General features: G+C 55.5%; 54 protein-coding genes, 1 tRNA gene and 1 other RNA gene (2 of these 56 only partly in view). 24 read left to right on the forward strand and 32 right to left on the reverse strand.

Annotation, left to right across the window (positions count from 1 at the left end):
* A protein-coding gene (locus MKY58_RS18410; RefSeq protein WP_339321528.1) for a spore germination protein crosses the window boundary here: on the reverse strand, positions 1-301 show its 5' end (the start). 1,259 nt of this gene lie to the left of the window's left edge; 301 of the gene's 1,560 nt are visible here — the first part of the coding sequence; its start codon is at positions 299-301; the stop codon falls past the left edge of the window.
* A 323-nt stretch (positions 302-624) separates the two neighbouring features.
* Here MKY58_RS18410 and MKY58_RS18415 point away from each other — a divergent pair, with 323 nt between their 5' ends.
* The 4 genes from MKY58_RS18415 to MKY58_RS18430 all read left to right on the forward strand — a co-directional run bounded on the left by MKY58_RS18415 (position 625) and on the right by MKY58_RS18430 (position 5,590).
* Positions 625-1,545, forward strand: coding sequence for a helix-turn-helix domain-containing protein (locus MKY58_RS18415; protein WP_339321529.1), 921 nt, complete (start codon positions 625-627; stop codon positions 1,543-1,545).
* A gap of 135 nt (positions 1,546-1,680) precedes the next feature.
* A complete protein-coding gene (locus MKY58_RS18420) occupies positions 1,681-3,417 on the forward strand; it encodes an SNF2-related protein (protein ID WP_036706761.1) in 1,737 nt (578 codons plus the stop codon).
* 1 nt (position 3,418) lies between these two features.
* Positions 3,419-4,348, forward strand: a complete 930-nt coding sequence (locus tag MKY58_RS18425; protein ID WP_339321530.1) for a YqhG family protein — start codon at positions 3,419-3,421, stop codon at positions 4,346-4,348.
* Positions 4,349-4,600: 252 nt separating this feature from the next.
* The gene (locus MKY58_RS18430; RefSeq protein ID WP_339321531.1) at positions 4,601-5,590 is read left to right on the forward strand and encodes a hypothetical protein; all 990 of its coding nucleotides are present in this window, start codon (positions 4,601-4,603) and stop codon (positions 5,588-5,590) included.
* A gap of 91 nt (positions 5,591-5,681) precedes the next feature.
* Here MKY58_RS18430 and MKY58_RS18435 read toward each other — a convergent pair whose 3' ends face one another.
* Positions 5,682-5,861, reverse strand: a complete 180-nt coding sequence (locus MKY58_RS18435) for a YqzE family protein (RefSeq protein WP_036706753.1) — start codon at positions 5,859-5,861, stop codon at positions 5,682-5,684.
* A gap of 227 nt (positions 5,862-6,088) precedes the next feature.
* Here MKY58_RS18435 and MKY58_RS18440 point away from each other — a divergent pair, with 227 nt between their 5' ends.
* Positions 6,089-6,790: an N-acetylmuramoyl-L-alanine amidase gene (locus MKY58_RS18440; protein WP_339321532.1), complete on the forward strand. Its 702-nt coding sequence runs from the start codon at positions 6,089-6,091 to the stop codon at positions 6,788-6,790.
* Here MKY58_RS18440 and MKY58_RS18445 read toward each other — a convergent pair.
* Positions 6,765-7,664 carry a divergent polysaccharide deacetylase family protein gene (locus tag MKY58_RS18445; protein ID WP_339321533.1) on the reverse strand — a complete coding sequence of 300 codons (900 nt, stop codon included), beginning with the start codon at positions 7,662-7,664 and terminating at the stop codon, positions 6,765-6,767. The two genes, MKY58_RS18440 and MKY58_RS18445, sit on opposite strands and share 26 nt — an antisense overlap.
* 152 nt (positions 7,665-7,816) lie before the next feature.
* Positions 7,817-9,886: a GxGYxYP domain-containing protein gene (locus tag MKY58_RS18450; RefSeq protein ID WP_339321534.1), complete on the reverse strand. Its 2,070-nt coding sequence runs from the start codon at positions 9,884-9,886 to the stop codon at positions 7,817-7,819.
* 506 nt (positions 9,887-10,392) lie between these two features.
* Here MKY58_RS18450 and MKY58_RS18455 point away from each other — a divergent pair.
* From MKY58_RS18455 to MKY58_RS18475, 5 genes are all read left to right on the forward strand, one after another.
* Complete coding sequence (locus tag MKY58_RS18455; RefSeq protein ID WP_339321535.1) at positions 10,393-12,099, forward strand: peptide ABC transporter substrate-binding protein; 1,707 nt, start codon at positions 10,393-10,395, stop codon at positions 12,097-12,099.
* Positions 12,100-12,226: 127 nt separating this feature from the next.
* Positions 12,227-13,165, forward strand: a complete 939-nt coding sequence (locus MKY58_RS18460) for an ABC transporter permease (protein WP_339321536.1) — start codon at positions 12,227-12,229, stop codon at positions 13,163-13,165.
* On the forward strand, positions 13,162-14,109 hold the full coding sequence (locus MKY58_RS18465) for an ABC transporter permease (protein ID WP_339321537.1): 948 nt from the start codon (positions 13,162-13,164) through the stop codon (positions 14,107-14,109). Before MKY58_RS18460 ends, MKY58_RS18465 begins: the two co-directional genes overlap by 4 nt.
* 19 nt (positions 14,110-14,128) lie before the next feature.
* Positions 14,129-15,121 (forward strand): ABC transporter ATP-binding protein, encoded by a 993-nt coding sequence (locus tag MKY58_RS18470; RefSeq protein ID WP_339321538.1) that lies wholly within the window; start codon positions 14,129-14,131, stop codon positions 15,119-15,121.
* Positions 15,118-16,077 (forward strand): oligopeptide/dipeptide ABC transporter ATP-binding protein, encoded by a 960-nt coding sequence (locus MKY58_RS18475; RefSeq protein ID WP_339321539.1) that lies wholly within the window; start codon positions 15,118-15,120, stop codon positions 16,075-16,077. Before MKY58_RS18470 ends, MKY58_RS18475 begins: the two co-directional genes overlap by 4 nt.
* Before the next feature lie 90 nt (positions 16,078-16,167).
* Here the strand turns inward: MKY58_RS18475 and MKY58_RS18480 are convergent.
* A tRNA-Leu gene (locus MKY58_RS18480) sits at positions 16,168-16,252 on the reverse strand.
* Between the two features lie 227 nt (positions 16,253-16,479).
* Here MKY58_RS18480 and MKY58_RS18485 point away from each other — a divergent pair.
* Complete coding sequence (locus MKY58_RS18485; protein WP_339321540.1) at positions 16,480-16,902, forward strand: hypothetical protein; 423 nt, start codon at positions 16,480-16,482, stop codon at positions 16,900-16,902.
* A 195-nt stretch (positions 16,903-17,097) separates the two neighbouring features.
* Here MKY58_RS18485 and MKY58_RS18490 read toward each other — a convergent pair whose 3' ends face one another.
* The 4 genes from MKY58_RS18490 to MKY58_RS18505 all read right to left on the reverse strand — a co-directional run bounded on the left by MKY58_RS18490 (position 17,098) and on the right by MKY58_RS18505 (position 19,099).
* Positions 17,098-17,313: a hypothetical protein gene (locus tag MKY58_RS18490; RefSeq protein ID WP_339321541.1), complete on the reverse strand. Its 216-nt coding sequence runs from the start codon at positions 17,311-17,313 to the stop codon at positions 17,098-17,100.
* A gap of 112 nt (positions 17,314-17,425) precedes the next feature.
* On the reverse strand, positions 17,426-17,755 hold the full coding sequence (locus MKY58_RS18495) for a hypothetical protein (RefSeq protein WP_036706737.1): 330 nt from the start codon (positions 17,753-17,755) through the stop codon (positions 17,426-17,428).
* An 83-nt stretch (positions 17,756-17,838) separates the two neighbouring features.
* Positions 17,839-18,411 (reverse strand): xanthine phosphoribosyltransferase, encoded by a 573-nt coding sequence (locus MKY58_RS18500; protein ID WP_339321542.1) that lies wholly within the window; start codon positions 18,409-18,411, stop codon positions 17,839-17,841.
* Positions 18,412-18,502: 91 nt separating this feature from the next.
* Positions 18,503-19,099: a DedA family protein gene (locus MKY58_RS18505; protein WP_339321543.1), complete on the reverse strand. Its 597-nt coding sequence runs from the start codon at positions 19,097-19,099 to the stop codon at positions 18,503-18,505.
* A 158-nt stretch (positions 19,100-19,257) separates the two neighbouring features.
* On the opposite strand from MKY58_RS18505, the gene MKY58_RS18510 reads away from it, so the two are divergent.
* Positions 19,258-20,286, forward strand: a complete 1,029-nt coding sequence (locus MKY58_RS18510; RefSeq protein WP_339321544.1) for a hypothetical protein — start codon at positions 19,258-19,260, stop codon at positions 20,284-20,286.
* Here the strand turns inward: MKY58_RS18510 and MKY58_RS18515 are convergent.
* The 3 genes from MKY58_RS18515 to MKY58_RS18525 are packed head-to-tail and all read right to left on the reverse strand — an operon-like array spanning position 20,273 to position 25,911.
* A complete protein-coding gene (locus tag MKY58_RS18515) occupies positions 20,273-23,461 on the reverse strand; it encodes an AAA family ATPase (protein WP_339321545.1) in 3,189 nt (1,062 codons plus the stop codon). The genes MKY58_RS18510 and MKY58_RS18515 overlap by 14 nt on opposite strands.
* On the reverse strand, positions 23,451-24,773 hold the full coding sequence (locus MKY58_RS18520) for a DNA repair exonuclease (protein ID WP_339321546.1): 1,323 nt from the start codon (positions 24,771-24,773) through the stop codon (positions 23,451-23,453). Before MKY58_RS18520 ends, MKY58_RS18515 begins: the two co-directional genes overlap by 11 nt.
* A 4-nt stretch (positions 24,774-24,777) precedes the next feature.
* Entirely contained in the window at positions 24,778-25,911 is a 1,134-nt protein-coding gene (locus tag MKY58_RS18525; RefSeq protein WP_339321547.1) for a glycosyltransferase family 4 protein, read from the reverse strand.
* 144 nt (positions 25,912-26,055) lie between these two features.
* Here MKY58_RS18525 and MKY58_RS18530 point away from each other — a divergent pair, with 144 nt between their 5' ends.
* Both MKY58_RS18530 and MKY58_RS18535 read left to right on the forward strand, forming a co-directional pair.
* Positions 26,056-27,201 carry a GGDEF domain-containing protein gene (locus MKY58_RS18530; protein WP_339321548.1) on the forward strand — a complete coding sequence of 382 codons (1,146 nt, stop codon included), beginning with the start codon at positions 26,056-26,058 and terminating at the stop codon, positions 27,199-27,201.
* Between the two features lie 77 nt (positions 27,202-27,278).
* On the forward strand, positions 27,279-28,619 hold the full coding sequence (locus MKY58_RS18535) for an RsmF rRNA methyltransferase first C-terminal domain-containing protein (RefSeq protein WP_339321549.1): 1,341 nt from the start codon (positions 27,279-27,281) through the stop codon (positions 28,617-28,619).
* Between the two features lie 96 nt (positions 28,620-28,715).
* Here the strand turns inward: MKY58_RS18535 and MKY58_RS18540 are convergent, their stop codons facing one another.
* The 5 genes from MKY58_RS18540 to MKY58_RS18560 form a co-directional block, all read right to left on the reverse strand.
* Positions 28,716-29,516 (reverse strand): Cof-type HAD-IIB family hydrolase, encoded by an 801-nt coding sequence (locus MKY58_RS18540; protein WP_339321550.1) that lies wholly within the window; start codon positions 29,514-29,516, stop codon positions 28,716-28,718.
* Positions 29,517-29,650: 134 nt separating this feature from the next.
* Positions 29,651-30,406, reverse strand: coding sequence for a pseudouridine synthase (locus tag MKY58_RS18545; protein ID WP_339321551.1), 756 nt, complete (start codon positions 30,404-30,406; stop codon positions 29,651-29,653).
* Positions 30,403-31,953 (reverse strand): RsmB/NOP family class I SAM-dependent RNA methyltransferase, encoded by a 1,551-nt coding sequence (locus tag MKY58_RS18550; protein ID WP_339321552.1) that lies wholly within the window; start codon positions 31,951-31,953, stop codon positions 30,403-30,405. The genes MKY58_RS18545 and MKY58_RS18550 overlap by 4 nt, the downstream gene beginning before the upstream one ends.
* Before the next feature lie 141 nt (positions 31,954-32,094).
* Positions 32,095-32,916, reverse strand: coding sequence for a GTP pyrophosphokinase family protein (locus MKY58_RS18555; RefSeq protein WP_036706717.1), 822 nt, complete (start codon positions 32,914-32,916; stop codon positions 32,095-32,097).
* 24 nt (positions 32,917-32,940) lie between these two features.
* Complete coding sequence (locus MKY58_RS18560) at positions 32,941-34,035, reverse strand: quinone-dependent dihydroorotate dehydrogenase (protein WP_339321553.1); 1,095 nt, start codon at positions 34,033-34,035, stop codon at positions 32,941-32,943.
* A 187-nt stretch (positions 34,036-34,222) separates the two neighbouring features.
* Here MKY58_RS18560 and MKY58_RS18565 point away from each other — a divergent pair, with 187 nt between their 5' ends.
* A complete protein-coding gene (locus MKY58_RS18565; protein WP_281422516.1) occupies positions 34,223-34,357 on the forward strand; it encodes a hypothetical protein in 135 nt (44 codons plus the stop codon).
* A gap of 1 nt (position 34,358) precedes the next feature.
* On the opposite strand, the gene MKY58_RS18570 is transcribed toward MKY58_RS18565, so the two are convergent.
* The 3 genes from MKY58_RS18570 to MKY58_RS18580 all read right to left on the reverse strand — a co-directional run bounded on the left by MKY58_RS18570 (position 34,359) and on the right by MKY58_RS18580 (position 37,602).
* Positions 34,359-35,789: a L,D-transpeptidase gene (locus tag MKY58_RS18570; RefSeq protein WP_339321554.1), complete on the reverse strand. Its 1,431-nt coding sequence runs from the start codon at positions 35,787-35,789 to the stop codon at positions 34,359-34,361.
* Positions 35,790-35,905: 116 nt separating this feature from the next.
* Complete coding sequence (locus MKY58_RS18575; RefSeq protein WP_339321555.1) at positions 35,906-36,154, reverse strand: ferredoxin; 249 nt, start codon at positions 36,152-36,154, stop codon at positions 35,906-35,908.
* A 152-nt stretch (positions 36,155-36,306) separates the two neighbouring features.
* Positions 36,307-37,602, reverse strand: a complete 1,296-nt coding sequence (locus MKY58_RS18580; protein WP_339321556.1) for a DNA polymerase IV — start codon at positions 37,600-37,602, stop codon at positions 36,307-36,309.
* A 206-nt stretch (positions 37,603-37,808) separates the two neighbouring features.
* Here MKY58_RS18580 and cimA point away from each other — a divergent pair, with 206 nt between their 5' ends.
* Positions 37,809-39,434 (forward strand): citramalate synthase, encoded by a 1,626-nt coding sequence (cimA, locus tag MKY58_RS18585; protein WP_339321557.1) that lies wholly within the window; start codon positions 37,809-37,811, stop codon positions 39,432-39,434.
* Between the two features lie 86 nt (positions 39,435-39,520).
* Here cimA and MKY58_RS18590 read toward each other — a convergent pair whose 3' ends face one another.
* Positions 39,521-40,075, reverse strand: a complete 555-nt coding sequence (locus MKY58_RS18590; RefSeq protein WP_339321558.1) for a TlpA disulfide reductase family protein — start codon at positions 40,073-40,075, stop codon at positions 39,521-39,523.
* 175 nt (positions 40,076-40,250) lie between these two features.
* On the opposite strand from MKY58_RS18590, the gene MKY58_RS18595 reads away from it, so the two are divergent.
* Positions 40,251-40,706, forward strand: coding sequence for a Mov34/MPN/PAD-1 family protein (locus MKY58_RS18595; protein WP_052146768.1), 456 nt, complete (start codon positions 40,251-40,253; stop codon positions 40,704-40,706).
* Here the strand turns inward: MKY58_RS18595 and MKY58_RS18600 are convergent.
* The 3 genes from MKY58_RS18600 to MKY58_RS18610 form a co-directional block, all read right to left on the reverse strand.
* On the reverse strand, positions 40,693-41,433 hold the full coding sequence (locus MKY58_RS18600; protein ID WP_339321559.1) for an exonuclease domain-containing protein: 741 nt from the start codon (positions 41,431-41,433) through the stop codon (positions 40,693-40,695). The two genes, MKY58_RS18595 and MKY58_RS18600, sit on opposite strands and share 14 nt — an antisense overlap.
* The gene (locus MKY58_RS18605) at positions 41,430-42,509 is read right to left on the reverse strand and encodes a DUF294 nucleotidyltransferase-like domain-containing protein (RefSeq protein WP_212951684.1); all 1,080 of its coding nucleotides are present in this window, start codon (positions 42,507-42,509) and stop codon (positions 41,430-41,432) included. The genes MKY58_RS18600 and MKY58_RS18605 overlap by 4 nt, the downstream gene beginning before the upstream one ends.
* Positions 42,510-42,584: 75 nt before the next feature.
* The gene (locus MKY58_RS18610; protein ID WP_339321560.1) at positions 42,585-44,027 is read right to left on the reverse strand and encodes an ammonium transporter; all 1,443 of its coding nucleotides are present in this window, start codon (positions 44,025-44,027) and stop codon (positions 42,585-42,587) included.
* Positions 44,028-44,379: 352 nt separating this feature from the next.
* Between MKY58_RS18610 and MKY58_RS18615 the strand changes: the two genes are divergently transcribed.
* Positions 44,380-44,811, forward strand: coding sequence for a MerR family transcriptional regulator (locus tag MKY58_RS18615; RefSeq protein WP_212951680.1), 432 nt, complete (start codon positions 44,380-44,382; stop codon positions 44,809-44,811).
* Between the two features lie 45 nt (positions 44,812-44,856).
* Positions 44,857-45,531, forward strand: a complete 675-nt coding sequence (locus MKY58_RS18620) for a zinc metallopeptidase (protein WP_036706702.1) — start codon at positions 44,857-44,859, stop codon at positions 45,529-45,531.
* 65 nt (positions 45,532-45,596) lie between these two features.
* Here MKY58_RS18620 and MKY58_RS18625 read toward each other — a convergent pair whose 3' ends face one another.
* The gene (locus MKY58_RS18625; RefSeq protein WP_339321561.1) at positions 45,597-46,520 is read right to left on the reverse strand and encodes a LysR family transcriptional regulator; all 924 of its coding nucleotides are present in this window, start codon (positions 46,518-46,520) and stop codon (positions 45,597-45,599) included.
* A gap of 41 nt (positions 46,521-46,561) precedes the next feature.
* Entirely contained in the window at positions 46,562-47,194 is a 633-nt protein-coding gene (locus MKY58_RS18630; RefSeq protein WP_339321562.1) for a rhomboid family intramembrane serine protease, read from the reverse strand.
* Positions 47,195-47,366: 172 nt separating this feature from the next.
* Here MKY58_RS18630 and tpx point away from each other — a divergent pair, with 172 nt between their 5' ends.
* Positions 47,367-47,885 (forward strand): thiol peroxidase, encoded by a 519-nt coding sequence (tpx, locus tag MKY58_RS18635; RefSeq protein ID WP_339321563.1) that lies wholly within the window; start codon positions 47,367-47,369, stop codon positions 47,883-47,885.
* A gap of 191 nt (positions 47,886-48,076) precedes the next feature.
* Here tpx and MKY58_RS18640 read toward each other — a convergent pair whose 3' ends face one another.
* From MKY58_RS18640 to MKY58_RS18650, 3 genes are all read right to left on the reverse strand, one after another.
* Positions 48,077-48,466 (reverse strand): DUF1499 domain-containing protein, encoded by a 390-nt coding sequence (locus MKY58_RS18640; RefSeq protein WP_036706691.1) that lies wholly within the window; start codon positions 48,464-48,466, stop codon positions 48,077-48,079.
* 246 nt (positions 48,467-48,712) lie between these two features.
* Positions 48,713-48,903: non-coding RNA, 6S RNA (gene ssrS / locus MKY58_RS18645), on the reverse strand.
* Between the two features lie 71 nt (positions 48,904-48,974).
* Positions 48,975-49,799, reverse strand: coding sequence for a DUF624 domain-containing protein (locus MKY58_RS18650; RefSeq protein WP_339321564.1), 825 nt, complete (start codon positions 49,797-49,799; stop codon positions 48,975-48,977).
* Between the two features lie 180 nt (positions 49,800-49,979).
* On the opposite strand from MKY58_RS18650, the gene MKY58_RS18655 reads away from it, so the two are divergent.
* Complete coding sequence (locus MKY58_RS18655; protein WP_081992025.1) at positions 49,980-50,096, forward strand: sporulation protein YjcZ; 117 nt, start codon at positions 49,980-49,982, stop codon at positions 50,094-50,096.
* 101 nt (positions 50,097-50,197) lie between these two features.
* Here MKY58_RS18655 and MKY58_RS18660 read toward each other — a convergent pair whose 3' ends face one another.
* On the reverse strand, positions 50,198-51,766 hold the full coding sequence (locus MKY58_RS18660; RefSeq protein WP_339321565.1) for a DEAD/DEAH box helicase: 1,569 nt from the start codon (positions 51,764-51,766) through the stop codon (positions 50,198-50,200).
* A gap of 436 nt (positions 51,767-52,202) precedes the next feature.
* On the opposite strand from MKY58_RS18660, the gene MKY58_RS18665 reads away from it, so the two are divergent.
* Positions 52,203-53,027 carry a YitT family protein gene (locus tag MKY58_RS18665; protein WP_339321566.1) on the forward strand — a complete coding sequence of 275 codons (825 nt, stop codon included), beginning with the start codon at positions 52,203-52,205 and terminating at the stop codon, positions 53,025-53,027.
* 185 nt (positions 53,028-53,212) lie between these two features.
* Positions 53,213-53,401: a hypothetical protein gene (locus tag MKY58_RS18670; protein WP_197069903.1), complete on the forward strand. Its 189-nt coding sequence runs from the start codon at positions 53,213-53,215 to the stop codon at positions 53,399-53,401.
* A 209-nt stretch (positions 53,402-53,610) separates the two neighbouring features.
* Here the strand turns inward: MKY58_RS18670 and rhaA are convergent, their stop codons facing one another.
* A complete protein-coding gene (gene rhaA, locus MKY58_RS18675) occupies positions 53,611-54,894 on the reverse strand; it encodes an L-rhamnose isomerase (RefSeq protein WP_339321567.1) in 1,284 nt (427 codons plus the stop codon).
* A gap of 55 nt (positions 54,895-54,949) precedes the next feature.
* Positions 54,950-56,401, reverse strand: a complete 1,452-nt coding sequence (rhaB, locus tag MKY58_RS18680; RefSeq protein ID WP_339321568.1) for a rhamnulokinase — start codon at positions 56,399-56,401, stop codon at positions 54,950-54,952.
* A gap of 359 nt (positions 56,402-56,760) precedes the next feature.
* Between rhaB and MKY58_RS18685 the strand changes: the two genes are divergently transcribed.
* Positions 56,761-56,885, forward strand: partial view of an SDR family oxidoreductase gene (locus MKY58_RS18685; RefSeq protein WP_339321569.1) — the beginning only. Its footprint extends 787 nt past the window's final position; only the first 125 of its 912 coding nucleotides appear in the window; it begins with the start codon at positions 56,761-56,763; its stop codon lies beyond the right edge, outside the window.

Here is a 56,885-nt window from a genome sequence, read left to right on the forward strand (position 1 = left end):
GCTCGTTGAACCTCCGTGCGTCTTCGGCTTCCAGCGAAAGCAAATCCCGCAACAATTCGTCCTGGACCGTGTTTTTGTCGATCATGCCCCGGAAAAATACCAAGGCGCATCTCCGGTCCGCGCCCGCATGAAACGTATGGATGATTAAATCGGAGCAGTGGACCAGTTCTTGCCGCACCCACTCCAGCCGTTCATCGAAGGTTTCCGGACGTTTGGCGCTCCGGTCTGCGGGCAGCGTCTCCCGGGACTCCTGCGGCTTTTCTGCGTTTTTTCTTTTTTGCGACCAAAAACGTATCGACATAGCTGCTCCCGTCCTTGATGTAATGTGGGTCACCCAAACGCTTCAATAGTTGGTTATTCAAAGCTTTGCTCCGCAAGGAAAATTTTATTCAACTTGGCGGGCGCTTTCCGGCGGCATGACCGGCAGCCATCCGTCCATCCATCCCCGTTAACCCTTTCGTTAACCATATGTTTCGCTGCCCTTTGCAGGTTATCCCGAATCCCCCTCCTTCCTGCCGTTGATTCCGCTTGTTTGATTAACCGTTTAATTATATAATTCATTCCGTACGCATGTTTATTACATGTTCGACCGCATGATGAATACGACAAAAGGTGGATATTTTCATGGAATTCAACGTAAACCGAGACAGCCTTTCCTTATTTGCGGCCCTGGCCTCCGACACGAGAATCAAAATGGTAGAGATGCTGAGCCGGGAACCGCTCAATATCAAGGAAATGGCACAAAAACTCGGCATCTCTTCGGCCATCGTCACCAAACATGTCCAACAGCTGAAGGAAGCCGGCATCATAGACACCGAAATTTCGTCCGGAAAGCGCGGCATGCAGAAAAAATGCTTTCTGGTCCTGGACCGGCTCACGCTCGTTTTCAAGCCGTCCGGCAGCGCGGACGAAATCATCCATCCGGACCAAAACGGCTATTCGGTATCGATTCCGGTCGGCCATTACGTGTCCTATCAGGTCAAACCTACCTGCGGGCTGGCATCGGAGGCCAAGCTGATCGGCATGCGGGACGACCCCCGCTATTTTGCGGAACCGGAACATGTCCATGCCCAGCATCTCTGGTTCGCCAGCGGTTACGTCGAATACCAAATCCCCAATTACATGGTAGAGAGCAAACTTCTGACCGACATCCGCATCTCGCTGGAGATCTGTTCCGAAGCTCCGGGTTACGATGAAAACTGGCCGTCGGACATTCTGTTTTCGGTCGGCGGGGTTGAGGTTTGCAAATGGACGTCCCCGGGAGACTTCGGCAGCGTGCGCGGAAAGCTTACCCCGCTTTGGTGGGATCAGGGAAGCACCCAGCACGGGCTGCTCAAAACGCTCTGGATCAATGCCGACGGCACGTTCATGGACGGCGTCCGGCTGTCCAGGATCAGCATCCAGGACATTCCCATCGCCCCCGCCAAACCGATCCGCTTCCGGATCAGTTCGCCCGAAGATGCCAAATATCCCGGCGGCGTCAGCCTGTTCGGCAGAAACTTCGGCAATTATGAACAAGACATCGAAGTGCAGATCCGTTATTAACCCTCCTCTATATCCCCCGGCCCCATCCTCCTTCGTTGCCGGTTATGAACTCTTTCGATTACGTGCATACTAAATGCTACGCATGGATTTTGGCTGAATCCTCTAGTATACGAAAACATCGAAGGAGGTAGGGGCATGAACACTTCCAATACGAGCGAGAACCCGCATACCCTTCCGGTTCCCTTGCATATCGACCGCAGCTGGCTGGATCAGCTGAATAACCGCCTGGAAAAAGGAGGCCCTTGGGGAGACTGGGGGCTGGCGCAGCTGGCCATCCGGGGAGAGGAAGCGCGGCTGGTCACCAGCTTCGACGAACTGCAGTGCCTGAAGCATTTGCAGGGTCTTTCCCCGCTCCCGCATCAGCTTGACACCACGCGCAAGGTGCTGTTCGAAATGTCCGGCAGAGCCATTTTGGCCGATGAAGTGGGCCTTGGCAAAACGATCGAAGCCGGGATGATTTTGAAGGAGTACATGATTCGCGGCCTCGTATCGAAAGTGCTGATCCTCGTGCCTGCTTCCCTTGTGCTGCAGTGGGTGCGCGAGCTCAACAGCAAATTCGGCATTCCCGCCATCGCCCAGAAAAAAGCCTACACCTGGCATTCCGATATCGTCGTCGCGTCCATCGATACGGCCAAACGGGATCCGCACAAAGACTTTTTGCTCAGCCAGGAATACGACATGCTGATCATCGACGAAGCCCATAAACTGAAAAACAAAAAGACGACCAACTACCAGTTCATTCAAAAGCTGCGCAAAAAATATTGCCTGCTCCTCACGGCCACGCCGGTCCAAAACGACATGACGGAGCTGTTTAATTTGATCACGCTGCTGAAACCAGGGCAGCTGGGCCGACAGGGCGACTTTGCCACCAATTTCGTCGTCGGCAAGCGGCAGCCGAAAAACCAGGAGCAGCTGAAGGACGAACTCGCCAAAGTCATGATCCGAAACCGCCGGGGCGAGGGCCCCGTCCAGTTCACGAAACGGCACGTCACCAACGTCAGCCTGCAGCTGTCGCCTGAAGAACAGGCTTTGTACGACGGCGTGACGGCCTTTGTCAAAGACGAATACCGGGCGTCCGGAGGAAATCTGAGCAGCATGCTGTCGCTCGTGACCCTGCAGCGGGAGGTTTGCAGCAGCCGGGACGCGGTATTCCTGACGCTGGTGAATCTTTCGAAAAAAATCCCGGACGAATCGCCCCTCACCGCCAAGGTGTGGGAGCTGGTCAACGCCATTCGCGCGATCAAGGCCAATACCAAAGCCGAAAAAACGATCGAGCTGATCCGGCAAATGAACGAAAAGGTCATCGTGTTCACCGAATACCGGGCGACCCAGGAATATTTGCTCCAATATTTTCAAAAACACGGCCTGATTTGCGTTCCTTACCGGGGCGGCATGAACCGCGGCAAAAAAGACTGGATGATGGATCTTTTCCGCGGGCGCGCGCAGGTGATGATCGCGACCGAAGCCGGCGGCGAAGGCATCAACCTGCAGTTTTGCCACCATATGATCAACTTCGACCTTCCGTGGAACCCGATGCGCGTCGAGCAGCGGATCGGGCGGGTCCACCGCCTCGGACAGCAAAACGACGTCAAAATTTATAACCTGTCCACCTCCGGGACGATCGAGGAGCATATTCTGCATCTGCTCCACGAAAAGATCAACATGTTCGAAATGGTCATCGGCGGGCTCGACGTCATCCTCGAACGGTTCGAAAAACAGGAATCGCTGGAAAAAAGACTCGTCAAAATGTTCCTCGAATCCGACTCGAACGAGGAAATCCGGCAAAAAGTGAACTCGCTTGGCCAAACCCTGGACCAAATCAAGCAGCAGGTCGATTATGAATCGGAAACGATGAAGGAGGAGGAAGCCTGAGATGAGCATGTCTCCGCAGGAGGTCCAGGAACATATGATGACCTACCTGGAAAGCACGGAATGCCAGATCATCGAAAAATCGCCGTACCATGTGACGGTCAAGCTGTCTCCGCAGGCTGACCGGCAGCTGACGGGCAGGCCTTATTATTGGGGATTCGTCGACCGAACCGGCGCGGAGCCGGAGACGTTATCCTTTACGTTCGTTTTCGACCCGGAACGCTACGACCAACACGAGCAGGAAAAAACCGCGGCCGCGCGGCAGCAGGATCATCTCCTGTCGCGTTATTACGGGACGGCGCCCCTCCTGCCGCAGCTCGGCCCCGGGCGCATCCAACGCGAGGACGTCACTTACGGCAGCGCAAGGCTGCAGCAAATTTGGAATGCCGCCCGCCAGGAAGGTTTCTGCCTGTATCTGTTCGAGCAGCCGCCTTCGCTGCAGCGCGAAACGCTGTTTTCGGCCCCTTACGAGCCGTGGCTGGGCGTCTGCTTCAAAGCGGAAATGGCGTGCGACATGAAAAAGGAAGAACTTCATTTCATCGGAATTTCCCTTGTCAGCGGGCAGATCGCTTCCCCGTTTCCCGATCGGCTGAAGGGACTGGCCTTGAGTCCGCGCCTGCCCGAAAACGTTCATATCAAGCCGGCAACGCTTTCGATTGACGCCGCAGCCGGACTGCTGGAATCCTATTTGACCGGAAAGCTGGCCGAGATGGACTACGGCTGGGCCGAACAGGCCAAGGAACGCCTGAAGGAGGAACTCGCGGTCATCGACATCTATTACGAGGATCTTCTGAAGGAACCCGACGAGGAGAAGCTGGCCGCGATCCGAGAGCAATTCGCCAGCAGACGGAGCGAAACGACATGGCAATACGAGCCCAAAGTACATCTGTCCGCCATAACCTGCGGCCTGTTTCATCTCCGCTCAAAAGGGTAGATTTATTTAGACCTTCCTCGCTAAAAGCAGGCAAAAATAGAACCGGAGCCGCCTCCGTCCGCGTGACAGCATGCAACAGCCTTTTTACGGCTTGTCCATTACAATAAGAAAAAAGTCTATCGGCGTGCTTCAAAGAAAATCAATCGCCATTTAGCGAGCTTATCCCGGGATGAACCGAATGTTCGTCCTGCCGTAAACTTTAAAAGCCTATGTATCTCGGGAAAAAGCGGAAAAAAGGAAAGGGTGAACCCAATGAACCCTGCGACTATGCTTTCTTTTGCCACAAAAACGGCGGCTGCGCTCCTTCTCGCCGGATGTCTCGTCCCGACAGGGGCCGCGCTTGCATCCGGCAGCAGCGGCGCCTCGAATTCCGACGCAGCGATCCATTTGGCCCTGCCGGCCTCTACTGCCGTTTACGGCCTGCGTCAAGCCGCCGTCCCGTCTTCGCTGCAAAGCTTTACGGAGACCATCGTGAGCGAGCTTTCGAAACAAGATTCGTTCCAGGACTGGAAGGACGCCGGCATCTCGTACGATCCGCTCGGACCGGGCACGCACAGCTGGCTTGTGACCGTCAGCCGAGACGGCAAACCGGTCGGCTATTTGATTCTGACCTCAACCGATGACGGCAACTACATGCTGAGCGAATACGGACGCGAGGATGCGATGCCGTTCAACGCCCAAGCGCTGCGTGAGCAATTGAAAGAACGAGGCTTCCTCGGGCCGGGTTCGAAGCTGGCCGCCGGCGCAAACGTCGAAGCGCGTTACTTTACCCTGCTGCCGGTGTGGAAAATTACGCTGCCCGGCAAATCAACGATTTATCTTCACGCGATTACCGGCGAAGAGCTTCCGGTGCCGTCCGGCCGGGAAAAAGCGCCCCTTGGAGGCCTCGCTTCCCGAAAAGGACTCCATCTGACGAGCACGATGCTGCCAAAGCAGCAGCGGACAAGCGATCCGTACGATAATCTGCTTTGGCTTCAATCGCCGAAGCTATCGCTGACGGGCAGCCAGGATTTGCTTCAAGCCATGCGGAACGGACGAAGCAGCCTCGTATTTACGTCCCCCGGGCGAAATGCGGACTTTGGAGCTCCTTTCGTCGTGAACGGACTGCATGCTTGGCAGGTTGCGGGCACCGGCAAAGAAAAGTTATACGCGGCCACCGGCCCGAACGGCACCAGGTTTCTTCCTGCCTCCGAGCTCATGGCGCGGGGCGAATTCCGATCATTGAACGTGTCCTATTTATGAAGCGAAGCGCGAAGCAGCCGATATGTTGAACATAACAAAGACGCCCGGCCATACTCGGCAAGGCGTCTTTTTCAAATGTATTCCCGATTTTTTATTTCCGGTCTTTTTTGTCGGACGGCCGCTTCATCAACATGATTCCGAGCGGGATCATCCCGAACCATTTTTCCGACCAAGGTTCTTTCGTTCTGCGCCGCCGTTCCTCTTTGGGAGTTTCCATAAACGTCACGACGCGTTCCGTGATGTATTTGACAAGCTCTTCTCCGCTAGCCACTTGTGCGCATCCCCTTTCGCAGCTGTGATAGCATTAGCTTTCGCAAAACCCCGCGTTTTTAAACAAAGCTTCCCCGGAATCCACCGCGGCAGTTTATCCCATGATTTGCAACGTCCATCCTACACATGCATTTTTTTCCGACAATTGCGCATTCTAAAGCTGTGCAGGAACGGACTGGACCAGACTTTGGTTCATCCGGATACGTTTCGAAAGGATGGCCTCAACGTATGAACAAACTTTTGAAGCCCGTTTTTCTCGTTTTTATGGCGTCTGTGCTTGCCTTTCCTCCGACCGTAAGGGCTCAGCATGCGCTAAGCCCGGAGGAAGTGAAGGATCACCCTGCGTTTATCCGCGACGTCATCATCATCGATGCGGGACATGGCGGCATCGACGGAGGAACGTCATTCCAGAATATTATGGAAAAAGACATCAACCTTGCCATCGCGCAAAAAGTGTTTATGCTCCTTCGCAGCATGGGCTACCATGCCGTGCTGAACCGGACAGGCGACTACGCGCTGAGCGAGGAAAACCATTGGCTCGGCACGAGGTCCAGGCATTTGCGGGATTTGGCGCAGCGAAAAGAGCTCAGCCGGCAAATCCCGACCCTGGTGGTCGTCAGCCTTCATGTCAATTGGGGACGAAACACCTCCAAACGCGGCGGACTCGTCCTTTTTCAAAACGAAGGCCGCAGCGTCCTGCTTGCCTCGGCCATTCAGCAACAGCTGGATCAGCTATACGGCTTTAAAGGAAATATCGAGCATGGCCGTCCATTTTACCTGTTGAACCAAATTGCCGATCCGGCCGTCATTGTCGAAACCGGCTTTCTCAGCAATTCCGCAGACCGCGCCATGCTGACCGACCGCAGAGGTCAATTGCAAATCGCCAAGGCGATTGCGGACGGGATCAATTATTATTTGACGGTAATATAGGCGAAGGTTGCCAGCCCCATATATCCCGCACCAAGTCGCTGATGCCGACGAAAGAGACATGCTCCTGCATTTTCGGGGCGACGTTTTTCAGCACTTCGGCCGTCTTTTTGCCTTGCGTTCCGACATGTCCGATCGTGATGCAGTTATCATGTTCGAGGGCATACGCTTCGACGGCTTTCATTTGTTTGGCAATATGGCTGACCGTGTGGGAGTCGTCGAGAAAAATATGGTTGGCGACCGGCGGCATGCCCATGTTTGCGGCCAGTTTGCCCACGACCGAGTGGTAGTTCGTTTTGCTGTCGACAAAAAACAGCCCCCGCTCGCGGCATACCTGCAGCACGATGGACATGATCCGCTCGTCGCCCGTAATTTTCGATCCCATATGGTTGTTCATCCCGATTGCATGGGGAACGTTGTCGATCGCCTCTTCGACCTTTCTCCGCACCTCTTCATCGCTCATTTTGGACGTAATCGCTCCCGGTCCGAGCCATTTCGGGTTTCCATGCTTCGGTTCCATCGGCATATGGACAATGACGTCGTAACCTTTTTGATGAGCCAGCTCCGCATCGGTTTGCGTCGTCGGAAGGAACGGCATGATCGCGACGGTGAGCTTGATCGGCAAGGACAACATCTCTTGCGTCCCCCCCTGACCGTTGCCGAAGTCATCGATGATTACCGCAACCTTTTTTTCTTTTTTTGCGGCCTTTTGAGCGGCTTCCCCGTGTTGTCCCTGTTCAAGGAACGTTTTCGAATCCGCATTCGCACCGTACGACTGCTGCGCCGATGCGCCGAATGCGGGGACGGCAGCCAAAAGCAGGACCAGCCCGGCAGTCTTCATGCACATGCCCCAACGTGATGTCTTCGATGATTTCAAAAGCCCTCTTCCTCCTTTTCGCTTGCTGCAATACTTCTTCCCTCATTGTTTGAGAAAGCAGGTGGAAATATGTATTCGTCTCCAAAAAGGAAAAGATAAAAAAGCGACCAACGCGTATCATCGCGTTGACCGCTTCATCATGTTATCCAAGGTTACGGTTTCGCCGGCAGTCCGTTCGCCTCCCGGATCAGGGTGAAGAACGGGTCAGCGAGAACCGGCTGGAACTCCGGACCCAGCGAATCCGTCAACCTCACCACATCGGTCGGCGTCATGCTCCAGGCCAGCAGTCCGAGCGATACGAACAGCGGCGATTGGCCGTCCCAGTTCGCTTTGGCTTCCGCCAGCACCTTTTGCCCGTCCTCTACCGTGCCGATGCCCCGGATCGTCGACACCGGCAGGTTCCCGTTTAGAATATCTACTCCGAAACGGTCTTCCCAGCTCAGGAAAAGCCCGTTCGGCCGGTAAGTCTCCGCATACGCTTTGACCACCGTATCGCCGAGCGGAACGTTTTGGTTCGCCACACGGTTCAGGACATATGGAACGGTCATGCCGGTCTTTTTAAGGTAGGAAGAAGTTTTTTTCAGGAAATCGGGCAATGTTGTCTCCGGCCAGGCGTTCGGGTAGAAATAACCGCCGCCGGACGGGCCTGCGACCCATTGGTCGTTGGCGGTGGCAGTGTTCCGGTAATAGCTCAGCATCGCAGGCGCGCCGTCATAGAGCAGCGGGCTGGAGGTCCAATTGATCGGCACTTTGCCGCGGTTCGGGTCGTCCCACAACTGGCGCAAGCGATGCTGGTTGTACTGGAAGTTATCGCCTTCGCTGAAGGTATAAGTGACATATATTTTATTTTCAAGCTTCGGCGCCTTGACCTTTTCGTTCGGGAGCGGACCGAGACCTTTCGCCTGCGTGCCGGAGAATACCGTCAGGTTACTGAACCAATCGGCAGCCAGCACGTATACGCTGTGATTCGACAAAAGCTCCACCCCGTTGAACTCGCCTTCGGTATCATTGCTGAACCAGCCGAGATAGGGCGTCCCTGCCGGAACATCGGACAGGATTTTGTCGAACAACGCCTTTTGCTCCGGCGTATTGGTGCCCAGCCAGAACACCATCGCTTTGTTGGCGACCGCGTAATCGCGCAAATACCCGTAAGGCTCCTTCCGTTCCGAAGAAGGCGGCGCTTCGTTGCCGGCATATACTTTGAACTGGTTCCACATGTCCACCGAAGCCGTCAACGACTTGGTCCCTGCCGGCAATTTAAACTCGTAGACGAAGTACCGGCCGTTGTCCGCAAACCGGTGTCCGCCGCTGCCGCTCGAGAGCTGGGAGCTTTGGGCATCGTACAGGAAAGGGGTTTCGCCGTCGGTTCCAGGCACGAATCGGGCGATGGTCCGGCCGTCGGCTTGTACCGTTACTTCATGAACGGCGGAGCCCCATCCGTCCTGCTGGAAAGCATCCTCGAACCGAAGGTATACCGCATCCCTGCCCAAAAAAGAGGTCAGATCGAGATTATACGTGTTGCGGTTTTTGGCATCGCGTTCCTGCGTCTTCTCCTCCACCACCACCTTAAACGACGGCGGAAGTCCCGGAGGCAGCTTCACCGGCGTATCCGGGCTGAGCCCGATGAGCATCCGGTGCGTCGTCTGCTTCCACAAGTTCTCGTACTGCCAATTGTAGGCGTCCATCCGATCCTTGAATTTGCCTTGAAGATCATCGAGCACGTTCAGGCCGTATGGAGCGGCCGTGAGCTTCGGCACGAGGTCCGGACTGGCCACAACGGCATCCTTCAATCCGGCAAGCGTCGTCGCCACGTTGATGCTGTCCGGCACCTTCGGATCGTATACGATAAGTCCCTTCGCTTCATGTTTGAATTCCGATACCACTTCCCAAGGGTCGTTATGCACCGTATAAGGCACCTGAAGATCGTTCAGCCAGGTCATTTTTCCTTCTTCCTCGTTTTCAAGCAAATAAATCCGCGGTTGATTCCGATTGACGATGCCCTGCAGCGTCGCCAGCAAAATTTTGACATCCCCGGGCGCGTCGTAGACATCCGCCACATCCAGATGTTTAACTTTGGCGAACGACGGGAGCGCTTGCGAATCGGGCCACTTGATCCCCTTGGAGGAGGATGACGGGCCGGCTGCCGATTCCGCTGTTGCATGAAGGGACATGGACAGCACGCAAACCAATGCGAGACAAAGCGTGGTGAACTTTCGTAACATGAACAATACACCTCAACTTTACGCTGAATTGGTCGGCAAATGAAAGAAACGAACTTGTTCTGCCGGCTGAACATTCAAGAATCCCGCACACGCTGTCTCGCCTGAAAACTGAACCGATATTTCTTTCACTGCAGATATATAATACATATTTAATATATTCAATATATATATTCAAGACATTCGACAAAAGTAGTGTAAAAATAGTGCTGTCGGCGCATCGTTAAGCGGTTCATTCAGCCCGTCTCTTTCGATTGATATTCCGGCGATTGATACTCCGGCATTACCCCAATTCGCATACGACTCTCTGGCCATGATGCCGGCCGGTTTATCGATCGATTGCGGCGGCATGACGCTTTTCACGAAATTTATCGCGATTGGGAATAAATGGAGACGAGTCGGCATGTTTATAAAATGATAGGGTATACGCCGATGGCTGGATCGCACCCGCTTCATCGTTTTTACTTCGGCCCGGTGGACCACTTCATATCAAAAGAGAGGGGTACGCTATGCGAAAAAAACGAAAATCCATGCTGGCGGTGCTGCTATTAACGGCTGTAAGCGTTTTTATGAGTGCTTGCGGAAGCAGCGGCCAGGACGCCAACTCTTCCCCGCCTCCGAAGGCGAACAACGAAAAACCCGCCGAGCCGGCGCCCGGGAACAAGACCGAAACGCCGAAGGAGCAGGTCTTCCGCTTCAATTTGCATTCGAATCCGCCCACGCTTGATCCCGGCCAGTCGCAAGACAACGTGTCGTTCGCCGTGCTTAACGGGCTGTATGAAGGGCTGACCCGGAGCAATGAAAACGACGAGGTGGTCCCGGGTACCGCGGAGAAATGGGATGTTTCTTCGGACGGAACCAAGTATACCTTCCATTTGCGGAAGGACGCGAAATGGTCGAACGGAGATCCCGTGACTGCGGCTGACTTCGAGTTTTCGTGGAAGCGTGTGCTCGATCCGAAGACCGAGCCTGCGCCGCCGTACGCCTATCAGCTGTACTACATCAAAGGCGCGGAAGCATATAACACCGGAAAAAACGCCGATCCGAATTCGGTTGCCGTCAAAGCCGTCGACGCCAATACGCTTGAGGTCGAATTGGAGCACTCCACTCCGTATTTTTTAAGCCTCCTTTCATTCCAGACCTATTTCCCTGTTCATTCTTCGGCGAAAACCAATCCGAAGTGGGCCTCCGACGCAAGCACCATCATATCGAACGGCCCGTTCAAAATCAGCGAATGGAAGCAGCAAAGCTCGCTTGTGCTGGTGAAAAACGACCAGTACTACGCCAAGGACGACATCAAATTCACGAAAGTGCAGATGACCATGGTCGACGATTCCGGCTCGGAGCTGAACATGTACGAAACCGACCAGCTCGATTTTGCCGGCATGCCGACCGGACGCATTCCAAACGAACAGATTCCGGTCCTGAAGCAGACGAAGCAGAACGAACTCGAGATCAAGGGCATCGCCTCCACCTACTACTATTTGTTCAACAATAAACAGAAGCCATTTAATAACGTCAATATCCGCAAAGCACTGGCGATGGCGATCGACCGCCAGCAGATCGTCGACAAGGTGACGCTCGGCGGACAGCTGCCCGCATTCGGCATCGTTCCTCCGGGTATCGCCGGGGAACATGGCGAATTCCGTTCAGAGCACAAGGACGATTATTTCAAGGAGAACGTTGAGGAAGCGAAAGCGCTGCTGCAAAAGGGGCTTAGCGAGCTGGGGTTGTCCGCCATGCCTGAATTCACGCTCAGTTACAATACGGACGAAAGCCACAAAAAGGTAGCCGAAGCCGTCGCCGACATGTGGAACAAAAATCTCGGCATCAAGGCGAAAATCGAAAACCAGGAATGGGGCGTCTTCCTGAAGAACCGCACCGCGCTCAATTATCAGATGGCCCGGGCCGGATGGATTACCGACTACAACGACCCGATGTCCTTCATCGATCTGTACATGACAGGCAGCGGGAACAACGATATCGGATACAGCAATCCGGAGTACGACAAGCTCGTCCGCGAGGCGAAGGAGTCGCAGGATAACAAGGAGCGGATGGAACTGATGGTGAAGGCCGAGCGCATACTGATCGAGCAGGATCAGGCCATCCTTCCGCTTTACTACTATACCAACGTCGCCCTCAGAAAACCGAATCTCAAAAACGTGTATATCGACTATCAAGGAAATATCGTCTACAACCGGGGTTACTTCGAATAACGGGCGCTTATTGACCTGCCCGGCATGAAGTCCGTTCGGGATGCGCTTGGCTGCTGGCTGCCGGTGCGTCCCGCTTCTTCATATCCGCGGAGGAAGGAACGAACCTGACTAGAAGGAGGATGCAGCCATGATTCGGTACTCCTTGACCAAGCTGTTTTATCTTGTGCTTTCGCTGTGGGTACTCGCTTCCGTCACGTTTTTGCTCATGAAGTCCATCCCCGGCGATCCGTTCATGTCGGAAAAGGCGGTTCCGCCGGAAATCCGCGCCCGGCTCATGGCCCAATACGGACTCGATAAGCCGCTTTACGAGCAATATTTCGTCTATTTGTCCAACCTGGCAAAAGGCGACTTGGGCATTTCGATGAAAATGCAGGACCGGGAAGTCGGTCAAACCATACGCGATGCCTTCCCCTATTCCCTGAAGCTCGGCGTCGTCTCGATTATCGTGTCGGTGATCGTCGGCATCGGCCTGGGCATGGTGGCGGCGCTGCGGCACCGCAAGCTGCTTGATTCCGCCTCGATGGTCATCGCCGTCTTGGGCGTATCGGTTCCCAGCTTCGTGCTGGCTTCGTTTTTTCAATATATTTTCGGCGTACAGCTGAAATGGCTGCATGTCGTCGGCCTGAACGGGCCGCTCGATTACATTATGCCCACCCTGGCGCTCTCCGCCCTGCCGATCGCCTTTATCGCGCGTTTGACCCGTTCGAGCATGCTTGAAGTGCTAACGGCCGATTACATTAAAACCGCCAAGGCCAAAGGCTTGTCCAGCAGCGCCATCATCCGGAGGCATGTGCTGCGCAACGGCATTCTGCCCGTTGTCACCTACCTTGGACCGCTCACGGCCAACGTCGTGACAGGATCCTTCATCATCGAGCAAATTTTCGGGATCGGAGGGCTCGGCAAAATATTCGTCACGAGCATCAGCAACCGCGATTACTCGCTTATTATGGGCATTACCCTATTCTATGGACTCATTCTCATGTGCGCCCGTTTCATCACCGACATCGCGTACGGACTCATCGATCCCCGCATCACGCTCGTATCGGGAAAGGAGAAAGCCGTATGACCATGCCCCATTCCTCGACCGCCGAAGAACGCGCCTTGACGTTGGATGATTTCCGGAAGGCCGACGTCGGCGAACATGCGGCGGAAGCGATCGGACAACCAAGCCTCTCCGCATGGCGCGAAGCCTGGCTGCGCCTGCTCGGCAACCGGGTTGCCATGGCGGCCCTTGCCTTCCTGCTGCTGATCATCTTGATGGCGATCATCGGCCCGGTGCTGACACCCTACGATTACTACTCCAATAACTTGGATCAGACGAATCTGCCCCCTTCCACCGAACATTGGTTCGGAACCGACGATCTCGGCCGCGACATGTTCGCCCGAACGTGGATGGGCGCCCGCATTTCGCTCACCGTCGGCTTCTCCGCCGCGGCCATCAATCTCGTGATCGGCGTGGTCTACGGCGGCATCATGGGTTACGTCGGCGGACGCCTCGACGACGCGATGAACAAAATCTCCGAAATCATCTACTCCGTTCCTGATTTGCTGGTGGCGATCCTGCTCGTGGTGGTCTTCGAGCCGAGCCTGGGCACGATCATTTTGGCGCTGTGCGTGACCGGCTGGATCAATATGTCCTGGATCGTGCGCGGGCAGATGATGCAGCTCAAAAACCAGGAATACGCCCTCGCCTCCCGTTCCCTGGGTTCGCCTCACATGCGCATTTTGTTCCGGCACCTCCTGCCGAATGCGATGGGCCCGATTATCGTCACCTTGACCTTGGCCGTGCCGACGGCCATCTTCAGCGAAGCGGTGCTGAGCTTCCTTGGGCTGGGCGTGCAATCCCCGGCGGCGTCCTGGGGGACGATGATCAATGACGCGCTGAAGACCATGATCATTTATCCTTGGCGCCTTGCTTTCCCTGCGCTGTTCATCAGCTTGATGATGTTGTGCTTCAATCTGTTCGGAGACGGGCTTCGCGACGCGCTCGATCCGAAAATGAAAAAATAAGGACAAGGAGGGTTCTCCCATGCAACCGTTGCTCGAAGTCCAAGATCTCCGCGTCTCCTTTCCCGTCCGCGGCGGCGAGGTGCAAGCCGTGCGCGGCATCGGATTCCATGTCCAGCCCGGCGAAGCCGTCGCCATCGTCGGCGAATCCGGCTGCGGCAAAAGCGTGACCGCCCAAGCGATCATGCGGCTTTTGCCGCAGCAGCCCGCCCGAATCCGCGAAGGAACGATCCGGTTCCAGGGAAAAGATCTGCTCCGTTTGAAAGAGAGGGAGATGCAATCCATTCGGGGCAAGGATATCGGGATGATCTTCCAGGATCCGATGACATCGCTGAATCCGACGATGACGGTCGGCCGCCAGATTACCGAGGTGCTGCACAAACATCAACGTTTGACGGCAAGCGAAGCCAAACGGCGGGCGATCGATATGTTGGAGATGGTCGGGATTCCCCATCCCGCCTCGCGCTTCTCGCAATATCCGCACGAATTCTCCGGCGGGATGAGGCAGCGGGCGATGATTGCCATGGCACTGGCCTGCCGCCCGGCGCTGCTCATCGCGGACGAGCCGACAACGGCCCTGGACGTGACGATCCAGGCCCAGATTCTGCGGGTGCTAAAATCTCTGCAGCGTGAATTCGGGACATCGATCATCCTGATTACGCATGATTTGGGCATCGTGGCGGATCTGTGCGACCGCGTGATCGTCATGTATGCCGGCCAAATCGTCGAGACCGGCACCAAGCAGGAAATATTCAAGCAGCCGCAGCACCCGTATACCCGTGGATTATTGCGATCCCTGCCGCGCATCGACCGGAGCAAGGATGAGCCCCTCGTGCCGATCTACGGCACGCCGCCCGATCTTTCCAAGCCGCCGGCCGGCTGTCCGTTTTGGGCCCGCTGCGGGGATGCGATGCGCATCTGCCAGGAGCGGCTGCCGGGAACGACCGCCATCGGGGAAACGCACAGCGCTAGCTGCTGGCTGCTGCATCCGCTGGCACGGGAGGTGGCCAGATGAGCACAGAGCCATTGCTCCGGGTCCACCGGCTGAGCAAGCATTTTCACTTGGGACGGGGCCAGACCTTGAAGGCCGTCGATAACGTGAGCTTCAGCGTCCGCCAAGGAGAGACGCTTGGAATGGTAGGCGAATCGGGATGCGGAAAATCGACGGCGGGACGGACGATTCTCCGTTTGTACGAGCCGACGGAAGGGGAAACCTGGTACGGGGGAACGAACATTTATCGGCTCAAGCCGCGCCAGCTGAAGGCGCTCCGCCGGGAGATGCAGATGATCTTCCAGGATCCCTACGCATCGTTGAATCCGCGCATGACGATCATGGACATTATCGGGGAGGCGCTGGACATTCACCGTCTCGCCGACAGCCGTTCGGCGCGCAGGCATCGGATCGAGGAGCTGCTCCACATGGTTGGCTTAAACCCCGATCATGCCACCCGCTACCCTCACGAGTTCTCGGGCGGACAGCTCCAACGTATCGGGATCGCCCGCGCGCTCGCGGTCGATCCGAAGTTCATCATTTGCGACGAGCCGATATCGGCGCTGGACGTATCGATCCAGGCCCAGGTCGTCAATCTGCTGAAAGATTTGCAGAAACGGCTTGGACTGACGTACCTGTTCATCGCGCATGATCTGTCCATGGTCAAACATATCAGCGATCGCGTTGCCGTCATGTATTTGGGGCAAATCATGGAGCTGGCCGACAGCGAAACGCTGTATGCGGATCCGCTGCACCCGTACACGCGCGCGCTCATGTCCGCTATCCCCGTCCCGGATCCCGACGTGGAGGCGGGCAAGGAGCGGATCGTGCTCAGCGGCGAGCTTCCCAGTCCGCTCAAACCGCCAAGCGGCTGCCCCTTCCGGACGCGATGCCCTTACGCGGCTGCGGTCTGTGCGGAAAGCAAACCCGAGCTCCGGGAAGCGAAACCGGGGCGCATCGTCGCCTGCCACCTCGTTTAAGAAACCGCGATTCGTCAATTTCTTAGCGGATTGCATAAAAAAACAGACCCGTAAATTATGAACATAATTTACGGGTCTGTTTATAAGCGATGCGGTCGAGAGGACTCGAACCTCCACGGGGGGTTAGCCCACACGGACCTGAACCGTGCGCGTCTGCCAATTCCGCCACGACCGCATATGTATTCATCGCTTCGCGCTTTTGTTTTTCCAACTCTTTCGCGGCGACAAGATAGATCATACCATGATTTTAAAATATGGTCAACACTTTTTTTGATATTTTATGAGCATCCATTTTATGACATGGGAAATCGGAAGCAACTGCCAGCAAAAAAGCATTGATTAAAACGCAGCAGGCGGGATAAAATAGGAACATGAGTTCCCATAAAAGGCGGTGATCCTTACATGACTGCACCAGGCATAACCCGCGACGAACTGGCGCTGATCAAAAGTTATCTTCTGCTGCAATACATTCACAAAGTATTTGAGCGGGACCTTCGCATCATGGAAGAAAGCGGCGTGTTCAAAACGCCCGAGCTGTACATGGAGGTGGTAGCCGGAGGCGACCGCCAAGCCCTAACGCTGCTGTCCGGCGTCAAACGCGAATTCAAAAGCCGCCGAATCCGCGTATACCGCATCCTTCAAGACGAACGCGGCATCGGCGCGGAATATGTATGCAGGGGTTACACGGGCGAAATGAACATTTTATGGCCGGCTTTCCGCAGCGAAATGATGGCCCGCATGAAGGCTTATCTGGGACTCGTTCCGAATGTCGGCACCGGCTTTTCTCCGGGCACCCCTCTTTCCCCTCCTGTTTCGACGACGTAAAGGAATCCCTTGTCTTCCCGGATCGGCGGCACAGAAGTTCGGGCTGAAGCCGGAGCCTGCTTTGGAGCGCAGCGCTGGAATATGCATTCCCCAGCTGCAAAAAAAGCCGCTTTAACACCGGAGAAGCCCTGCCATGCAGGCAGGAGGATTCCCCCAGATTAAAACGGCATTGCTTACGGCTGTCATCCCAAAAGCTCAAGCTTCGGGGTTTTTGCGGGGCTCGTCCGCCGGCTGGAACCAATAATTCCGGTCAAGCTTGACGACCTTCCGGTTGCGGCGCCGGATCAGCACATGATTGTCGTCCCACGCCACCACGATGCCTTTTACATCGTTTTCTTCAAGACTGTCGCGAACCACCCTGACCATTTCTCCGGAAAGGCGGTAGTTGTTGAGCTGTTCGTCTGTAATCATCGCAAGCGGCCTCCTTTCCTTTGTTCGTATCACAAAAAAAGACCTAAATGGATTCATTTAGGTCATATCTTTTGCAGCGGCTTGCCGGCTGAATTCCACGTTCGTGCGAGAATTAGCGTTGCGCATGCTCTTTGCTGTCATTTTTCTCAAACCAAAAATCAAGCACTGTAGAAGACATCACCCGTTTTTCAACATACTCCACTTGATGAGGGGCGAACAAATCCTTCCAGGAAAAGTCAAGCTCATCACACATACGCACGATGGTCAGAAGTTCCGACCAGGCGACGTAACGTTTGTACCAGAAAAATTGAGGATGCTCCATCATGTAGGGATACAGATCATCAAACTCCGTATGTTTGCAATCCAATGCACGTTCGAAATGATCTTTGGCTGCAGCCAGTTTATCGACGAAAAACTGTTCGGTTACCGGTTCTTTCCCCATTTCGCTGCCTCCCCTCTCGAGTTCTTAAGTATATTATAAGCGAAAAGGACGCCACTTGAAAGAAATTGTTTATATTTGGACGATCAGTCGGCAAAGGTGATGGTTCCGTGATCGAGCGACTCGATCCTTACCAGCGACTCCAAACGGATTCCCTGCTCGCGGATCGTGCGCGCGCCGGCCTGGAAGCATTTTTCGACGACGACGCCGAGGCCGACCAGCTCCGCTCCCGAACGTTCGATAATTTTGACGAGCCCTCTGGCCGCATCGCCGTTGGCGATAATGTCGTCGATAAACAGCACCTTATCCTCTGGCCGGATGTACTTGCGCGACAGCATGATATCGGTGACGATCCCTTTCGTAAAGGACGGGACACGCTCGCATAACGCGTCGGGATCGGCCAAAAGCGTTTTTTTGCGGCGCGCGAACACGAGCGGCACCCCAAGCTCCAGCGCCGTCGCAAACGCGACGGAAATGCCCGAGGATTCCACCGTGATGACGCGCGTGACGCCTGCATCCGCAAACCGCGCGGCAAATTCCCGGCCCATCTCCATCGTCAGTTCGGGATCCACCTGATGATTCAAAATGCCGTCCAAATTCAGCACCTGCTCCGACATGACCGTGCTTTCTTCAATAATCCTTTGCTTTAATTTTTCCATTTCATAACCCCCAAAACGATTAAGAAAAACGTCGATCGACGTACTTTCAAAAAAATTCATACCCTTTAACGGAAGCGGCGAACCACCGCGTTTAACGTCTCCGCCGCCAAACGAACCCCGCGACCGCAAGCGTTGCAACGAGCAGCACGGTCACCAGCACTCCGACCTTGAGCGACGACCGCTGCATCATGATCGCGATTTCGTTCCAATGATACCCTACCGCATGTCCGATCAGCAAAAACGTCGTACAAAACAGCAGCGCGCCCAATGCCGCATAAGCGGCGTAACGTCCCAAGGGCAGTTTGGATATCCCGGCCATATAGGAAGACAGGTGACGCAATCCGGGAATGAAATACCCGATCACGATGCTGAAGGCACCGTACCGCTTAAACCAAGCTTCGGCGGATTTCAGGCGCCCCGGCGTGAGCCGGACCCATTTGCCGTACCGTTCCAATAGCGGCTTCCCTACTTTTCTTCCCAGCGCATAGCTGATCATCATCCCCGTCATGCTTCCCGTAAACGTGACGGCAAGCGCGGCGGCAAAATGAAAATGCCCCTGCGCGATCATGCCGCCGAAGGCCGCGATCAGCGTTTCGTCCGGAACCGGCACGCCCACGATTCCTAATGCCAGCAAAACAAATAATGCGATATAACCGTATTGTGTCAGGTAAACCATAATTTCCGTCAAACGTTATGCCTCTCTTTTCTCATGCTGTGGCAGCAGTTGGATATTTTTTCGAGGTCTAACCGATGGGGACACGCCTGAGTCATGTCCTACACAATCCCATCATAACCTGTACTAAGCGAAGTACACAATAGCGCCGCTTTAAAGCAGGGAGGAACCTAATGAAAACCGGGATACGCATCATCCAAATCGCATTTACATACATCGGAACGGTCGTCGGGGCCGGATTTGCCACCGGGCAGGAAATCATTCAGTTTTTTACCCGATTCGGCAAATGGGGCGCCCTGACCATCTTGCTTGCGACGATTCTGTTCATATGGCTCGGCACCAAAATGATGCTGTTGTCGCGCCGGATTTCCGCCCGCTCTTACGAGGATCTGAACAAACATCTTTTCGGCCCGAAGGCGGGGTCCGTCATCAGCATCATCATGCTGTTGATTTTGATCGGGGTTAACAGCGTCATGCTCGCCGGGGCGGGCTCCGTATTCATGGAGCATCTCGGCATGCATTATCAAACCGGACTGCTCATTACGATCATAGGGACGTTTTTTTTGCTGAAGCATGGCATGAATGCCATTATGCAGCTTAACAGCATCGTCGTTCCGCTAATGCTCTCCTTGTCGGTGGTCATGATTCTCAATACGGCCAAGCTCCCCACCGCCGACCGTTTTCTCAGCCTGCCCGCCGATTCGCATTGGTCCGTGGTTTGGCTATCGCCGATCATTTATACCGCTTTTAACCTCGTTTTGGCCCAAGCCGTCCTCGTTCCGCTCGGAAGCAAAACCGAAAGCGCGGCCGCCGTCAAATGGGGAGGCATAGCGGGCGGAATCGGCGTCGGGCTGATGCTGCTCTCGGCCCATATCGCCATCTCGGCGCATATGCCCGGCATCCGGCAATACGAAATCCCTATGGGCAGCATCGCCTCCCATCTGGGAACGGCCGTCCATTTGATCTACGTCATCCTGATCTTCCTGGAAATCTTCAGTACGTTCGTGGCGGATCTGTACGGGGTGACGCTTCAGCTGCAGCAGCATCTTTCCGTTTCCCCGAGGCTCATTACGGCATCCGTTTTGTTCATCTGTTTCCTGCTCAGCCAAATCGGGTTTAGTTCGCTTCTATCCGTGCTGTACCCGCTGTTCGGCTGCCTGGCGATCGTCTGGGTGGTCAAGCTGATGCTTAAATCCGGATGATTTCGGCCTGAGGCAGCCTTTCCCTTACATGATCCAGAATATAACGGTGGCAGGTCAGCATGATGATTTGCCGCTCCGCCGCCAGCTTGCCCGCCAGATCGAGGGCGGAGCACATCCGCTCCTCGTCGAAGTTGACGAACAGATCGTCGAGCAGCAAAGGCACGGCGGTTGTGCCGTTCATGCTCCCGGCGAGGGCGAAGCGCATTGCCAGGTACAGCTGTTCGGCCGTTCCCCGGCTTAGCAGCGTGCTGTCGATTAGTCCGGCGCTGCGATGTTCGGCCAGCAGCCTTTTGTCGCCCAATTTCATAACGACTCTGGCGTAGCTCCCCCGCGTCAGCTCGGCAAAATAAGACGAAGCGAGCTGCAGCAATTGCGGCTGCTTCTCCCGTTCGTAAATGCTGCGCGTGTTCGCGATCATTTCGGCGCACAAGGCACGAACCGCGTATTGCCCGGCGATCTCCTTAAGCGCCGCCTTCTGTTCCTCAAGCTGCTGCAGAGCCGTATCCCGGGCGCATAACCGCGCCAGATCGTCCCGTTCCTGCAGCAGTCTGCCCTGCAGCTGCCGCAGCTCGCTTAGCAGCAGCTCCGCCTGACCGAGCTCCCGTTCCGCTCCCTTCACCGCTTCGTCGAGGGAGGCGGCGTCATGCTCGTCCAGGACGCCGCGAAGCGCTTCTTCCCGTTCCCGGGGCCAGCCGCCGAACATGCCGACCGTAAGCTGGCGGATGTTGCGCTCCAGCTCTTTGCGCCGCTCCGATGCGGCCCCGAGCCGCAAAAACTGCTCTCCGTCCGCCGCTTTCGCTTCGGCAAGCAGGGAGGCCATGGACCGCTTGACCGCTTCGATTTCCCCGTTCACCCGGAAACGCTCCTCCTGCACAGGCTCCAATCTGGAGATCACGATTTCCCTTTGGCGCAGCAGCTTTTTCTCCTCATCCCACGCCCGCTCGGCCGCTTCAAGCCGGAAAAACATAGAGGGTCCGCTTTCTTCCTGATCGGGCAGAACCAGCCGGCATTCCTCTTCATAGGCCCGTATTTCCTGCTCAAGCCCCCGCATTTTTCTATCAAGCCAATCGAGACGCCGCACAAGCTCCATTCCCTGCTCGGCAAATCCGAACAGGTCCATCACCGTCTCGGGCGAGGAGGATGCCTGGAGTTCCCGCTCCGCCAGCCAGTGCTGCCACTCCTCTTCAAGCTCGGCGAAGATCCCCTGCTCCTTGTCCATTTTACGGCGGAGCGACGCCAGCTCATGCCGCAAAGCCTCGGTCCGCTGGCGCGCCGACAACGCTTCGGCTTTGCTTCTTTCCAGTTCGTCCTGCCACAGCAGCCAGGCGTCCACCAGTTTGCGCAGTTCGCGCAGGGCCGATTCCAGATCCTGCTCGGCAAAGAAGGCGGCCCGTCTTCCTTCCCCTTTGCCCTCCGCCCGGGCGGAAGCTGCCAGCGGGTCGGCAACTAGCGAGGAGATGAGCGAAGACAACCGGCTTTCCTCGTTTCCCGGATCATAAAATTTTGCATGCCTTCTGCTTGTCCTCTCCTCTTTCGCGGAGGACCGCCTGCTTCCCAGCCATAGCCCTACATCGGCTGCAGCCAACAAAGCCAAGGCCGCACCGGCTCCCGGAGGGGACTGCAGCAGCCACAGCGCGCCAGGGAGAAGCAGCGTCAAGAGGACGCTGCCCCATAACAGCTTCCGGTACAAAGCCCTTATGCGTTGATCGACGGCGGCCTCGCGTTCTTCCATTTCCTGAAGGGAAAACCGTTCAAGACGCGTTTCGCGCCAACGTTCCGCCGCCGATTGGATTTCGTTCCAAACGGGGAGCAATTCGGCTTTGGATTTCGGGATGAACATCGCGAAACGGGCGGTTCCGTCTTCTTTTTTCTCGCCATAAGCGGCTTCCGCCCGCCGAAGCTCATATTCGGCCGCTTCCAGCTGCCTGCCCTTTTGCTCCCGCTCCAACGCAAGCGACTCCATGCGGCGGTCATACCCGGCAAATCCGGCGGCGTACCGCCGGACAGCCTCCCGCTCCGCGGCGCTGCCCGAAAAAGCCCTCAGTTCGGCCATGCCCCACCGCGGGTCCATCTGCCGGAGCAATCGTTGCAGCTGCTCCCTTAAGGCCGCCTCCTCGCCGGAAAATTCCTGGAGTTCCTTGATCCTCATTTGGATCGGTTCCCGCCTTGCCGCCAGCCTATCAATCAGCGGCCCCTTGGCCAGCAAGCTTTCGGCAGGCTGAAGACGGCCCAACTGTTCGTTCATGGCGGCTTCCGCATGCTCCAGCTCTTTCTGCCGGATCTTCAGCCTGTCCAGCTCCTCTTGAAGCCGATGCCACCTCAAGACGCCTTCCTCGGGGTAACTTGCAGCTTCGGGAAGCCCGGCCAGCTCGAGCGCAGCCTCCTTCCACTTCAGCCACTGCGGCCGGATGTCCTGCGCCTTTCGAAGCAATACCAGCCGGTCGGATATCTCGGCCCGTTTTTGTTCCGTTTCCCCGATGCTCTTTCCGGTTTCCAGCAGCTTCGAATCCGCCGCCATATATTTGGAGAGATAAGCGCGGCTTTCCGAGATCTCCCGCTCAAGCCGCTCGATGGATTGCAGCACCTTTGCGCTTTCTTGGACCCGTCCCCGCGGCTTGTACAGCTTTTCCATCTCCTGAAACAGCCTCCGCTCGGCCTGGACGATCCCGGCGCCGCCGCCGAAACCGGCATGGAACAAGTAGCTGCCCATTTCCTCGGACTGCAGGGTCCGGATTTCCTGCAGCTCCGTCAAGGTCACGGCAAACAGCTGCTTGAACATGTCCCTCGACAATCCGCCCAGGAGCCCCTTTTCCAAATCGTCTTGCGTCATATGTACAGCCGTTCCTTGGGCGGTCGTTTTGACGATCGACAGCCGTTCTCCCCGTCCGGAGGCCGGTCCGCCTTCCCCGGACGCAAACCTGGAGACGGTCCATGCCGAGCCGTCTTCGTCCCTGGCGGTCAATACGCCGCCATGCGCTCCGCCTCCCGGCGGTTCGAATCGCTCCCCGGGGTAGGACCGGCTCGGTATGCCGTACAGTATGGCCCGCACAAAATGCAGGATCGTGCTTTTGCCGGCCTCGTTCGGGCCCGCCAAAACCGTGATCGGGGCGCTTAGCCGGATGTCGCGGTCCCGGATCCGGCCAAAACCTTGAATTTGCAAACGCTCAATGTGCATCCGATTCCTTATCCCCTTCCGTTTCCGGGCCAAGGTCCGCCAGCAGCATGACCGCCATCTCTTCGGCCCGCCGCAGCCACCCCATCCGCTCCTCTTCGCTGGTTTCGGCCAGCAGCCTGCGCAGCTCGCCATTCGCCGCCAATGGCTGCAGGGCGCCGCGGAACAACTCGGAACGGATCCGCTCGTCCTGGCCGGCCCGCTTTCCGTATCGCAGCAATTCGCCGAGAAAGCTGTCCTCCTGAAGCAGCGCCTCCCGGTCGATCCATGGGCCGGACCGGATCTCGAAGCTTTCGATCCATACGAGCCCGCAGAATCCGCCGGGCCCTTCCGCCGCTTGAACCGCTTGTCGGCGGAACGCATGCAGAAGCTCTTCCGCCATCCCTTCTTCCAGCCGATCATGAAGACGGCCTCGGCCGATCACCGTAAACCGGACGATGCTCATCTCCCCGGGACGTTCGCGGCGAATAGCCTCCAATCGAGCCTCCACCATCAAATGGAACGACTCTTCGCTTTCCAGGCCGTCGATGTCGAGCTCCTCCCGGAACCAACGCACCGTATCCAGCTCATGGAACCGCAGGCCGACGTGCCCTTCTTCATCCACCTGAACGGCATAACAGCCCTTCGCCCCGGTTTCCCGAATGCTGCGGCCCTGGATATTGCCCGGATAAACGATATGGGGGGTTTCCTGCAAGATTTGCCTTTTATGGATGTGCCCCAGCGCCCAATAATGGTAGCCTGCCGCATTCAGGTCGCTCCGGGTGCAGGGCGAATACGTTTCATGCGCGGGATCGCCGTCCACGTTGGCGTGGAGAAGCGCAATATGGAACAAGGATGAATCCTTGCTCCTTTCAAAATACCGGGACGTATTTTCGGTAACTTTGGCCGTCGGATAAGAAATGCCGCCGATGACCGCTGCCGGCCGTCGATCCTGCCTGCGGTATGCGACGACCCGTTCGAATTCGGGGCCAAACACGTGCACATGCTCCTTCGGGGAGGTGCCCATGCGCGGGCCGTCAAGCGGATCGTGATTGCCGTGGATGACGTACACGCCGATACCGTGCTCGCCGAGCCGGTCCAGCGCCTCCCGGAAACGGAGCTGGGCCTGCAGCGACGCGTCCTTCGCGTCGTATACGTCGCCGCTAATCACCATAAAATCGGCCCGCTCCCGGACGGCCAGCTCCGTCAGCCGCTCCAGGGAAGCAAAGGTGGATTCGCGCAAAAATGCGCGGATGTTGTCCGAAAGCCCGCTGATGCCTTTAAACTGGCTGTCGAGATGAAGGTCCGCGGCATGGATGAATTTAAAGGAAACCATTCCATCACTCTTTCACGGGTGAGTATTGTAAATATAATTTCTTCAGTTCATTGACCGCATGGGTCAGCGAATAATGGCTTTTGGCTTTGTCCCAGGCCGAACGCGCCAGTTCGTAACGATAAAGCGGGTCGGCGATGACCTTCTCCAGCGCCTCGCTGAGCGCGACGTAATCCTCGGGCGGAACGAGAAGGCCGTTGACGCCGTCCTCGATCTGTTCGGCAATCCCGCCGACGTTCGTGCCGACGAGCGCCAGGCAGCTGAGCGCCGCTTCGGCAAATACCGAACCGAAAGCTTCCGCCCGGGAAGGCAGAACGAAAATATCGAAAAACGGCATAAACTCTTCGGGGTGCAGCGTATAGCCGTAAAATATCGTTTCATTGTAAATGCCGAGCTGCTTGGCCAGCGTTTCAAGCTCCGTGCGGTACGGACCGTCGCCGATGATATGCAGGACGTAATCGAGCCCTTTCTTTTTCAGCTCCGCGCACGCTTTAAGCAGGACGTCAAGTCCTTTGGCCGGGACGAGCCGGCAGACGGTGATCAGCTGCGGAACGTCGTTTTCGTGGGGAACCGGCTTAAACCGTTTCTCGTCGAATCCGTTCGGCGTTACGGCGATGCGCTCCGGATGATCCACGTAGGCTCCCAGATAATCCGCAAACGAACGCGAAACGGTCAGCATCCGTTCGCTTTTCAGCTCCAGCTCGCGGTACAAGGACACCAGGAATCGGTGCTCGGGGCCGTCCGCCTTGATTTTCCCGTTCAAAATCAGTTCTCTTTCGTAGCTGGAATGGATAGTTTGGATAAGCGGCACGTCCGGAAACGCCTGTTTCATGGCGAGGCCCGCGATCGGATGGTGGGCGTGGATCAGATCGTACGGCTTTTGGATCCGAAGCTTCGTCCACCATAAATAATCCTTGTAGGTTTGAATGTATTTTTGAACGATAGGATGGTCGCCGTATTCCGTCCAGTCAAAGGTTTCGAACCGGACGTCTTCATGCCCCTTGTTCCGGATCCGCTTCGGAAGCCAGAACATTTCCATGTCCCATCTCGAGGATTGAAAACGCTCCTGCATGTACGGAATCATCGAGGATACGCCGCCCGGCTGCTCCGGCGGGAAAAAAAGTGCTTGCAGTAATCTCATGGGGAAACGCCCCTTTCTAGTATCTCTTTCTATCTGTTTTTGTGCTGTCCACTCGTTTCGGGATCTTTGAAATTATGATATATTGGAACATATGTTTCAGTAAAGGAAAACCATTTCGGGAGCCGATGGAGGATGACGCCTTTCATGTCCGGATCACCCTACGCCGTTTCGGCCGGCATTGCTGCGGCATGCTGTTTCTATATCATACTCATCATGACGATGATGTGCCTCATTATGTACAGCAAGCAGCGGAAAAAGGCCTATGTGTCGATGATCGTCGCCTTTCTATTTATTATGACATACGAAGGTCTGAACATCCATTTCGCCTTGTCGCCTGCAAGCAGCCGGAGCGGGAGCTATTCCCGGATCGCCGATTTGCAAATTTTTTCGTTCCTGCTGCTCAACCTGGCCGTGTTTCAGCTTTACCGCCGAATGAGCCGATCCTCGTATCTGATTTTTGCATCGCTTGCGCTGCTGTTTCTCGTGCCGCTGGTCTCTTACGTCATGCCGTTCGGAGGGACCGGATGGCAGAAAATCTACTTGGATGTCTACCAATTGGGCATCTTATATGCAGGCATTTCATTCATTCTGCCGCGGATCGGGCAGCGCGGAAAATATTTTGCCGGCATCGGCGTCTACTTCGTCTACGTGGCTGTCGGGATGCTGGCGCGTTACGCCGGCTGGCATGCCGCATGGATCGACGCCGCGACGGTCTGGCTTCCGCTTGCGTATTACACGATCGTGTTCCTGATTCTGTTCGAGCGGATTGTCGAGCTGATGCAGTCGATTTACCGTTCCTCCATCACCGACGGACTGACGAATCTGTATAACCGCCGCTTTTTCATGAAACAGCTGAACAAATATGTGGAGCAGGGCGTCAAGGTATCGATGATCTTTTGCGACATCGACAATTTCAAAAAGCTGAACGATACCGAGGGCCACCAACGTGCCGATCAGGTATTGAAGCAGGTGGCGGCGATCATCGACGAGGAAGTGTCCGAGGTCGGCCTCAGCGGCCGTTTCGGCGGGGAGGAGCTTGTCGCCCTGATCGTGGACAAACGGGCTAATCCCGCCCAAATCGCGGAGCGGATCCGCGCCCGGGTCGCCGAAGAAACGATCGTCACCTTAAGCATCGGCTACAGCTCGCTCCGCAAAAACGGTACCGCGGAGGAATTGGTCAAACAAGCCGACCAAGCGATGTACCGGTCCAAAACGACGGGCAAAAACAAAGTGTCGCCTTACCGCACGCCCTCCTCGAAAAAAGAACCGGCGGAGGAAACCGGCTCATGAGGCAACTCCCTAACCATAAAAAACTTTCAGGCCATCGCGCCATTACGAAACGAAAACTGCAAAAAGGAGCTTAAACGATGGGCAAAGAATCGCTGCCTTCCGCGTACATTGAACAAATGAAATCTATTCTGGGCGGGGATCTCCCCGCCTTTTTGCACTCCTACGATCTTCCGCGAACCCACGGATTGCGCTTCAATGAATCCAAGGCCACGGCCGCGCTTCAGGAAAACGTGATCCGAATGTTCGACCTGAAGCCCGTTCCCTGGTGTTCGACCGGTTATTATTACAACGAATCCGCGCGTCCGGGCAAACATCCCTACCACCAGGCCGGACTTTACTACATCCAGGAGCCTTCGGCCATGTCGGCGGTGGAGATGCTCGATCCGCAGCCGGGCGAAACGGTGCTGGATCTGGCGGCCGCTCCCGGAGGCAAAAGCACCCATATCGCTTCCAAAATGCGCGGCCGGGGGCTGCTGGTCTCCAACGAAATCCATCCGGAACGCGCCAAAATCCTTGCGGAAAACGTCGAGCGGATGGGCATCGCCAATAGCGTGGTCACCTGCGCCCCGCCGGACGAGCTGTCCCGCCGGTTTCCCGAGGCATTCGATCGGATCATGCTCGATGCGCCTTGCTCGGGCGAAGGCATGTTCCGCAAAGATCCGAACGCGCTGGCGGAATGGTCTCCGGCCATGGTGGATCTTTGCGCCGCGCGGCAGCGCGACATTTTGGACCATGCCTACCTGATGCTGAAACCCGGAGGCACGATGGCCTATTCGACCTGCACGTTTAACCTGAGCGAAAACGAGGAGATGATGGCGCATTTCACAAGCGCCTATCCGGATATGGAGCTGGTCTCCATGAAACGGCTGTGGCCGCATGAGGAAAACGGAGAAGGTCATTTCGTGGCCGTATTGCGCAAAAAGGATGACGGAGAGCGGACGGGAAAGCAAAAACGAACCCGCAAACCGCAAGACAAGGGCAAAAACAAAGCGGAGTTGGCGGCGTATCGCGACTTTGCCTCCTGGGCGGCGGAGGAGCTTCCCGGATTCGTCCCGCCGGCGGGAACGCCCGTCTTGTTCGGGGAAGCCTTGTATCTACTCCCCTCCACCGAACCGCTGCCGATCGACGGGCTGAAGGTTCCCCGGGCCGGGCTTCATTTGGCCCACTTGAAGAAAAACCGCGTCGAACCGGCCCATGCGCTTGCGTTGGCGATTGCCCCCGAACAGGCCAAGCAGCGGCTCCTTCTGGAAGCGGACGGGCCGGAGGCGGCGGCCTATCTGCGCGGCGAGACGCTGCCCGTTGCGGCCGATCTCCGCGGCTGGACGCTCGTTACGGTGGACGGCCTTCCGGTCGGCTGGGGCAAAGCCAGCGGAGGGCAGCTGAAAAATCATTATCCGAAAGGACTCCGCCAATTCTGATGCGAAGGGAACGCGTTCCCTTAACAAACGAAGGTACCTGAAGGCTTGCGGATAAGCCTTCAGGTACCTTCGTTTTTTTATATATCCGTTACTCCATCAAGACAAGCAGTATTTGAGCAAAGCCGCATGCACGCCGTCTTCGTTGTTCGAGGCGGTTACCTCGTTGGCCGCCGCTTTCACTTCCAGCGGGGAATTGTCCATGGCGATGCCCATGCCCGCAAAGGTCAGCATCGTGATATCGTTATAGTAGTTGCCGATCGCCAGCACCTCTTCGGGGCGCACCCCGCGGCGTTCCGCCAGCTGCTTGAGCGCGTTGCCCTTCGATGCGTCCGGATGCATCAGGTCCAGGAAATATTCGCCGCTTCGCAAAATGTTGAATTCCGGCGTCCATTTGCCGATTTCCTCATGGACCTTGTCCAGCACGTCGGCGTAATCGAATGCCGTCACCTTTACGACCGGCTCGCCCAGCTCTTGAATCGGCGGCAGGTTGGCCGGCAGCATCAGGAAATTCTCGTACATGCTGCGGACCTCGACGGCCATGCCGTCCACGTCATCCACATACATGCGAAACGCCGTATTGACGTCAAAATGAACCTTTTTATCGCGGAAATAATCCATATACGGCTGGATCGCTTTCGTATCCATGGCGAATTGGTGCACGACTTCCTTCGTGACGACGTCCACCGTCGCCGCCCCGTTATGGCTGATCACATAACCTTTAAGCCCGATCTCTTCCATGAACGGAATCGAGTTTTGCGGGCCTCTCCCGGTGCAGAGCACGATTTCCGCTCCGGTTCGCGATACCTCCTGAATGGTTTGTTTCGTTTGCTCGGTCAGTTCATGGTTGTCGTTCAGCAGCGTTCCGTCGACGTCGAGAGCGATCAGCTTGTATTTCATGTCTCCACCCATCCTTCTTCTCTATTTTAGGGATTTGGCTTGAAACCCCTTCGATTGATGCAAAAAAACCATTCCTTTGCTTTATACAGAAACGTCATCCAGCCATCTGCGCGCAAGCCGTTTTTTACTGCGCTTTAATCCTGCGGGCCTGTTAGCATCGCCAGTTCGTCTTCCGTTAATTCCCGGTATTCCCCGAGCTGCAGCGAAGGATCCAGATCCAACCGGCCCATGCGGATCCGTTTCAAATAGACCACCTTTTTGCCGACCGACTGGAACATCCGCTTGACCTGGTGGAATTTGCCTTCATGAATCGTCAGCTCGATCCGGGATATAACCTCTTCCCCTTGACGATCGTACCCTAGCACGACAAGCTCTCCGGGTTGCGTCACGTAGCCGTCGTCCAGCGTAACCCCTTCGGCGAACCGCTCGACGTCCGTCTCGCCAACCTCTCCGAGCACCAATGCCATGTAGGTTTTCGGCACATGCCGCCTCGGGGACAGCAGCTCATGCGCCAGCTTTCCGTCGTTGGTCAGCAGCAGCAGCCCTTCGGTGTCCTTGTCGAGCCGCCCCACCGGAAAAGGTTCGAACGCCAAATACTCGGGCGCCAGCAAATCCAGCACGGTCCGGTCCCGGTTGTCTTCGGTCGCCGATACGACGCCGGGCGGCTTATGCAGCATCACGTAGATGTGCTCCCTGTAATGGATCCGCTCCCCGTCCAGCAGGATCACGTCCGTTTCCGGATCGACATGCATCCCGCTGTCTTTGGCCCGGACGCCGTTCACCGTAATCAGGCCCTGTTTCACGTATTTTTTGATGTCGCTTCGGCTCCCATACCCCAAATGGGTCAGCGCCTTGTCCAATCGCAGCGTATTTCTCCCTTTTGCGCTCACGCCGAGGTCCACCTCCACCCTGCCGGGTATTCGTTTTTCAGCATTCCGTCCTGCCATTTGCCAAACCCCGCCGAATAGCCGTCGATGCATACAAGCACGTATCCTTTAGGCAGGACCCCGTCCGTGCAGCGGATCCGGTCCGCTTCGACGTTCAGCGTTTCGCCCTTTAAATACCGGACCGCCTCGCCCGTTTCCGACGACAAGGATAGCACGCGGCAAAACTCCTGCGGGCGCAGGGCGGTGGCCAGCGGATGGGCCGGCACGAAGCGGCCGTTTTTGGCATCGCCCATATACCACCCCGGACGAACCGCCTTCAGCCCGTCCAATGCTCCCGGGGGAAGCGGCGATTGATAGACATGCTGGCCGAACATGATCGTATACCCGCCCGGAACGAACCCAAGATGGTCGCGCACGAAATTTCCGTAGGCTTCCAGCTGGGCGGCCGGATCATCCCCGGCCTGCTTTTTTGCCGTTCCTTTGCCTTTTTTGGGCATTCCCTGGCTTCTGTCCTTCCGGTTTTTGCCTTTGCCGTCCAAAGGTGCCCCGCCCGAGGAACCGCGATCCGTCGCAGCCAGAAAACGGCCGGGCTCGTCCGTGCCCGTTCCGTCATGCTGCAGCACGGCCACGAAATGGCCTTCGCCTTCGATCAGATGCGGCCATAAACGGGAGGTCTGCTCCGCCTGCTCCCAGATGTCATCCGGGATTTGATCGGATTCCGCCATATGGCCGCGAAGCCAGTCGACGGCTCCCGAAGCGAACAGCCCGCCCGGAGGCGGCGCGACGTTAAAACATGGTTGCTCCAGCAGGAATTCGGCGATGATCGCCTCGTTTTCTTCGGGAGAAAACGTGCAGGTGGAATAAACGATCCGCCCGCCCGGCTTCAGCATGTTGGCCGCCGATTTCAAAATTTCCCTCTGCATGGCGGCGTATTTGTCCGGCGATTCTTCCGTCCACTGGCGAACCATGTCCTCGTCCTTGCGGAACATGCCTTCGCCCGAGCAGGGGGCATCCACGAGGATTTTATCGAAAAAGGCCGGGAAGCTGGCGGCGATCCGCTCCGGATGCTCCTGAAGCACGACGCCGTTTCTCACCCCGTAAAGCTCCAAATTTTTCGCCAGCGCCTTCGTCCGTTCCTGGTTCAGGTCGTTGCTGACCAGCAGTCCTTCCCCTTGCAGCTTGGCCGCAATTTGGGTCGACTTGCCTCCGGGAGCCGCGCAAAGGTCCAGCACCTTGTCGCCGGGACGCACATCCAAAAGCTCCACGGGCGCCATCGCGCTGGGCTCCTGGATATAATACAGCCCGGCATGATAATAGGGATGTTTGCCCGGCCGGTCGCCCGGCTCCGTATAAAAGCCCGTTTCGCACCAAGGAATCGGCTTCAGCTGCCAAGGGCTCGACGCCAGCATGTCGCCGACGGATATTTTTAACGTGTTGACCCGGATTCCGCTGTACGGATCATGGTCATATGAAGCGATGAAACGTTCGTATTGATCCTGCAACAGCGACTTCATGCGCTCCTGAAAAGCGGCAGGCAGCTGCAATGCCATGTTTCTCATCATCCTGTTCTGTCTTGTTAAAATCGGTTTCGCTTATGCACCATCAAAAACAACAACCCGCTGTTCCTAAGACAGCAGGTTGAACGTATGGATGATGTTCGCCTTGACGACAGGCTTTCCGGAAGCCGGTGCCTAGTCTTCTTGCGAGTCGTTCTTGCGGCATCCCGCCATCACCCGTTTGACTTCTTCGAGCAGCTGCTTCATCTCATCCATGTCGGGGCGGCCGTCTTGGCTGGACCAGATCCGGTTGAACCGTTCTTGGAATTCCATCGCCTCGTTGACGAGATGATAAAAATACAGCTGGTGAATCAAGGTCAGCACCTGGGACGTCACGTTGGAATCGTCCTCGAATTTTTTCTGCGCCTCCAATATTTCTTCGCGGATGCCCGACATTTCATTATCCAGAATAGCCGCCGCTTCCGCCGTTTTCTGCAGGCGTCTGCGCACGTCCTCCGGCAGCATTTCGCGGTACTTGTAACTTAAAGAATGCTCGATCGTCGCCCAAAAGTTCATCGCAAGCGTCCTGATTTGGATCTCGGCAAGCACCTTTTTCTGTCCAAGCGCCGTTTGCACGGGATATTCCACGATCATATGAAAACTGCGGTAGCCGCTTTCTTTGTAATTGGTAATGTAATCTTTTTCGTATAAGAGCTTCAGGTCCTTGCGGTTGCGGATATATTCGGCCACGCGCCGGATATCCTCCACGAACTGGCACATGATGCGAATCCCGGCGATATCCTCGATGCCGGTCTCCAGCTGGTCCATCGGGACGTTCAGCCGCTTCGCCTTCTCCAAGATGCTGGAAATCCGTTTGACGCGTCCCGTCACGAACTCGATCGGCGCATATTCTTCGCGTTTTTTGAGTTCGGCGCGCATCGTTTTGAATTTCACTTTCAGTTCCTCAACGGCTTGCTCATACGGTAGCAAAAATAATCCCCAATCCCTGCCGTCCATTCACATGCCTCCTGTCTGTCACCCTCAGCGATGGTCCGCTCCTACGGCTTCGGAAATATGCGAAAATCCGTCACGGCGCAGAAGCTCCCTGAGTCCGGCATGCAGCCGGCGGTTCACTTCGGGCCCTTCGTATATAAGAGCTGTATATATTTCGACCAGGCTGGCTCCGGCCCGGATCTTTTCGTACGCATCCTCCGCGCTGAAAATGCCTCCCGATCCGATAATCGGCAGCTTGCCGGCCGTCTGTCTGTAGACGCGCGAAACCACTTCCGTGGAACGCGCGCGGAGAGGTCTGCCGCTGATTCCCCCGGTTTCCTTTTTGTTCGGATGGGTCAACCCGTCCCGCCCGATCGTCGTGTTTGTGGCGATAATGCCGGAAATCCCGCTCGCGGAAAGGGCGTCCACCATCATCTCGAGCTCCTCGTTGGTGACGTCCGGAGCGATTTTGACGAGAATCGGTTTGGATTTGCCGTGCTTTTGCGCCTGCAGACGCATCTCTTCCATAATATGCGCCATCAGCGAGGAAAGCTCGCTGCCATACTGCAAATTCCGCAAATCAGGCGTGTTCGGCGAGCTGATGTTCACGACGAAAAAATCGCCGTACGGATACAGCGTCCGAAGACAAGCCTGATAATCCTTGTACGCTTCCTCGTTGGGAGTCACCTTGTTTTTGCCGATATTGACGGCGACCGGAACGGGCCTTGTTTTCAGCCGGGACAGTCTGCCCGCCATCGCTTCCGCCCCTTCGTTGTTGAACCCCATCCGGTTCAGCAGCGCCTCGTCCGGAGGCAGGCGGAACAAGCGGGGCCGATCGTTGCCGGGTTGCCCTTTCGGCGTGACCGTCCCCACCTCCATGAATCCGAATCCGATGGAAGAGAACCCTTCCACTGCTGCCGCGTTTTTATCCAGCCCCGCCGCCAATCCTACCGGTGTGGGAAAGTGAAGTCCGAACAAATCGACCGCCAGATCAGGCGTTTCGGTTACGCCGTACATGCTTCTCAAAAAACCGGAGCCTCCCGGGAAGGAACCGGCCGTATGTAATCCTCCGATCACCAAATGGTGCGCTTTTTCCGGGTCCATCTTAAAAAAAATCGGTTTTGCCACGTTTCGGTACAGCACCAGTTACTCTTCCTCTCCATCCGCAAGTTTTTTCTCTACTCTCCAGTTTATCCTTTTCCGGGGTAAAAGAAAAGTTTTTTGCCTTCTTTCTTCCGCCGCCTCTCCCCTTGTCCCGCTGGTTTTTTGGGGATAAACCCATTACAATTGAGGTGTCCACCGAAAATCGATAGAAAGAGGGTAGAACGGTATGGCAACCAAACGCAAGCCTCCGACACTTCGGCAAAAAAAAGAAGAAGTGAACAGAAAGGCGATATTTTGGTCCGGCCTTAGTTTATTGCTTCTCATTCTGCTGATCGTCGTGCTGATTGTTTGGAACACCTGATTTACAGCCAGTGGTACGTTTTACGGGGGTTTGTCTGATCCTGCTCCCGCTTCGTGCGGAACTTCTCCTGCGGAGCGAGCAGTTCGTCGGGCAGGCCCCCTTTGCTAATGATGACCGGCGTCCCCATCGGCACCAGGTCGAACAATTCCTCCGCATCGGCTCTGCTCATCCGTATGCAACCCTGGGATTCGTCCTTTCCGACGCTATCCGGCTCGTTTGTGCCGTGGATGGCGTAATTGGTGTCCGAAAGCTGCATCCCCCTGCTGCCGAATTCCCCGTCGTCGCGTCCATTCGGATTCATCACTTTGTCCGTGATCGCAAACCGGCCCTCAGGCGTCCGTTCGCCCCCGAGTCCGACCTTATAATTCCGCAGCATAACGTTTCCGCTCACAACGGCCAGGCGGTGATTCTGCTTGTCCACGAGAATGGTCAACGGGTCGTCGAAATAAGGCCCGCCTCCCCATGTATCGGCGAAAGGCCCTTTTCCCGCGGCCCCGCCGCCTTTTGCGGCGTCCGAAGAATCCTGCTTCTGTCCCGCCGCTTCCGCCCGCGCCCGCTGCACTAGAGGCAGGAACGCTTCCTTCATCCCTTCCGTCGTCCCGGAAATCCAGTTGTCCGGAAACGGGCGCACCAAATCCTCCAGCTTTTCGGGGTATTGGCCCGTTTGGCTTTGATAGGCCCGAATCGCGCTGTTCAACAGCGCCAGCTCCTCCTGCTTCTCCGTCCAGGCGGACGCGGCTTTGGCCAGCTTGTCCCCATCCTCCGGGCGGCAGCTGCACGTTTTCGGATCGTATGACTGGTAAGCGACCGCTCCCGAACCTTTGTTTTCCAGCGTATATCCGACCGGCAGCCGGCGCTTCCACGCCAGCCAGTTCCCCTGTTTTTTCATTTCCAGGACGGCCAGCCGGCTTCCAAGCAGCTTGGGGTGGGCTAACGGCCCCGGCGCGATCGGCGTCACGCCTTTTTCCAAACCGCCTTCCTTAACGGCCGTAAACATGACCGCCCCTTCCTCCGTCACCGGCTCCTGGCCGCCTCCTTGCGGGTCAGCCTGCGCCTGCTCCTTACCGGCAGCCGGATCGGGCCGATGAACGGCCGGCGCTTCTTGCGCCTTCCGATGCTGGCTTGGCGCATCCACCGAGGGGACCAAAGCGAGCAGCAAAACCATGACGGCCACCAGCAAGCGGCGCAGCCGAACGGAACGCCGTTCCCTTTCCTCGGCCTGCTGCAGCAGCCTTTGCTCGTATTCCTTCCATATATCGGATGGCATTTTGCTCGTTTCGAACGCTTCATAGATGCCGCCGGACCGGTTAAAACAGTAATTCGCCTTGCCCAGCTGCCCTTCTTTTTCGTACTCCTTGCCCAGCAAATACCATCCCATTTTGTTATCCGGGTGCATCTGGACGTATTTTTTCAAATAAAGTGAATTTCTCACGGGGTCCTCCATCCCTCACAACGTCTTTTCTATATATATCGGGTCGGGGCGTCAAAAAAAACACCCCCTTCCCGGACGGATCGGAAAGGGGGTGCCGCAGCAGCTTCCTCCTGCGCTTATTTCTCGACAGGGACGCGAAAAGGGCTGTCCGCTACCTTAATGGAATCGGTCGGACATCCGTCCGCCGCATCCTGCATATCGTCGAATAGGTCCTCCGGAATATCGGTCATGCCTTCATTGCCGTCTCCGCCGAAGACAACCTCGGCGAGACCTTCGTCATCGTAATCGAAAATGTCCGGCGCCGTAGCCCCGCATGCCCCGCAGGAAATGCATGTATCTTTGTCTACCCAGCAGTATTTCGCCATGATTTCTTGAGAGCCTCCTCTTTCAAACGTCAAACGCGAGCGTTTCAAGTTGGCCTGATGCGGCCGCCAGACCTATCTTAATCCACCTTGGGCAAAATGCCAATGATCAATGTCGCTTTCGCTGCCGGATATTTGATGAATATCGATGGGAATCAAGGAAGATCCAGCCCGTCTTTGCCTACGAAATCCATTTGAAGCGAAGTTCCCCGCACCTTATGGTTGCGCAGCAGCACCGACGGATCGTCCCCCAGCATGCCGGCCGTGACCACGGCGTTTTCGCCGAATTTGTTGCGGAGCATATCCATCGTTTGCGTCAGCATTTCTTTTTTCGGCTGTTTTTCATATTCGAAAAGGTCCAGCTGGATCGCGGCTTCGCTTTTCGGCGTCAAGTGCTGCAGCGTAATGCCGAGCAGCCGCACCGGCTTATCCCAGCTCCAGTGCTCCGCGTACAGGCGCCGGGCTTCATCGTAGATGTCGCCGGCGTTCTCCGTCGGCGTGTCCAGCATGCGGCTGCGGGTGATCGTTTTCATGTCCGGGGTCCGGATCGTGATTTGGACGCCCCCTGCGACAAGCCCCTGCCGCCTCAGCCGGCGCGCGACCTGGTCGCTGATGTTGAGCAGCACCCTATGGACGTCCTCACGTTCCTGAATGTCGGCCGGCAGCGTGGTCGTATGCCCGATCGACTTATTGGGCTCGCGTTCCTCCAGCACGGGCGAATGGTCAATGCCGTTTGCCGCCTGCTTCATCCACGCGCCCATCACGCCGAACGTGCGGATCAGCGCCTCTTCGTCAGTTTTGGCCAATTGCCCGATCGTATGGATCCCGATTTTGCGCAGCTTTTCGGCCGTTTTGCCGCCGATGCCGAACAATTCGCCGCAGGGCTTGTTCCAGAGCAGGCGCGGGACGTCGCGAATGCGCAGCACGGAAATGCCGCGCGGCTTTTTCATGTCGGATGCCATTTTGGCCAGCAGCTTGTTCGGAGCGATGCCCACCGAGCACGGCAGGCCGAGCTCCTCGTCGATCCGCCTTTGAATTTCCTCCGCGATCTGCTGCGGCGTGCCGAACTGCCTCGAACCGGTAATGTCGAGGTAACATTCGTCGATCGATGTCGCCTGCATCAGCGGCGTGTAGGAGTAGGCGATTTTCATGAACGCTTTCGAATATTTGCGGTATAAATGGAAGTCCGGTTTGATGAGGATCAGCTCCGGACATTGCTTCAGCGCGCGGTTGACGTGCATGCCGGTCGAAATGCCCCTCCGCCTTGCCGCATAGGAGCAGGTGACGATGATGCCTTTGCGCAGCTCGATGCTCCCGGCCACCGCCGTCGGTTTGCCGCGGTACTTGTCCGGCTCCTCCGCCTCATGGACCGAGCAGTAAAAAGCGTTCATATCCACATGCAAAATGACCCTTCCGTTCGTTGGATAATAAGCGTCTACGTCCCTATTCATGAGCCTTCTCACCTTCGAAAATTTCGTTACGTTCAGCATAACGTTCCCCCGGCAACAGGTCAAGAATGGGGAACACGCGAAAAACACGGAATTCTTTGTTACATTCCCGCGTAAAAATGCTATAATAATTTACTATATATGTGGATCGTTAGATTCCCGCTAAAACCAAAAACGAATTCATAAGACTTCCAAAGGAGGACGCTTTCATGTCAAAGTCCATATCCATCTTCGACACAACCCTGCGCGACGGCACTCAAGGAGAAGGGGTCAGCTTGTCGGCGGACGACAAACTCAAAATTGCCAAAAAGCTCGATGAACTTGGTGTTTCATATATTGAAGGCGGGATTCCGGGAAGCAACAGCAAGGACATCGAATTTTTCAAACGGGTGGGGCAGCTCGGCCTCAACGCCAAAATCACCGCCTTCGGCAGCACGCGGCGCAAGGACAGCATCGCCGATCAGGACGCGAACTTGAACCGGATCATCGAGTCCGGCGCCCAGGCGGCCACGCTTGTCGGGAAATCATGGGATTTCCATGTGCATACCGCGCTGCAAACGACGCTGGAAGAAAATCTGGCGATGATTTACGATTCGGTTGCTTATTTAAAGCGTAAAGGGCTGGAGGTCATTTTTGACGCGGAGCATTTTTTCGACGGCTACAAAAACAACCCCGAATACGCCGTCGCCGTGCTCAAAAAAGCGAAAGAGGCCGGCGCGGATTGGCTCGTCATGTGCGATACCAACGGCGGCACGCTGCCGCATGAAATCGGAAGCATCGTTGCCGCGTTCCATGCAAGCGTGCCGGATGCGAATCTCGGCATCCACACCCATAACGACTGCGAGCTGGCCGTCGCCAATACGCTTAGCGCCGTCCAGGCCGGCGCCCGCCAGGTGCAGGGCACGATCAACGGTTACGGCGAGCGCTGCGGCAACGCCAACCTGTGCTCGATCATCCCGAACCTGCAGCTCAAGCTCGGATATGAGTGCATCGGCGAGGAGCGCCTGAAGCAGCTGACGAACACCGCCCGTTACGTCAGCGAAATCGCCAACGTCAACATGCCGGTGAACCAGCCGTACGTCGGAAACGCTGCCTTCGCCCATAAAGGGGGCATCCACGTGTCCGCGATTCTCCGGGACTCCAGGACATACGAGCACATCGTTCCCGAATGGGTGGGCAACAAGCAGCGCGTCCTCGTATCCGACCTGGCAGGGCAAAGCAACATCGTTTCGAAGGCGCAGGATATGGGGCTCGACTTTGACCCGGCGAACGAACAGTCGCGCAAAGTAATCGACAAAATCAAGGATTTGGAGCACCAAGGTTATACCTTCGAAGCCGCCGACGCCTCCCTGGAGCTGCTGCTGCGCGAAGCCGGCGGGGAAATGAAGGAGCTTTTCGCCTTCGAATCCTTTAAAATGCTCGTCGAAAAAACGGCAGGACAGCCGGTCGTGTCCGAAGCCTTCGTGAAGCTGAACGTGGCCGGCAACAACGTATACACCGCCGCCGAAGGCAACGGTCCGGTCAACGCGCTGGACAACGCCTTGCGGAAAGCGCTCGTCCAATACTTCCCGGCGATCAAAGAGATGCATCTGTCCGACTATAAAGTCCGCGTGCTGGACGAAAAGGACGCCACGGCGGCCAAAGTCCGCGTGCTGATCGAATCGAGGGACATCAACAACTCGTGGAATACCGTCGGCGTATCGGGCAACGTCATCGAAGCGAGCTGGGAGGCGCTCGTCGACAGTATGCGGTATGCGCTTCTCGGGCAAGCCTTGAACGAACGGGATGCGCAGGAATCGCCTGCCTCGGAGCAGCGGGGACTTGTCAATCATTAAGACGGCAGCACGGCAAAAAAACCTCGGACGTCCGCATAGGGCACCGAGGTTTTTTGGTATGGCGGCCGGCAAGGCCTGTCTGCATGTCAGGAGTTGATGAGTTTTTTTACCTTTTTCTCCAGATCCTTTTGCGGCAAAATGCCGAGCACGACTTCCTGCACGACCCCGCGCTTGTCGATCAGCACGTTCGTTGGGAAAACAACCCCTTTATACTGCTTTTCGTAAATGTCGGCTTTGAGGTCGAACATGACCGGGAATTGCACCCCGTATTTATCGACGAACTTCTGCGCGTTTTTTTTGTTGTCGTATTTGGTCACGTTCACGCCGTAAACGGCCAGGCTGTCCTTGTATTTCTCGGCAATGGCGTTCAGCTCGGGCGCTTCCTGCTTGCACGGCTCGCACCAGGACGCCCAAAAATTCAGCAAAATCGCTTTATCCTGGGTTCCGCCCACATGATACTCCTTGCCGTCCAGTCCTTGGGCGGTGAATGCGGGAGCAAGCAGCCCGGCTTCGGGCCCCGTCTCGGTAGGCATCGTTTTTTGATGCTGGAACGCCGCCTGAATGCCGGGTCCCGCATTTTGGTAAAGCGCGATGCCGATTAAGACGATGACGCCAAGAAGAATATATAGATTACGCTTCATGGATGTCTTCGTTCCTTTTCGTATTGTAGTGGCTATTCTGTATTGTACCCTCTTTTCATCGGAACTTACAAATAGTTTGCAGAAAATGGCCAAAAAACGAAAAACGTCGGACTTCCGTCAAAAAAAATACCTCTGCTTCCATTGAGCAGAGGCCATCGAGAGGGGAGAACTACGGTTGGCAGATCCTCATACGGTCCGGCGGGAAATCCGGCTCAATGCCTCGTGCGGAAGGCAAATCGCCGAACACCTTGTTTCCGGACTGCCATATGAAACCTGCGGCGTGTTGCGGGGTAAAGCTGCAGCGGGCGGCATGCGAATCGACGCCTTTGCCCCGATTCGCAACGTAGCGCCTGACCCGCTGCACCGTTTCGTCCTGGACCCGGCGGAATGGACGCGGGAATGCTTGCGGGGCGGCGGCCTGATCGGCCTGTTCCACTCCCACCCTTCCTCGCCGCCCGTTCCTTCCGATGAAGATCTGCGGCAGCTGCCTTTATTCGCGGGCATGCTCAGCGCGTACCTCATCGGCAGTCCCGCAAAAACGGGCGGCGAAATCGAACTAAACGGTTATATGATCGAAAAAGGAAAAAACGGATTATATCATTTGATTCCTGCGGACGTCACGCATGGCTGAGACATGCGTACAGGTCGCCGAGCGTCTCCGCCTTGCGGTTTTCCGCAATGTCCCGCAGATAGGAAACCCACAGCTTGGCCGTCATCCTCGCGTCTTCCAGCGCATGATGCCTGCCTTCAACCGGAATGCCTTTTTCCGAAAGCAGCGCATCCAGCGAATAGCTCGGAAGGCCGGGGCCGAGCCAACGGGCGATCATCATCGTATCCAGGACCCGGTGGCCGAGATTCACCTTGGACGTCTTCCACAAGGCCGCGTTCAGGAACGCTTTGTCATGCCCGCTGGCATGGGCGACCAGCACCCGGTCCCCGACGAAATGCATAAAGTCGTGCAGGCCTTCGATCAACGGCGGAGCCTGGTCGATCATCGGCTGCGTTATACCCGTGAGCTCCGTAATTTGCGGAGGGACCGGCCGCTTGGCTTTCACCAGCGTATAAAACGGCTCCTCTTCCACGATATGCTGGCCGTCGGCCTTCAAAGCGCCGATGGACAAAATTTCATCGCCCTGTTGGACGTTGAACCCGGTCGTCTCCAAATCGAAAATGACCGTCTTCAGTTTATGCAAAGGAGTATGCAGCATTTCCGGGCGGCGTTGTTCCCTCATCAGCGAGCGGATAAAAGCCATCTGCTGGGCGGAGGCGCCCCCCATGACGGAAGCGATCGCGGACGGGACGCCGCCTTGGCGCAGCAAACTCCAAAACCCCCCGTTTCCGCGTTCCGGAGCCTTCATAGTCTCCCCTTCTCCGCAAAACGCAGCCTTCTTTGCAGCGCCCGGTGCGTGCGCCTGACCGTCGTCAGGCTTTCCCTCAGCTTATACAGAAGAGGTTTTTGCTTCAGCTCGGTCTGCGGCAAATAACCGCTGCTGGAGTACACGCCGTTCCGGAGCGTATATGTCGCCGATGCGCGGAGCGTCAATGCGGTCAAAAAAGCGCGCTGGCAATTTTCAAACAGAAGGTTTCCGCCGTCCAGCAGGGTCAGCTTTTCCAGCCGTTTCAACGTCGAGGTTTCATGGACCCCTTCCTGCAGCGCCATATAGCGGATGCTGTTGACGAGCGGTATATACACCCCGTATTTGACGTCGAATTCGCCGGCATGTTCGCCGAAACGTTCGGTCACCACCTGACCGAGAATGTTCAGCGTCGCTTTGTGCCTCACCGTATTCCGCAAAATGGCGGTCGCCGTTTCCGGCGATTCGTTCAAGCCATGGGCAAAACAACTTTTCCAGGCAGCCGCCAGCGACGGGTCGCCGGCGATCCAGCGCAGATCCGACGCGATCATCAGGTTGCGCACGTTCTCCCAGCTGAGATCCCGATGCCAGCCAGCCAGCCGATGTCTCCATTGCCCAAGCGTTTGGTTCCAGGCCGGCTCGGAGCACATAACCTTTCCCTTGCATTTCTCATATCCCGCATATTCCAGCAGATCGGACAGACGGCGCCCGAAAGCGGCGAAATACTTGTCCTTATGTCCACTGGCTTCGTCGCTGACGATCAGCCCGTTATCCTGGTCGCTCCAAGGCGTGGATTCCCGGCGGCCGGAGCTGCCGAACACGACCAAAGCATACGGAACCGGAGGCGGGCCGTAACCCGCTTCCTTCAGTTCCTTCTCGCACACCGCAGCCGCCCTGGCGGCCACCTCGTCATGCATGTCGTTCACAAGCGCCGTCCAGGCTGCAATCGGCATTTCCGCATATAAATATTCGATCCGGGACTGGCAAGCCCGCCTGCCTTCCCGAAGCTGCTCGCGCGTATCCGCATGCCTGATGAGCTCCAAATCCGGTTCATGTTTCGCGTTTTTCACCGGCTCCATACCCGATACCTCCCTGTCAAGCCGTCATGCTGCACTCGTCGACGAAACGCTGCGTCCTCGCCTGCTTTTTTCGGATTATAAGGAATCGCCGGTCCCTACCGCCGGTTTGGAGACGGAAGGCATCTCGGAAGCGGATTTTCCCGCCTCGGCGCCGGCGATGAGCTTCATTTGCTCCGGATACCCGTAGGCGCCGTGTTCGCTGATGTCCAGCCCCATCATTTCTTCTTCCTCCGTGACGCGGATTCCCATCGTCGCTTTCATGATGCCGACGATCACAAACGAGATGACGAACACGAATACAAAGGCGCCGAGCACGCCCAGCAGCTGTACGCCCAGCTGCCCGAATCCTCCTCCGTAGAACAGCCCCGGTTTGCCGACCCCGGTTTTTTCCACGAGTTCCGGCGTCGCAAACAATCCTGTGGAGATCGCCCCCCAAATGCCGGCAATGCCGTGAACGGAAAAAGCATAGATCGGATCGTCGATGCCCGCTCTTTCAAACCACTGCGCCGTAAAGAAGGTGACGATGCCGGCGACGGCGCCGATGACAACGGCAGCCCATGCGTCGACGAACGCGCAAGCGCCCGTAATCGCCACGAGCGCGGCCAACACGCCGTTCAGCATGCTAGGAATGTCCGCTTTCCCGAATGCCGCCCATGAGATGAACAGCGCCGCGATAGCGCCCGCCGCCACCGCCAGATTGGTCGTCAGCGCGACGTATCCGAAAAAGCCGTCCATCAGTGCCGAAAGCGTGCTGCCCGGATTGAAGCCAAACCAGCCGATCCACAGAATAAACACGCCCAGAACGGAAAGCACTTGATTATGACCCGGAATGCTGTTTGGTTTGCCATCCTTATTGTATTTGCCAAGACGCGGTTTAAGCAGGTAGGTAATGACCAGCGCCGCGGTCGCCCCCGTCAAATGTACGACGGCCGAACCCGCGAAATCCTGCATGCCGAGTTGGCCGAGCCAGCCGCCGCCCCACACCCAATGGGCCACCACGGGATAAATCACGATCATGAACAACGTGCCGAATACGATATATACGCTCAGCTTGGCGCGTTCCGCCATGCCGCCGCAGGCAATCGCCAGCGAAACGGCCGCAAACGACAGCTGGAACAAAAACTTCACCGATAAAGAGACCTCCGACGCCGAAAGCGCGTCAAAAGAGGAAGCCATCGAATCGCCGGTCATAAAAAACCCGGTCGTTCCGAAAAGGCTGTTGCCGTTTCCGAATCCGAGGCCAAACCCGAACGCCCAAAACACGACGATGGCGATTCCGAGGGTCAGCACCGTTTTCCCGGCAATATGGCCCGCGTTTTTCATCCGCACCGAACCGGCCTCCAGAAGGGCGAATCCCGCCTGCATAAAAAAGACGAGCATCGCGGCCATAAATACGAAAAACGTGTTCAGTCCCGTCTGAAGCACCATATTGCTTGCCCCGTCATCGGCAAATACCGTTGCCGGAAATGCCATCAGCGCAAGAAAAGCCAATCCACCGCCAAGCCACTTTTTTTTCATGTTCCCCACTCCTCTTTAATGTTAGGTTTTATAACATATTAAGAAATTATTAATCACATTATAAACAGATAAGCAGGAAATTGACAATACAATTCTCGAAAAAATAATATATGTAAAAATACATTACACGAATTGTTATATTATAAAACCGTAACGTTTGACTGTACGGTTCGTTATCATGTATCATATTTTTATCTACAGGTCATTAAAATGAGTTACATAGATTGAACGAACCGGAGCATCCTTTTTTAGAAAACCGACAAAAATGAGACGTTCATTCTATAGAGCTCGGGATACTGCAACCAATCAGCATCCGCAAACTTTTTTTCGGTGAGGTGGTTTAGATGGGGATATGAAACTTTACCGGATCGGTGAATTGGCTAAGGCCGGGGGCGTCAGCGAGCGTACGATCGACTATTATACCAAGCTGGGGTTGATCTCTCCCGAAAAGCGCACTCTTAAAAATTATCGTTTGTACAGCCATGAAACCTTGCTCCGTCTCAAACGTATTAATGAATTGAAACAAGAGAAATATACTCTGGAAGAGATTCGCCAGACGCTTGCCAAATGGGATGCCGCCCCTGAGATCCATCACGTATCCGACAGGCTTTCCCACCTGGAGCTGCAAATGCAGCAGCTGGAACGCGAGGTCAAGGAGCTCAGCCCCCTTCTCGAGAAGATGAAGCCCGGGCAAGCGCGGCGCCTGCTGCTGAATTTGCTGCCGCAGGGCGCGGCATGCATCGAGGCGATCAGGCTTTTCCTCGAACAAGGACCTACCCTTTAGCGAGGCTCTATTTTACAGGTATCGACACAAGCAGGAGGTTGTAAGATGGGAATGTATATTCTTATTATTATTGCGTTCGGTTTTTCCTTGTGGGCGCAGTTCCGGGTCCAGGGAACGTTCAGAAAATGGTCGGACGTACCGGCGGCCAGCGGCATGACCGGCTACGATGCAGCCCGGCATATGCTTGACAGCAACGGTTTGCATGATGTTCCGATCGAACCGGTGCGCGGCGCGTTATCCGACCACTACGATCCGATTCACCGCGTGGTCCGCTTATCCGAACCGGTCTACTACGAAAATTCGATTTCGGCGGTTTCGGTCGCCTGTCACGAGGTCGGACACGCCATTCAGCACAAACAGCATTATCCGATGCTCGTGCTGAGACACCGGATATTCCCGATCGTCAACTTTGCGTCGGGGATCGCTCCTTTGCTCATTATCGCCGGTTTCCTGTTCCAGTGGATGGGGCTTCTCGGGATCGGGATTATCTTCTTCTCCGTTGCCGTCGCCTTCCAGCTCATTACGCTGCCGGTCGAATTTAATGCCAGCAACCGCGCCCGCGACATTATGGTGGCCGAAGGATATATCACAAACGAAGAAGAAAGAGGCGTCGCCAAGGTGCTGAACGCCGCGGCCCTGACCTATGTGGCTGCCGCGCTGATCTCCGTGCTGGAGCTTCTGCGCTACATCTTTATTTTCGTGAACAATAACCGCGATTAACGTTATGACGCCAAAAACCCCCTGGACGGTTGCCAACCGGCCAGGGGGTTTTATGATTGTTCAGGTTATGTTTTCGGTTTATCGCAAGTTCCGGCTTGCTGCTGCAGTCCGAAGTAGCTGAGCAAAAAGGAGCGGAAGGCCTGAGCCACCCGCGGCAGCTTGTCGTCCGATCGGTGGATCAGCCCGATGGTGCGCGTCACCTTCGGCTCCGAAATCCGTACACGGGCAGGCTGGAGCGGATTCGTTTGGAATAATGCCATCTCCGGCAAAATGCTTACCCCCATGCCCGCGGCTACCAACCCCCGGATCGTGTCGGTTTCCTCGCCCTCAAACGCGATCTTCGGTGTGAATCCCGCCTCCAAGCAGGCATGCCATACGATCGGCCGCAGCGAATACCCTTTGCTGAACAGGACGAATTTATCGTCCTTGAGTTGGCTGAGCTTGATGGTCTCTTCCTTGGCCAGCGGATGGTTCGGAGGCAAAATCGCAAACAGCTCCTCCGTCAGCATAATCTCCCCTTCCACTTGGTCATGCTTCTCCGGAAACGGGGAAATGAAGGCAAGATCCACTTCCGCCGAAATGACGTCGCGGATCAAGGATGGGAACATGCCCTGCTTGAACCTGAATTTCACGTTCGGATACCGCCGCTTGAATTCGGCCACGACAGACGGAATAAGATGGATCCCCAAACTGTGCGGAAAACCGATCCGGATTTCGCCTTGCTCCGGGTCCAAAAATTCATGAACCTCGGCAACCGCCCGGTCGAGATCTTTGAGGATGCTGTCCACCCGTTTGCAAAACAGCTGTCCTACCGGCGTCAGCTGCAGGTTTCTTCCCTTTTGCATAAACAATTGAACGCCCAGCTCTTCCTCCAGCTGATGAATCTGACGGCTGACCGCAGACTGGGCCACGTGAAGCTCCTCCGAAGCCTGGGTGACATGCTCTTTCTGCGCTACCTTCAAAAAATACTGCAACTGTCTTAATTCCACCTGTTACTCGCTCCATTCTGCTTTTTACGCGGGTCCTCTTGCTATGACCTTCCATACCGTTTCTTCAAAATCCTTGCCATTAAGCCGTAAACGAAAAATCCGCCGACCAATCCGCCCAAATGCGCCATCCAGTTGATTTTCACTTGTTCCCCCGAAGCAAACGAGAAAATAATCCCGATGGCAAGCAGGGCATAAATCGTCTTGCGCGAGGATTCGTCCATCAGGTTCCGCTGCAGCAGGGCGATGTAGAGGTAGGCTCCGTACACCCCGTAAACGGCCCCTGAGGCGCCTAACGTAAGGAGCGTTTCCCCCAGACGGTTATAATGCGCCACGGACAAAATATTGCCGATCACGCCGCTGAGCAGGTATAATAGCGCATATCGCCAAGCCCCAAGCAGCCGCTCAAGCGGCGGGCAGAAGACGAGGATGGCAAAATCGTTAAACAAAAGATGCGAAAAACCTCCGTGAAGAAAAAGCGACGTTACGTATCGCCACCATTCGTTCATTCCTTCCACGTTGGTCAGCGCCCCGAATCGGATGATCGTGTTTTGATCGGAGGCCCCTCCGTTAAAGACCAGAATCAGGTACATCACAATATTCGCCACAAACAATATCGTCGTAATCGGATAATATTTCAAGTAGCTTTTCCAGTTTTCATAACGAACAAATAACATGCCGCACTTCCTTTTCTATCGCTATATCGGGACCGTCCCGGACATCGGGAACCATGTTGGCATTCGCGGCGTCGCCCGCCGGCATCCGGCTCATTGGACAATCCCTTTTTAAAAAGATTATAATGAATTGGCACGAATCACCAAAATTCCATATCCGAAAGGAGAATCAACCATGGCACAAGAACGCACAGGTGCTGCAACATTTAAAGGCAATCCGATTACGCTGATCGGTCCCGAACTGAAGGCGGGCGATCAGGCTCCGGACTTTACCGTCAGCAAAAATCTGCTTGAACAGGCTACCCTGAAAGATTTCGCGGGAAAAATCAAGCTGATCAGCGTCGTACCTTCCCTGGATACCGGCGTATGCGACGCCCAAACCCGCCGTTTCAACGAGGAGGCCTCCGCCCTTGGCGATAACGTGGTCGTACTCACCATCAGCGCCGATCTTCCGTTTGCCCAAGAGCGCTGGTGCGGCGCAGCCGGCGTAGACCGCGTCATCACGCTTTCGGATCACAAGGACATGTCTTTCGGCCAAGCCTACGGCGTCCACATCAAGGAATTCCGTCTGGACATGCGTTCCATTTTCGTTGTCGACCAAAACGACAAAATCACGTACGTGGAATATCTGAAAGAGATGGCCGAACATCCGAATTACGAACAAGCGGTCGCAGCCGTCAAAGAGCTTCTGTAAGAAGCCCTCGCCTTAAGTATATGCTTGCCAGGGCATAAGAAAAAGCCTATCGTCGTTTTTCGTTGAAGACAGACCGCTTTTTCATGTCCTCTGTTCATTCGAATCGGGAAGCGCGTCAACGACGCGTATTCCCTACCTGAAAAAAAGCGGGAGAAAGCTTGTGTCTTTCTCTCGCTTTTTCATGCCTATCGTTAAGAGACTTTGTATTTGCCCAGTTTCTTGTCGAGTGCCGAAAATAAATTGAGAATAATGCGGTAGTTGGCCCCCAAATCCCCCAGGGAACCTCTGGAAGCGGAATACATGTCAACCGCGCTGCGCACCGGACCTACCGATAGCACGGATACCGTGATGTCCACCGTTCGTCCGAAAGACGTTCTTTTCTCCAGCGTAATTTCGCCGACGGAAGGAACTTCATGCAAGACTTTATACCCCGGGATCTTTTTTAATGTCGAGGATATTTCCTCCCATGCCTTGTCTTTCGATAAATTGTAGTAGCGCGTCTTCATCTTCGGATCCTTCGCCCGGTCGCTTGTACCTTCCTGACTGCGAAAGATTCCCACTAGAACCCTTTTCAGCGACAAGACCTTTCCCCCTTTGTAGTAAGCATCATCAATACTTTACAGTGTATCATTGTTGGGACCAGAACAAAAGAGAAAGTAAGGGAAAATTCGGCGAAAAGGCAAATTAGCGCGGCTTTCCATAAAGCGTTTGCACGTTTTTGCCGTCGCTTCCGAACAGACTCCGCCGGGATGTTTTTCGTAAACCAAAAAGACACCCCGGTTTGCGGAAAAATCCGCAAGCACGGAGTGCCCTGCCATGTTCTAAAATAAAAACCCGCCTATGCCGTCCGGTTAAATTGTCTTCTGAACCTGCTTTGGCAGGTGGGTGATCGCGGACGCGTTTTTGAAGTCCCCTTGTCATATAGACAGGGCGTTCCAGCCGCGCATCGTAAAAATCTCCCTAGACATCATCATTGGTTCAAAACAACGATTAACCGTGGCGAACATCGCAGGATGTAGTCTTATTATAGACCTTTTTGCTCAAAAAGTAAATCTCGGGAGAAAAATTCCGAAACGAACCGAAGCGGGATCAGTCCTTTCTTGTCGTTTCCCCGCTCCGCCGATCGCCGTCGCCGGGTTCGCCGCCGGCCGCGCCGGATGTAGCTTCAAGATCAATGCCTGCCTCCGCGGCTTCTTGCTCCTCGAGTTCCTTTTGTTTGATCCGCTCGGCCTGTTCCTGCATTTTGGTGAACGTCGCGTAGAAATTAAAAAATGCCCAGTAAGCAATTAAGCTTCCGCCGAAAAAGAAGATGAGCGCCGGATATTTGGAGCCAATGAACAGTACGACCGCGCTTCCGAGCACCGTCGCGATGACCCGGAACGGGCGGATGATCGTGATCAGCACCGCATTTTTCATGATCTGCCGAATGTTCATATGATAATGGACGATCATGGAAAAGAAATTGAACAAGGACACGAACAAGACGATCAGCAGAATCAGCATCACGATGCCGATGATTTGCATGTTCTTGAACTGCGTCATGTAAACGGTGTAGTCCACCATCATGATCACCAGAAGCAGAACGTAAAAAATGCCTCCGATCATGCTTTGTTTGTAATTTTCCTTGTACGATCTGAAAAACAAGCTGAAAATTTTGACGTCGGGATCGCCCATCACCCATTTGCGCACGACCGCAAACAACGCCGCCGTGGCCGGAAACAATGTAAACGGTGCCACAATACCCATGGCCCAGTTCATTTGAAGCGATTCGTTTACGCCGGTCACCATCAGCCTGGTCACCAGAAAAAAGAAAAACGGAGACGAACAAACCAGCCATAGAATGTTGCTGTAAGCAAAGCGGGTGATCCATTCCGTTAATCTGTAAATACCGCCCATTGCGCCTTTAAATTCCAAGAAAAAGCCTCCTCCTCCACTATCTATGCTCGTACTAATGATATTTTACCGCATTTTAGCCTTACATTGCCAGAGCCTAATTTTTTCGCAAAATGGGTGATGGTCTATACCTCAAGGTGCTCACCCACATAAGATACACAGTAACCCAAAGGAATCAAACACTTAAGGAGGTAATTCTCAATGTCTCATGTTGGTGGATATGGTTATGGTCCTGGTCTTGGTTTGTGGGGTTCCACAGGTGCGATTCTGGTTCTCTTCATTCTGCTGGTCATCATCACGCGCGCATTCATTTTCTAATCCGAGCGAACCATCCTTGGCAGCAACCAAAAAAAAGAGACGAAGGGCAGCAATGCCCCTCGTCTCTTTAAGTTTGAGCGGGTAACGTCCCCGCCTTTCGCTTAGCTGTTGTAGGATTCGTCGCGTTTGGACGGGCGTCTGCCTTCGCCGCTGCTGCTGGTGCGCGGCTTGCGGTCTCCGTCGCGGTAGGAATCGCTGCGGCCGCCGCTGCGGTTCGAGCCGCCGCGGTTATCGCGGTCGCGGTTATATCCGCCTCTGCCGCCGCTGTTGCTGCGGAAACCGCCGTAATTGCCCGAAGGTCTGCGGCCGTTGCGAAGATCAGGTTTGCCGCTGTTGTAACGGCGTTTCACGCGGATCGGTTCTTCCGGAGTCAGCTGGATATCGGAATCGCGTTTTTCGCCGGTCAGCATTTTCATCGCCGCGGACAGAAGCTGCACGGAATCGTACTGCTCAAGCAGCTGGATCGCCAAACCTTTGTATTCGTTCAGTTCGCCTTTTTCGATCGTCTCGAGCAGACGCTCCGCAATGATGCGCTGTTTGCCTTCGATTGCTTCGGCCAACGTTGGCAGCGGTTTGCGGGCGATGCGATGGCGCGTGATCCGTTCGATCAGGTGCAGATGGTCGATTTCGCGAGGCGTCACGAACGACCAAGCCGTTCCTTCCTTGCCTGCCCGGCCCGTACGGCCAATGCGGTGCACATAGCTTTCCGGATCCTGCGGAAGGTCGAAGTTGACAACGTGGGTAACGCCGGACACGTCCAGACCGCGGGCGGCAACGTCCGTCGCAACCAGCACGTCGATGCTTCCGTCGCGGAATTTGCGCATCACGGTATCGCGTTGGTTTTGGGACAAGTCCCCATGCAGGCCGTCAGCGGAATATCCGCGTTTTTGCAAAGCTTCCGACAGCTCGTCGACGCGGCGTTTGGTGCGTCCGAATACGATCGCAAGCTCCGGAGATTCCATGTCGATCAAACGGCAAAGCGCTTCGAACTTCTGGCGTTCAGGCACTTCGATGTAAGCTTGATCGATCAGCGGCGCGCTGACTTGTTTCGGTACGACCGACACGTGTTCAGGATTTTTCAAAAATTGCTGGGCAAGTCTTTGGATGTTAGGCGGCATTGTTGCGGAGAAAAGCATCGTTTGGCGATTTTCCGGAACCAGCTTCAGGATCGATTGGATATCTTCCATAAAGCCCATGTCCAGCATTTCATCGGCTTCGTCCAGAATGACGGTTTCGACGTCGTCGAGACGGATGGTTTTACGGTTAATATGATCCAGCAAACGGCCTGGAGTACCGATAATGATTTGCGGTTTTTTCTTCAAGGCGCGAATTTGGCGTCCGATGTCTTGGCCGCCGTAAATCGGCAGGGAGCCAATGCCTTTGAAGCGGGTAAGCTTCCCGATTTCCTCCGCCACCTGGATGGCCAGCTCGCGGGTCGGGGTCATGACGAGCGCCACGATTTTGTCCGTTTCCTTCGAGATTTTGTTGATCAGGGGGATGCCGAATGCGGCCGTTTTGCCCGTACCGGTCTGTGCCTGACCGATCAAGTCGCGTCCCGTCATCGCGATCGGGATCGCCTGTGCCTGAATAGGTGTCGCTTCCTCGAATCCAAGCTCGGTAATGGCCCGTAGAACCTTCGGCTCAAGGCCTAAATCTGCAAAATTTTTCAAAATATTCATACTCCTTCTATATAGTGGACATTCCACAATCTTGTCTGTATTCTTAAGTAGCGGTAAACATATATAGGTTAGCCATTCTTCATGATTTTTTGCATGGCTTATATTCTCTATAGCGTTTATTCAGGGCAAAAACGCCTACAGGGACTTTGCATGACATCGATCCAGGCCGCTCCGGAGCGCAATATGTAGACGAAGCACCCGCTTCCCGATCCATCAATTGCCAAACGAAACGCCGCTCATTCGCAAAATCTCTTTTAAGTAAACGGTAATTTTCTCCTGAAACAATGTCAGAATAAAACTATTGTACAAGCCTACTCAAGAATATCCAATCCATTATATCACAAACTAAATCGCAAACACCAGCGGCTTGAAACTAAGATTGAAAATTTTTATGAAAATGTATCGTTTAGAAAATCGAGGTGAGACTGTGAAGCTCCGTAATATTTGGAAATATATCGGCGTGATCGTCGGCGCGGCGTTTATCGCCTGCGGATTCAATCTGTTCCTGGTCCCCCACAAGCTGTTAAGCGGCGGGGTATCCGGCCTGTCGATGCTGGTCAATTATTTTACGCCGATGAATCTCAGCGTGTTGTATTTTGTATTTAACGTGCCGATTTTGGCCGCGGGCTGGTTCCAGCTCGGGAAACGGTTTATCGTGCTCAGCATATTGTCGGTCGTGGCCACGACCGCATTTATCGCCATCGTTCCGGTCAACCTGCTCGCGACGGATACGCTGATCGCTTCGGTGTTCGGAGGGGTCCTGGTCGGCGTCGGCGCAGGCATCTCCTTCCGGGCGGGCGGCTCCTCCGGCGGTTTTGACATTATCGGCTCCATCGTGACGCGCTACCGAGACTTCCCTGTCGGCAACGTGTTGGTGGCGATGAACGGCCTGGTCATTCTTGCCGCGGGATATTTGCAGAACGACTGGAATCTTGCCCTGGCCTCGATGATCTCCATTTTCGTCACCGGCAAGATGGTCGATTTCATCCACGTCAGCCATTTCAAAGTCACCGTCTATATCATTACCAACGAAACGGAGGCCCTTTTGGAAAAACTGCTCGAACGCCCGCGCGGCGTGACCAAAATCAAAACCGAAGGGGCTTTTTCCCACGAATCCAAGGACATGCTGATGACGGTAACCACCCGATACGAGCTCCAAGAGCTGAAGCGGATCATCAAGCAGACCGACCCGAAAGCTTTCGTCAACATCGTCGAGACCGTCGGGGTCATGGGTTCGTTCCGCAGAAGTTGAATTTGGCACCCTTTGTGTAAAAAGGATGAGTTTTGTGGTATATTAATGGTGCGCGGTACCTGCATGAGTTCCATGAGATTAGGATCGACAAAGGTTTTCCAGGCACTTACACGCTTTTCCGGTTCCTTGGCTTTAAAGATTTAGGGCTCTGAAGAATCCGAGAGGAAAGGGTGATTTTTGTGGAAATGGAAACGGTCAAATTGTCCCAAATCGTCATGAAGTGGTTCCCCGACATGATGCCATTTTTGAAGCAAAAAGAACTGAATTCACTCATCGTGCTGCGGGACGGACTGGGTATCCTGGAACAGGAAGATGCCATGGAAATTATCCAGTACAGCATCTGCGAACATCAAAGCTCTGCGCCTCTTCAATGAATGAAGATGTGGTTAGTTCACCGAAAGATCCGTGCCGCCTCGTAGTCAGTCCCTGAACCATACTGAGACAGGCGGCATTTTAATCCGTTCATGTGATAAATGCCATGATGCCAAAAAGAACCGGCGGCTCAAGAAATCTTGGGCTTCCGGTTCTTTGCGTTCATCCGTTTGTTCCTGCAGCGAAAAACGTTCCCGCAAAATAGGCTCTTTTAACCGACGACGGATCCTTTCGCTTGGGTTCTGGGGAACAACACTTCCCGTTCGTAGCGCTTGACCTCCGCCAGCCATTCCTCCCTTACCGGCGTGCCCGATTTCCAGCAGTAGTAATCCCAGACCGCCCCGAACGGATAGGACTTGAATTCTTCCACAAGCGCCAGCCTGGACGTAAAATCCCCTTCCAGCTCGATCTCTTTCAGCCGGTCCACCGGCTCGAGCATCGCCCGTAGCAGCGCTTTCAGCGTGTTTCTGGTGCCGATAACCCATGCAGCCACATGGTTGATGCTGCCGTCGAAGAAGTCGAGGCCGATATGGGTTTTGTCCAGCAGTTCGCCGCGGACCAGCTCGCGGGCAATGTCGAGCAGCTCGTCGTCCATCGTCACGACATGGTCGCTGTCCCACCGCACCGGACGGCTGACGTGAAGCAGCAGCTGCTTGCCGAACAGCAGCCAGGACGAAAGCTTATTGGAGATCGTTTCCGTCGGATGGAAATGCCCCGAATCAAAGCAGATGGTTTTTCCGCGGCTCAGGGCGTACCCCATATAAAATTCATGGGAGCCTACCACGTAGCTTTCGGAGCCGAGGCCGAACAGCTTGCTCTCGACGGCATCGATATTATAGCTTTCGTCGATCGGTTCGCGGAATACCTCGTCGAGCGATTCCATCAGCCGGACGCGCGGCGACAAACGGTCGATCGGGGTGTCCTTGTACCCGTCCGGAATCCAAAGGTTCGTCACGCAGGGCTGCCCCAGCTCCCGGCCGAAATATTCGGCGATTTTCCGCGAGGCTTTGCAGTGATCGATCCAAAACCTGCGGATCCCCGCGTCCGGATGGCTGAGCGTAAAGCCGTCGTTCGCTTTTTCATGCGAAAAGCACGTCGGATTAAAATCCAAGCCGTAGCCTTTGGCCTTGGCCCATGCGACCCAATTTTCAAAATGCCTCGGCGCCAGCGCGTCCAAATCAACCCGCTCGTCCGTATCCGCGTAGATGGCATGCAAATTGACCTTATGCCTGCCCGGTATGAGCTCGAACGCCTTGTCAAGATCGGCCCGAAGCTGGTCCGGCGTGCCGGCGCGCCCCGGATAACTCCCGGTGACGGCAATGCCGCCGCCAAGCTCCCGGCCCTTGTTCAAAAATCCCCTGACGTCGTCCCCCTGCCAGCAGTGAAGCGATATCTTGATGCGGGAAAGCCGTTCGAGGACGCTGCCCACGTCGATGCCGTGCTTCCCGTAAAGCTTCTTGGCTTCATCAAAGCTGTTTTGAATCGTCGACTCCATCTTTTTTTCCCTCCGGATTCTTCAAATGAAATGGTGGCGTCCCACCCGGTTCGTTTCAGCCAAGCGACCGGTATTTCGCCCGAAGTTCGGCCAAAAGACCGCTGTCCATCGGCCGGGGGGCATACGCGCGGACCGGAAAGGAGCGGCGGATCAGATCCCTTGCCTCCCGAATGTCCCGGACGGTTCCGTCCGCGATCATCTGGACCGCAAGGTTGCCCAGCACCGTCGCTTCGGTCGGCCCGGCATCAATCGCCATGCCAAGCACGTCGGCGCTCAGCTGGCATAAAAATCCGTTGTTCGCGCCGCCGCCGACGACGTGAAGCTGCTTCAGCCGCTCCCCGGTCACCTCCTGCAGCTCGCGGACATAGACGTCGTAGGACAGCGCCATGCTGTCGAAAATGCACCGGGCCAGTTCCCCGGCGGACGCCGGCACCGGCTGGCCGGACTCCCTGCAGAAGCCGCGGATCGCTTCCGTCATGTTCGGCGGATTCATGAACCGGCTGTCGTTGCATGGAATAAGCGAGCGGAAAGGTTCGGCCGCCGCAGCCATTTCCGCGAGTTCAGCAAAGGAATATGCGTCATCGGCTTCCTTGCGCACCTGCTGGATGAGCCACATGCCCATCATGTTTTTCAAAAACCGGTACGTGCCGAAGGCCCCCCATTCGTTGGTGTAATTGCGCTCCATGGCAAGCCGGCTCGTCAAGGGATGCTTCCGCTCCACGCCGATCAGGGACCAGGTGCCGCTGCTGAGATACCCCCATGACGTTCCTTGGGCCGGAACCCCAAGCACTGCCGAAGCCGTATCGTGCGTTGCCGCCGCGATGACCTCGCAGCGGGGGAGACCGTGCTCCCGGACAAGCTCGCCTGGGACGGCGCCCAGACGGACGCCCGGCCGGACAAGATCGGGAAATTGGCTTCTATGCAGCCCAAGCAGCGCCAACAGATCGGAATCGTAATTCTGCGTTTGCCAATTGAGCATTTGGGTCGTCGAGGCGTTGGTCGCTTCGCTTGCCAAAACCCCGCACAGCCGGTAGTGCAGGTAATCGGGAACGAGAAGGATATGCTTCGCCGCCTTCAGCTCCTCCCGGTCATGCACGAACAACTGGTAAAGCGTGTTAAAGGGTAATTGCTGGATGCCCGTTTTTTCATAGACTTCCTGAAACGAAATATGCCGGTGCAGACGTTCCGGGGCGCCGTTCGTCCGGGGATCGCGATACGCGTAAACCTCCCCGATCCTCTCCCCCTTCCGGTCCAACAGCACGTAGTCCACCGCCCAGGTATCGATGCCGAGCGTGCATTCGTCGACGCCGAGCGTTTTTGCCTTTTGCAGTCCCGAAAGAATCTGCCCAAACAAATACTCGATATCCCAGCAAAACTTCCCGTCTTTTTCATGGAATCCGTTGCCGAACCGGTGGATCTCCTGCAGGCGGAGCGCTCCTTCCCGAAGCGTCCCCCAGATGACCCTGCCGCTGGAAGCGCCGATATCGACGGCCAAATAATGGTTCATATGCATGACTCCCGAAATGGATTTTTCATACCCAAAATCATATGCGAAGCCCTTCGCGCTTTGAACGGATTGTGCAAGACGGCATCGCAAGTTTATTGGCGCACTTTCGTATAGCTGTTCAACCAATGGCGGAAAATATATTGTATACTTTTTTGAAATTAAGTATATTGAATACTTGGCGGTTGTGCAATCATTTTTTGGATGAATCGGAAGATTTTATCGTTGCCAAGGCCTTCAAACCGATGATTAGCGTATACTTTGCTTTGAAATTTGAATATCGTCCATCTACGACAGGTTTTGTCATCGTTAACGTATATCCTAAAAGCGTCAAATGAATTTTTTGAAAGGGGAGACAGAACGTGAATTCATTAGAAGGAAAAGTAGCATTGGTCGCGGGAGCGACCCGTGGAGCCGGCAGGGGCATCGCCGTCGAGTTAGGGGCGGCTGGAGCTGTCGTTTATGTCACCGGACGAACGACGAGGGA

The sequence above is a fragment of the Paenibacillus sp. FSL W8-0194 genome (genome assembly GCF_037969745.1).
Classification (GTDB): Bacteria; Bacillota; Bacilli; order Paenibacillales; family Paenibacillaceae; genus Paenibacillus_AQ; species Paenibacillus_AQ cookii.

What these genes read in the sequence shown, in the direction of transcription:
- MKY58_RS18415 (WP_339321529.1), top strand. Translation starts at nt 625, where the DNA reads ATGGAATTCAACGTAAACCGAGACAGCCTTTCCTTATTTGCGGCCCTG.
- MKY58_RS18420 (WP_036706761.1), top strand. Translation starts at nt 1,681, where the DNA reads ATGAACACTTCCAATACGAGCGAGAACCCGCATACCCTTCCGGTTCCC.
- MKY58_RS18425 (WP_339321530.1), top strand. Translation starts at nt 3,419, where the DNA reads ATGAGCATGTCTCCGCAGGAGGTCCAGGAACATATGATGACCTACCTG.
- MKY58_RS18430 (WP_339321531.1), top strand. Translation starts at nt 4,601, where the DNA reads ATGAACCCTGCGACTATGCTTTCTTTTGCCACAAAAACGGCGGCTGCG.
- MKY58_RS18440 (WP_339321532.1), top strand. Translation starts at nt 6,089, where the DNA reads ATGAACAAACTTTTGAAGCCCGTTTTTCTCGTTTTTATGGCGTCTGTG.
- MKY58_RS18450 (WP_339321534.1), bottom strand. Translation starts at nt 9,886, where the DNA reads ATGTTACGAAAGTTCACCACGCTTTGTCTCGCATTGGTTTGCGTGCTG.
- MKY58_RS18455 (WP_339321535.1), top strand. Translation starts at nt 10,393, where the DNA reads ATGCGAAAAAAACGAAAATCCATGCTGGCGGTGCTGCTATTAACGGCT.
- MKY58_RS18460 (WP_339321536.1), top strand. Translation starts at nt 12,227, where the DNA reads ATGATTCGGTACTCCTTGACCAAGCTGTTTTATCTTGTGCTTTCGCTG.
- MKY58_RS18465 (WP_339321537.1), top strand. Translation starts at nt 13,162, where the DNA reads ATGACCATGCCCCATTCCTCGACCGCCGAAGAACGCGCCTTGACGTTG.
- MKY58_RS18470 (WP_339321538.1), top strand. Translation starts at nt 14,129, where the DNA reads ATGCAACCGTTGCTCGAAGTCCAAGATCTCCGCGTCTCCTTTCCCGTC.
- MKY58_RS18475 (WP_339321539.1), top strand. Translation starts at nt 15,118, where the DNA reads ATGAGCACAGAGCCATTGCTCCGGGTCCACCGGCTGAGCAAGCATTTT.
- MKY58_RS18485 (WP_339321540.1), top strand. Translation starts at nt 16,480, where the DNA reads ATGACTGCACCAGGCATAACCCGCGACGAACTGGCGCTGATCAAAAGT.
- MKY58_RS18490 (WP_339321541.1), bottom strand. Translation starts at nt 17,313, where the DNA reads ATGATTACAGACGAACAGCTCAACAACTACCGCCTTTCCGGAGAAATG.
- MKY58_RS18495 (WP_036706737.1), bottom strand. Translation starts at nt 17,755, where the DNA reads ATGGGGAAAGAACCGGTAACCGAACAGTTTTTCGTCGATAAACTGGCT.
- MKY58_RS18500 (WP_339321542.1), bottom strand. Translation starts at nt 18,411, where the DNA reads ATGGAAAAATTAAAGCAAAGGATTATTGAAGAAAGCACGGTCATGTCG.
- MKY58_RS18510 (WP_339321544.1), top strand. Translation starts at nt 19,258, where the DNA reads ATGAAAACCGGGATACGCATCATCCAAATCGCATTTACATACATCGGA.
- MKY58_RS18515 (WP_339321545.1), bottom strand. Translation starts at nt 23,461, where the DNA reads ATGCACATTGAGCGTTTGCAAATTCAAGGTTTTGGCCGGATCCGGGAC.
- MKY58_RS18520 (WP_339321546.1), bottom strand. Translation starts at nt 24,773, where the DNA reads ATGGTTTCCTTTAAATTCATCCATGCCGCGGACCTTCATCTCGACAGC.
- MKY58_RS18525 (WP_339321547.1), bottom strand. Translation starts at nt 25,911, where the DNA reads ATGAGATTACTGCAAGCACTTTTTTTCCCGCCGGAGCAGCCGGGCGGC.
- MKY58_RS18530 (WP_339321548.1), top strand. Translation starts at nt 26,056, where the DNA reads ATGTCCGGATCACCCTACGCCGTTTCGGCCGGCATTGCTGCGGCATGC.
- MKY58_RS18535 (WP_339321549.1), top strand. Translation starts at nt 27,279, where the DNA reads ATGGGCAAAGAATCGCTGCCTTCCGCGTACATTGAACAAATGAAATCT.
- MKY58_RS18540 (WP_339321550.1), bottom strand. Translation starts at nt 29,516, where the DNA reads ATGAAATACAAGCTGATCGCTCTCGACGTCGACGGAACGCTGCTGAAC.
- MKY58_RS18550 (WP_339321552.1), bottom strand. Translation starts at nt 31,953, where the DNA reads ATGGCATTGCAGCTGCCTGCCGCTTTTCAGGAGCGCATGAAGTCGCTG.
- MKY58_RS18555 (WP_036706717.1), bottom strand. Translation starts at nt 32,916, where the DNA reads ATGGACGGCAGGGATTGGGGATTATTTTTGCTACCGTATGAGCAAGCC.
- MKY58_RS18565 (WP_281422516.1), top strand. Translation starts at nt 34,223, where the DNA reads ATGGCAACCAAACGCAAGCCTCCGACACTTCGGCAAAAAAAAGAAGAA.
- MKY58_RS18575 (WP_339321555.1), bottom strand. Translation starts at nt 36,154, where the DNA reads ATGGCGAAATACTGCTGGGTAGACAAAGATACATGCATTTCCTGCGGG.
- MKY58_RS18580 (WP_339321556.1), bottom strand. Translation starts at nt 37,602, where the DNA reads ATGAATAGGGACGTAGACGCTTATTATCCAACGAACGGAAGGGTCATT.
- cimA (WP_339321557.1), top strand. Translation starts at nt 37,809, where the DNA reads ATGTCAAAGTCCATATCCATCTTCGACACAACCCTGCGCGACGGCACT.
- MKY58_RS18590 (WP_339321558.1), bottom strand. Translation starts at nt 40,075, where the DNA reads ATGAAGCGTAATCTATATATTCTTCTTGGCGTCATCGTCTTAATCGGC.
- MKY58_RS18600 (WP_339321559.1), bottom strand. Translation starts at nt 41,433, where the DNA reads ATGAAGGCTCCGGAACGCGGAAACGGGGGGTTTTGGAGTTTGCTGCGC.
- MKY58_RS18605 (WP_212951684.1), bottom strand. Translation starts at nt 42,509, where the DNA reads ATGGAGCCGGTGAAAAACGCGAAACATGAACCGGATTTGGAGCTCATC.
- MKY58_RS18610 (WP_339321560.1), bottom strand. Translation starts at nt 44,027, where the DNA reads ATGAAAAAAAAGTGGCTTGGCGGTGGATTGGCTTTTCTTGCGCTGATG.
- MKY58_RS18615 (WP_212951680.1), top strand. Translation starts at nt 44,380, where the DNA reads ATGAAACTTTACCGGATCGGTGAATTGGCTAAGGCCGGGGGCGTCAGC.
- MKY58_RS18620 (WP_036706702.1), top strand. Translation starts at nt 44,857, where the DNA reads ATGGGAATGTATATTCTTATTATTATTGCGTTCGGTTTTTCCTTGTGG.
- MKY58_RS18630 (WP_339321562.1), bottom strand. Translation starts at nt 47,194, where the DNA reads ATGTTATTTGTTCGTTATGAAAACTGGAAAAGCTACTTGAAATATTAT.
- tpx (WP_339321563.1), top strand. Translation starts at nt 47,367, where the DNA reads ATGGCACAAGAACGCACAGGTGCTGCAACATTTAAAGGCAATCCGATT.
- MKY58_RS18655 (WP_081992025.1), top strand. Translation starts at nt 49,980, where the DNA reads ATGTCTCATGTTGGTGGATATGGTTATGGTCCTGGTCTTGGTTTGTGG.
- MKY58_RS18670 (WP_197069903.1), top strand. Translation starts at nt 53,213, where the DNA reads ATGGAAACGGTCAAATTGTCCCAAATCGTCATGAAGTGGTTCCCCGAC.
- rhaA (WP_339321567.1), bottom strand. Translation starts at nt 54,894, where the DNA reads ATGGAGTCGACGATTCAAAACAGCTTTGATGAAGCCAAGAAGCTTTAC.
- rhaB (WP_339321568.1), bottom strand. Translation starts at nt 56,401, where the DNA reads ATGAACCATTATTTGGCCGTCGATATCGGCGCTTCCAGCGGCAGGGTC.